Below are 56,078 nucleotides of genomic sequence, written 5' to 3'. Positions count from 1 at the left end.
GCGGCAGCCCGGCCAGCGCGCCCAGGCCGATCACGAAGGACCAGAAGGTCGCCGGCAGGTGCTCGCGCAGGCCACCCATCCGGGACATCCGGTTGGTGCCGACCGCGTGTATGACGCCGCCGGCGGCGAGGAACAGCAGCGCCTTGAAGGCGGCATGGGTGAGCAGGTGGAACAGGGCCGCGCCGGGCACGCCGATAGCGAGTGCGCCGGTCATGTAGCCGATCTGGGAGACCGTCGACCAGGCCAGGACCCGCTTGATGTCGTCCTGGGCGGTGGCCGAGAACGCGCCGAGCAGCAGGGTGATCGCGGCCATGACGCCGAGCACGGCGAGTGCGCCGGGCGAGTGCGCGAAGAGCGGGAACAGCCGGTAGACCACGTACACGCCCGCGGCGACCATCGTCGCGGCGTGGATCAGCGCGGAGATGGGCGTCGGTCCGGCCATCGCGTCGGGCAGCCAGGTGTGCAGCGGGAACTGTGCGCTCTTGCCGGCCACCCCGGCCAGGATGAGCAGCAGCGCGATGGTCAGGTGGGCGGGCTCGCCCGCCAGCACGTCGGAGAGCTGGAAGCTGCCGGCCGAGACCCCGAGCAGGGCGATGCCGAGCAGGAAGCCGACGTCGCCGACGCGGGTCACCAGGAACGCCTTCACCGCCGCGCGGGGCGCCTCGGGCAGTCGCCGGTCGTGGCCGATGAGCAGGTAGGAGCAGACGCCCATCACCTCCCAGCCGACCAGCAGCATGATCAGGTCGTTGGCGGCGACGACCACCAGCATCGCGCCGGTGAAGAGGCTGATCTGCGCGGCGTAGGGCGCGTAACGCGGGTCGTCGTGCAGGTAGCCGACCGAGTAGATCTGCACGAGCAGCGCGACGGCGGTGACCGCGAGCGCGACGAGCAGCGCGGCCGGGCCGAGAGTGACCCCGAAGGTGATCGGCAGATCGCCGAACCGGACGACCTCGACGCCGAACTCCACCGGATCGGCGGACACCAGCATCAGGAACACCACGTCCGCGAGCGCGACGGCTGCACCGGCGATGCCGAGCGTCGCGGCCAGGCGCCGCGGCCCGCGGCCGCCGTCGCCGGCGGGCAGCAGCAGGCCGGCCAGGCCGAGCAGCACCGGCACGCCGAACAGCGCCGTACCGAAGACCTCAGCGATCACCGGGTGACCTGCCTGTCGGACTCGTAGTAGAGCTCCACCTCGTCGATGTGCACGGCGCGGCGCATCCGGTAGTACTGCAGCACGATGGCCAGCCCGACGCCCACCTCGGCGGCGGCCAGCACGATCACGAAGAGGGCGAACACGGCGCCGGAGTAGCCCGGCTCGCCGTTCGGAAACGCCGACGCCTGGAGCTGCGAGCCCCGGATCGAGACGTCGGCGGTGATGAAGACCAGGCTGACCGCGTTGAGCATCAGCTCGACCGCCATCAGCACCAGGATCGCGTTGCGCCGGCGCAGCACGCCGTAGACGCCGAGCCCGAAGAGCAGGGCGGCCGTCACGTACGGGATGACCGCGTGCATCAGGGCTCGTCTCCGTTTCGCGCGCCGATGTCGGGGCGCGACAGCACGATCGCGCCGACCAGGGCGGCCAGCAGCAGGATCGAGAGCACCTCGAACGGCAGCACCCACTGCCCGAAGATCTCGGCGCCCATCCGCTCGGCGGTGCCCGGCGCGGGCAGGTCGTAGCGCATCCAGCGGAACGCGTCGGTCAGCAGCGCCGCGAGGCCGAGCCCGACCCCGCCGCCGACGATCCGGGCCGGCCAGGCCGGCCGGTCGAGGTCGTTCGACGCGCCGATGGGTGCGCGGGTCAGCATGACGGCGAACAGCAGCAGCACCACGACCGCGCCGACGTAGACCAGGACCTGCACCCAGGCCACCAGTTCGGCGCCGAGGACCAGGTAGATGCCGGCCATCGCGCCCAGGCTGACGACCAGGTAGAGGCCGGCCCGGACCAGGTGGCTGGTGGTGACGACGGCCGCGCCGGAGCCGACCGCGACGGCTCCGAGCGCCAGCAGCAGCACGTCGGCGACGGTCACTGCGCCTGCTCCCGGCGTACCGGGGGGCGGGCGGTCTGCGCCGGGGTGGCTGCGCCCGGGCCGGCGACCTTGCGCGCCGCGGCGGACTCCTCCTTCGAGGGCTCGCCGAGCACGTCGTGCGCCGGCGGCGGCGGTACCGTCCGCATCCAGTCGCCGAGGCGGTTCTTGTCGTGCAGCAGGTCGAGGACGTCGGTCTCCGCGTACTCGAACTCGGGCGTCCAGTGCAGCGCGTCGAACGGGCAGACCTCGATGCAGATGCCGCAGTACATGCAGAGCGAGAAGTCGATGTCGAACTTGTCGAGCACGTTGCGCTGGCGGGCCCGGGCCGCGCCGGGCACGACGACCTCTTCCTTGTGCGAGTCGATGTAGATGCACCAGTCGGGGCACTCGCGGGCGCAGAGCATGCAGACCGTGCAGTTCTCCTCGAGCAGGGCGATGACGCCCCGGGAGCGCGGCGGCAGGTCCGGCTCGACGTCGGGGTACTGCTGGGTGATCGTGGGCTTGACCAGCATCTTGAGCGTGACGGCGAGGCCGTTGATCAGCCCCTTGCCCGGCGTCTGCCGCTCCCCGCGCTCGCTCATAAGGGCCTATCCTGCCCGGTCACCCGAGCGGAGGCGAGCACACCCCCGTTCTTGCCACTCATCGTGTCCGATCTGAACCGAAGATCACCATTCGGTTCGCTACATGGCCACCTTCACCGCGGCGGTCAGCACCAGCTGCGCCAGCGCCACCGGCACCAGGACCAGCCAGCACAGCCGTTGCAGCTGGTCCTCGCGCAGCCGCGGAAAGGTGACCCGGAGCCAGATGATCACAAAGGACACGGCGAAGATCTTCGCCAGCGTCCAGAGCCAGCCGAGGTGCGCCGGATCCGGCCCGTGCCAGCCGCCCAGGAACAGCACGGTGGTCAGCGCGGCAATCACCACGATGCCCACGTACTCGGCGAGCAGGAAGAACGCGAAGCGCAGGCCGGTGTACTCGGTCAGGTAGCCGAAGACCAGCTCGGAGTCGGCGATCGGCATGTCGAACGGCGGCCGCCGGATCTCCGCCAGGCCGGAGACGAAGAAGACCAGCGCGGCCGGCGCCTGCCAGAGCAGCCACCACGGCGACCAGGCCTCGACGATCCCGGGCAGGCTCAGCGTGCCCGCCGCCATCGCGACGCTGGCCGCCGAGAGCACCAGCGGCAGCTCGTACCCGAGCAGCTGTGCCGCCCCGCGCAGGCCACCGAGCAGGCTGTACTTGTTCGCCGAGGCCCACGCGGACATCAGCACCGCGACCACGCCGACGCCCAGCACGGCCAGGACGAAGAACAGCCCGATGTCCATGGGCTGGGCGACGAGGCCGCCGGGTCCGAGCGGGATGGCCAGCAGCACGATCAGGTACGGGAAGAGCGCGACGATCGGGGCCAGCTGGAACACCCGGCGGTCGGCGTCGCGCGGGGTGATGTCCTCCTTCTGCACGAACTTGACGCCGTCGGCGACCAGCTGCGCCCAGCCGTGGAAGGCGCCCGCGTACATCGGGCCGAGCCGGCCCTGCATGTGCGCCATCACCTTGTGCTCCACCTGGCCGACGACCAGCGGCAGCACCAGGAACGCGGCGACGACCGCGGCCACCCGCACGAGCAGATCGAGCCAGAGCGGCATCAGGCGCCCTCTCCGTCGGTCGTCGGCGGGGTGCCGGTCTCCGGCGCCGGCGGCTGCTCCGCCGCCGGGGGCGCCGGGCGCTCACGCGGGGGCCGCGCCGGGCGCTCGCCCGGTGCGCGGCGGGCCGGGGTCTCCGGCGGCGGGATCTTGCCCTTCATCGGGCCCCACTCGTTCGGGTCGGGTACGCCCGGCGGCCGCATCGGTGCCCGCTTGGCCGTGCCCGACTCCGACTCCCCCGGCTCCTTCGCGCCCGGCCACGCCTTGGCGACCCGGGACGCGAGCACGAACTCCTTGCGCAGCGGATTGCCCTCGAAGCCCGGCGGCAGCAGCAGCGGCCGCAGGTCGGGGTGCCGGGCGAAGCCGATGCCGAACATCTCGTGCGTCTCCCGCTCGTGCCACGCCGCGCCCGGGAACAGGTCGATCACCGACTCGACCACCGGGTTCTCGCGGGGCAGCCGGGCCCGCAGCAGCACGCCGTGCCGGCGGCGGCTGGACCACAGGTGCGCGACGATCGTGAAGCCCTCGTCCAGCTCGTCGACCGCCGAGAGCCAGTCGAAGAAGTCGCAGCCGAGCGCGCCCGGATCGTGGGCCGCCTCGAGCGCGGCCCACCAGCGCGCGGCCGGAACGTCGACGATGGCCCGCTCGTGCCCCGGGCCGCCGCCGGAGACTCCGGCGGTGATCTCACCCTCGGCGGGCGCGTCGGGCTCGGCGGCCGTCAGCAGCGCGACCATCCGCTCGCCGACCTCTTCGGGCGTCATGCCGCACATCCTATGATCTGGTGAAGATCAGCCCCGGGCGGCTGCAACCCTTTGATGGGTCATGGCGTGTTGTCGCCGTGACATCGGAGGCAATAGCCATCAGACCGGAGACGCACACACAGCCGTGCCAGACAGCGGGGTGTCCCGGAACCACGCCGGCTGGGCCTACCAGGTCAGCCCGGCCTGAGCCGCCGCTACAGGCCCGGGAGGCGGCCGTTGCGGAACAGGTCGACGAAGTCCTGGTGGTCCTCCCGGGCCTGGTCGCCGTACCTGTGCGCGAAGTCGACGAGCAGCGCGACGAAGCCCGCCTCGTCCTTGTCGACCTTGGACACGATGGCCTCCTCGGTGGAGAAGTCGACCAGATCGTGGCTGGACTCGTCGTCGGCGACCGAGTGCATCCGGGCCACCGCGCGGCCCAGGTCGGCGACGACGCCGGTCAGCTCCTCGGGCTCGTTGACGTCGGCCCAGTCCAGGTCGGCCGCGTACGGCGAGACCTCGGCGACGAGCTGGCCCACGCCGCCGAGCTCGGTGTAGCCGAGCCACGGGTCGGCGTGCGCCTGCAGGGCCCGCTGCGACTCGGCCGTGCGGTGGCCCTGGTGCTTGAAGTACGAGCGAACCCGTTCGTCGTCGATCCAGCGGGCGACGGCCGGCACCTGCGCCTGCTTCATGTAGATGATCACGTCGTTCTCGAGCGCCTGGGTGTTCCCCTCGAGCAGCAGGTTGTAGGACGGCAGCCCGGCCGAGCCGATGCCGACACCCTTGCGCAGCTTGATGTCCTTGATGTTGGTCGACACCGGGGCGCCGTGCGCCGGCAGCGTGCCCAGGTACCGCTGGAAGGCGGCGACGACCGTCGCCGCGGTGGCCTCGTCGACGTCGTAGACGCCGTCGCCGAGCGAGAAGCGCCGCTCGTAGTCGTCGATCGTGGTCTGCCCGGCGAGCAGGTCGACGCGGGTGTTGAGCCGGGCCTCCTGCAGCACCCGGCGCAGCACGCCGTCGGCGCTGTCCAGGGTGATCGAGCCGATCGCGTCGTCGCCGCCGGCCGCGATCGCCCGCAGCTCGGTCAGGTATCCGTTGGCGAACGTGGTGACCAGCCCGCTGATCACGTCGTCGGAGAGGGCCTTGCTGTAGCCGATGAGTGCGACGCTCGCGCTGAACCGCTTGAGGTCCCAGATGAACGGGCCGACGTACGCCTCGTCGAAGTCGTTGACGTTGAAGACCAGGACGCCGGACGAGTTCATGTAGGTGCCGAAGTTCTCCGCGTGCAGGTCCCCGTGTATCCACACCCGGCTGGTGCGCTCGTCGAGGAAGCCGTCGTCGCGGTAGGCGCCGGCCTGGTCGGCGTAGAAGAGCGAGGCGCTGCCCCGGTAGAACGCGAACGGCGATGCCGCCATCTTGCGGAACTTGCGCCGGAAGGCCGCCGGATCCAGCGCCATCAGGTCGCCGAATTCCCTGGTCAGCACGTCGATGATGAAGCCGGCGCGGTTCTGGTCGCTCATGGTTCGCAGACTAGCGCCCTCAGACCGGCGGGCGAACCAGCGGCGCGGTGAGGGAGCCCGCGTCGCGGGGCTCGGCCGGCGGGCCGGGGATCAGCGGGTCGGGCCGGGACACCCCGCCCGGGCCGGACTGCTCGGCGGCGATCTTCTCCTGCAGGCGCAGGATGCCGTGCAGCAGCGCCTCGGGCCGCGGCGGGCAGCCGGGCACGTAGACGTCGACGGGAATCAGCTGGTCGACGCCCTTGGTCACCGAGTACGAGTCCCAGTACGGGCCGCCGCAGTTGGAGCAGGAGCCGAACGAGATCACGTACTTGGGCTCGGGCATCTGGTCGTAGAGCCGCTTGATCGCCGGGGCCATCTTGTCGGTGACCGTGCCGGAGACCACCATCAGGTCGGCCTGGCGCGGGCCGTGCGCGAACGGGATCACCCCGAGCCGCATGAAGTCGTGCCGGCTCATGCTGGTCGCGATGAACTCGATCGCGCAGCAGGCCAGGCCGAAGTTGAACACCCACATCGAGTAGCGGCGTCCCCAGTTCAGCACGAACTTGATGGGTTCCCCGAGCACTCCTGGCAGACCGGCCACGCCGTCAACCTACCCCTTACCAGGCCGGCCGCTGCAGAAGGCTCAGGAAGCCGGCCAGCAGGGCCTCCCGGAGCGCGGGCGGCGCGGCGTCCAGCAGCGTGTTCACGGCGGCCATGCTGCCTCCGGCGTCGTCACCCAGGCCGAGGCCCGCGGCCAGCCCCTCGATCAGCTCGGGCGTGACCATCGCCGGCGTCAGCGCCCCGGCCGCCTCGAGCAGCTCGGGCGGGAGCGCGACCGGGCCGCGGGCCCGCGTCGCGGCCACCGCGGCGGCCAGGTCGGGCGCGAACCCGTCGGCGGTCTCCCCCACCGCGGCGGTCACCGTGAGGTGGATGGTCGCCGGCAGATTCCCGTACGCGAGCTGGGGCTGGGTGTGCCAGCCACGCGCCGCCAGCTCGTCGGCGAGCACGAACAGGTCGACGCCCGGCCCGGCCGCCAGGCAGACCACGCTGGTCTCGGCGGGCGCGAAGAGGTGGACGCCGTCGGTGGTCTCGACCGCGGACGCCAGCACCTCGACCGCGTCGCGGGTCTTGCCGGCCAGCCGCAGGTACCCGTCGTCGCCGAGGTGGCGCAGCGTGGCCACGGCCGCGGCGATCGGGCCGCCGGACCGGGTGGACGAGATGACCGGGTTGACCATCGTGTACCCGGGCCAGTCCGCGTACGCGAAGTACTGCGGCATCCGCAGCGCGGCGTCGCGGTGCAGCAGCACGGAGACGCCCTTCGGCGCGTACGCGTACTTGTGCAGGTCGACGGAGATGCTGGTGACGCCGGGGACGGCGAAGTCGAAGTCCGGCAGGTCGGCGCCGAGCCGTTTGAGGTACGGCAGCACCCAGCCGCCGAAGCAGGCGTCGACGTGGAACCGGACGCCGCGCTCGGCGGCCGCCGCGGCGATCTCCGCGATCGGGTCGACCACGCCGTGCGCGTACGAGGGTGCCGAGGCCGCCACCAGGACCGTGTCCGGGCCGATCGCCGCGGCCATCGCCGCCGGGTCGGCCCGCAGGCCGGCGCCGACGGGCACGACGTCGAGGGCGACCCGCAGGTAGTGCGCGGCCTTCGCGAACGCGGCGTGCGCGGTCGACGGGACCACCAGCCGCGGCCGCTCGATCTCATGCGCGTCGCGGGCCGCCTTGACCGCGAGGATCAGCGACTCGGTGCCGCCGCCCGTGACGCTGCCGACCACCTCGGGCGCGGCCGTGCCGGGACCCGCGCCGAGCAGCCGCGCGGCAGAGGTGACCAGCGCGTTCTCCATCGCCAGCAGGGACGGGAAGGCGGTCGGGTCCAGGCCGTTGACGTGCACCGAGATCGCGTACGCGGCCCGCGCCACCTCGTCCAGCCCGGCGACGGCCGGGTCGTAGACGTACGCGAAGAGCCGCCCGCCGTGCGTGGGCAGGTCGGCGGCGCGCAACTCCCGCAATTCGGCCAGCACCTGCTCGGCCGGCACCCCGTTGGCCGGCAACGCCTCGATCATGGCCACGACGCTAGTCCTCGTAGCGGCGCAGCAGCGTGACCGCCGCTCCAACGAGCAGCGCGGGTACGAGGGTGAAGCCGATCAGGACGCCGAGCCGGGCCGTCGGCTCCTGGGTCGCCGCCTCGCCGGTCGACGACGAGACATAGCCGAAGGCCTGCAGGATCAGCGCGTAGATGCCCGGCCCCAGCGCCAGGCCGAGCGTCTCGCCCGCGGTCCACAGGCCGGTGAAGACGCCCGCCTGGCGGCGGCCGGTGCGCAGGGTGTCGCGCTCGATCAGGTCGGGGAGCATCGCCAGCGCGAAGACCTGCTGCCCGGCGTAGCCGCAGCCGATGACGGCGGCGATCCCGTAGACCGCCAGGACCGGCAGGGCCGGCGACAGCAGCAGGGTCAGGGAGCCGGCGGCGAAGAGCAGGGAGGCGGCGATCAGGCCGCGCCGCTTGCCGTGGCGGGCGCCGACCCGGGTCCACAGCGGCATCACCAGCAGCGCGGGGCCGACGAAGGCCGCGAACAGGAACGTCGCGCCGGAGTCCTGCCGGATGACGTGGTCGGCGAAGTACTGGACGCCCGCGAGCATCGTGGCGACGCCGGCCGCCTGTGCGACGCAGCAGAGCAGGAGCGCCCGGAACGACGCGTTGCCCGCCGCGACCCGCAACTGTGCCCGAAGGTTCGGTTCCGGCTCCGGTGCGGAGTGGTACTCGGCTGTGCGCGTACCGAAATAGATGCTCAGGGTGCCCACGACCATGAGGGCGCCGACGAACGCGCCGGCCCACCGGTGGCCGGTCAGGCCGCCGCCGCCGAGATCGACGACCAGCGGGGCCAGCGCGCCCGAGACCAGGATCGCGCACGCCAGTACCGCGACCCGCCAGGTCATCAGGCGGGTGCGCTCGGCGTAGCCGTCGGTGAGCTCGGCCGGCATCGCGACGTAGGGCACCTGGAAGAAGGCGAACGCGGTGGCCGTGGCGAGGAACGCGGCCGCGACGTAGGCGGCGGCCGCGCCGCCGCTGCCGAACGGCCCGGCGAAGATCGCCGCGAAGAGCACGGCGAGCGCGAGGCCCGCGCCGAGCAGGAACGGGCGCCGGGCGCCGGTGCGGTCGGAGATCCGGCCCGCGATCGGGTTGACCAGGACGTCCCACGCCTTCGGCAGCAGCACGAGCAGGCCCGCCACGCCCGCGGCGACGCCGAGCGTGTCGGTCAGATATGGCAGAAGGAGCAGACCCGGCACCGTCCCGAAGGGTCCGGTGACGAGCGAGCCCAGCGAATATCCGGTGACGACACGGCGGGGCAGCCGTACGCCGTGCGAGGGACCGGTGACCGTCATGGACGCGGATGGTAACCATCCATGGGCCGCGAGGCATACGCTTCGCCGAGTGGAGATTTCCCCACGGCCTTCCCGGGTCGCCGCCGGGATCGCGGCGAACCATCCGGCGACGGCCGAGGCCGGGCTGCAGATCCTCCGGGCCGGGGGCACGGCCGCGGACGCCGCGGTCGCTGCCGTGCTGGCCACCTGCGTCGCCGAGACCATTTACACCGGCCTTGGCGGTGGCGGCTTCGCCACCTACTTCGACGCGGCCACCGGGGCGGTGACCTGCCTGGACTTCTTCGTCTCGGTGCCCGGCACGGACGGCGACCGGCAGGCCGGCCCGATGATCGCCGTCGACGTGTTCTTCGGCGGAATGCCGCAGATCTACTCGATCGGCGGCGCCAGCGTCGCCGTGCCCGGCGTGCCGGCCGGCTGCGGCGAGGTGCACCGCCGGTGGGGACGGCTGCCCTGGGCCGACCTGGTCGCGCCCGCGCTCGCCCTGGCCCGGACCGGCGTCGCGCTGCCGTCCGCGCACGCCCGGACGCTCGGCGCGTGCGCCCCGGCGCTGGCGCACGGCGAGGGCGCCGCGATCTACGCGCCGACCGGGAGCTTCCTGCGCGGTGGCGACCTGCTCTTCCACCCGGGGCTCGCGTCCGCGCTGGAGGCGCTCGCCGCCGAGGGGCCCGCGGTCTTCTACACCGGTTCGATCGCCCGGCTGATGGTCGACGCCGTGCGGGCCGGCGGCGGCGCGCTCGGGCCGCTCGATCTCGCGGCCTACCGGGTGCTCGAGACGCCGGTCGACCACGCCACGCTGGGGTCGTACCGGGTGCGGGCCCGGCACGATCTCAATCGGACGGTCGACACGATCGCCGCGCTGCCGGGCAGCCTGCCGGATCAGACCCGGCCGGCCCGGGCCGTCGCCGTCGCGGCCGCGCTGCGGGACCGCGGCCGGCAGAAGATCGGCGACACCACGAACGTCTCGGTGGTCGACGCCGAGGGCAACGCCTGCGTGATCACCACGACGATGGGGCTGGGCGCCGCGGTCTGGCTGCCCGGCCTCGGCATCAACATGAACTCCATGCTCGGCGAGGGCGAACTGATCACCGACGACCTGTCGCCCGGGGTCCGGATGTCGTCGAACATGTGCCCGCTCGTGGTCATCGACGCCGCCGGGGACCTGGCCGTCGCCGCCGGGTCCGCGGGCGCCTCGCGGATCCGGACCGCGCTGGTGCACACGCTGCTGGGGGTGCTGGTCGACGGGGTGGACACGCCGGCCGCGATCGCCCGCCCCCGCTTCCACGTAGTGGACGACACGGTCCACGCCGAACCGGGCTGCCCCCGCGACGAACTGGCCGCGCTGGCCGAGGCGGGCTGGATCGTGAACGAGTGGCCGGACGTCGACCACTACTTCGGCGGCGTCACGGCGGTGGGGGTCGGCGGAGCTTCCGGCGACCCCCGGCGCGACGGCGTGGGGCTGCTGCTCACATAGTCCGGGCCGCCGTGGCCTCCGCCGCGTCGGCGACCTCGCGCAGCGCCACGTCGAGGTCGGTCGCGGCGAGGCCGAACGTCTGCTGGGTCTCGGCGCTGTCCATGAGAAACGGCGCGTAGAACTGGTAGTCCATCTCCGCCAGTTCCCGGGCCATCGGGACGACCGTGCCCGCGGCACGCATCACGAAGCGCGGCAGCGACCGGACCGCGACCGGCTTGACGCCGGCCAGCGCGCAGTAGCGGCTCGCCAGGTCCTTGACGCTGATCGCGGCCGGCGACGGCACGTGCCACGCCCGGCCCCACGCCCGCTCGTCGCCGGCGAGGGTCACCAGGGCGCGGGCCATGTCGCCGGTGTAGGTGAACGTGTGCGGCGCGTTGACGTCGACCGGCGCCCAGGCCGTGCGCCCCTTGGCGATCGCCGGGAGCAGCACTGCCGAGAAGATCGACGCGGTGCCCGCCCCGATGTAGTCCGAGCCGCGGACCTCGACCGTGCGCACCCCGCTGGCCAGCGCGTCCTGCCACATCCTGATGCGGACCCGGCCCTTGCGGCCGGTCGCGGCGAGGGGGGTGTGCTCGGTCATCCGGCCGCCCGGGACGGGGCCGTAGCCGTAGAGGTTGCCGGTGATGGCGAGGACCGCGCCGGCCTCGCCCGCGGCGGTGAGCATCGCGGCGGCGAGCGGCGGCCAGAGCGTCTCCCACCGGGTGTATTTCGGGTTGGCGCAGTTGTAGAGCACGGCCGCGCCGCGGGTCAGTTCGGTGAGCCGGGCCGCATCGGTCGCGTCGGCGGCCACGCGCTCGATCAGCGGGTGCTCCGGTCCCCCGCCGCTGCGGGTCACCACGCGCACGGACTCGCCCTGACCGGCGAGCAGGCGGGCCACCGAGGAGCCGACGGGGCCGGCGCCGACGATCACGTGCTTCGACATGATGTTCTCCTTTGTAAGCACTGCTCTCTGTTGAGAACAACAATCTCATCTTGCCCGCAACTTGGCAAGAGCAGTGCTCTCTTTTGTGGCACACTTGCCCGCATGACCGCTGCTTCGATCCGTGCCCGGGTGCGCGCCGAGATGACCGACGAGATCAAGGCCGTGGCCCGGCGCCACCTCGCCACCGACGGTGCCAACCTGTCGCTGCGCGCGGTCGCCCGCGACCTCGGCATGGCCTCGTCCGCGGTCTACCGCTACTTCGCCAGCCGGGACGACCTGCTCACGGCGCTGATCATCGACGCGTACGACGCGGTCGGCGCCGCCGCCGAGGAATCGGCACGCACCGGGAGCTACCGGGACCGCTTCCTGTCGATCTGTCACGCGGTCCGCGACTGGGCGCTGGCCAACCCGCACGAATGGGCGCTGATCTACGGCAGCCCGGTCCCCGGCTATCAGGCGCCGCGGGACACCGTCGAACCCGCCACCCGGGTCATCCTGCAGATCGGGGCGATCGTGCGCGACGCCGCCCTGGCCGGCGACGTCGAGGCCGGCGAGCCGGTCGCCGGCAGGCTCGGCGAGGAGCTGGCGGTCGTCGCCGAGCACGCCGCGCAGGGCGCGCCGCCACAGCTGGTCGCGCGCAGCATGGGCGCCTGGATCCACCTGTGCGGCGCGGTCAGCGCCGAGCTGTTCGGGCAGCTCAACAACACGATCGACGAGCGCCGGGAGTTCTTCGACCTGCAGATGCGCGGCGAGGCGGCGACGATCGGCTTCCGTTAGCTCCTTCTCGCGTGCACGACGTGCCCGCCGGGAGCGCCCTTCGGCACGTCGGGCCGGCCGAACCAGCGGGCCGCGAGCTCGGCGGGGCCGAGGTCCTCGATCTCGCCGAAGCCCCTGCCGCGCAGCTCGGCGGCGAGGTCGTCCGGCATGAAGTAGGTCTGCCACGGTTCGCCGATGCGCGCCACCCGGGCCGCCCGGGCCTCGAGGGCGGCCTGCCGCTCGGGTGACATCGACGACGGCGGCATCGCGTAGTCGAAGACGACCTCCGCCCGCTCGGTCGCCGCGATCAGGCCCAGCGTCTCGTCGAAGCCCGCCCGGGTCAGGTAGGGCACCACGCCGAGCCAGAGGAAGAACGCCCCGGGCTCTGCCGTCAGCCGCAGCTTCCCGGTCTCGAAGTCCACCGGCACATAGGTCAGGGTCTGCGGCACCCGGATGCCGGTCTCGGCCAGCCGCTCCCGCTTGAACGCCTGGGTCTCCGGATGGTCGACCTCGAAGACGCGCAGCTCCGGCCACGGATTGCGGTAGGCGAAGGTGTCCAGCCCCGCGCCGAGGATGAACAGCTGCCGGGTGCCGCCCGCGACCGCGACGGCGAGGGCGTCCTCGGCGAACCGGGTCCTCGCGGCGATGAACAGGCGCATGGCCCGGCGCCCCGGCGCCTCCTCGGCGTCCGGCGGCACGCCCAGGATGCGTACGGCCAGCGGATCCGAGAAGATCTCGCCGCCCTCGATGAGCTGATGGGCCGCCCGGTAACGGGCCGCGCTGAAGGCCGTCCGGCTCGGCTGTCCCGTCTCCATCAGGGCAGCCAGCTCGCGCGAGCCATGTCCACGTGCTCCCCCTTCATCGGCACGCCCTCGCTGAGCAGCCGTTGCCGGGCCTCCCGCTCGTGGCCCGGCGGCGTCCGCCCGGCGCTGGTCACCACCCGGTGCCACGGAACGCCGCCGCCGTGCCGCGCCATGATCGTGCCGACCTGCCGCGCCGAGTTGCGGCCCGACCGCTCGGCCAGCACATCGGCGACGGCCCCGTAGGACATGACCCTGCCCTCGGGGATGCTCTCCACGAGCCGGAGAACCTCTTCCACGTACTCCTGCGGTGTCACCGACGCCACGATATGGGATCTCACCCCGGCCGCACAGCGTCCGGCGAGCAGAATGGGCGGGTGCGTGAACAGGTGACGGGTGCCCGGCGGGTCGTGGTGAAGGTGGGCTCGTCATCCCTGACCACCGCGGCCGGCGGAATCGACGAGCAGCGGATGGACGCCCTCGTCGACGTGCTCGGCGCGCTGGCCACACAGGGCCGGGAGGTCGTGCTGGTCTCCAGCGGCGCCATCGCCGCCGGACTCGCCCCGCTCAAGCTGCGCCGGCGCCCGCGCGACCTGGCCACCCAGCAGGCCGCGGCCTCGGTCGGCCAGGGCCTGCTGATGGGCCGTTACACGGCGGGCTTCGCCCGGCACGGGCTGACCGTCGGGCAGGTGCTGCTCACCGTCGACGACGTGACCCGGCGCGCGCACTACCGCAACGCGTACCGGACGCTGCGGAAACTGCTGGACCTCGGCGCGCTGCCCATCGTCAACGAGAACGACACGGTCGCCACCGACGAGATCCGGTTCGGCGACAACGACCGGCTCGCCGCCCTGGTGGCGGCCCTGGTCCACGCCGACCTGCTGGTCCTGCTCTCCGACGTGGACGCGCTCTACACCGGCAGCCCGTCGGCGCCGGACTCCCGCCGGGTCCCGGTGGTGCACAGCGACGCCGACCTCGCGGACATCTCCGTCGGCGCGGCGGGAAGATCCGGCGTCGGCACCGGCGGCATGGTGACCAAGGTGGAGGCGGCCCGGATCGCGACCGGCTTCGGCATCCCGGTAGTGCTGACCGCGGCAACGCTCGCGGGCCCCGCCCTGGACGGCGCCGAGATCGGCACGCTGTTCCACGCGGCCGAGCGCCGCCCCACGGCCCGGCTCTTCTGGCTCGCCCACGCGACCTCGCCGCGCGGCCGGCTGCACCTGGACCCGGGCGCGGTGGCGGCGGTCGTGGCCCGGCGCATGTCGCTGCTGCCGGCCGGGATCACGGCGGTGGACGGCTCGTTCGCCGCCGGGGACCCGGTCGACCTGGTCGACGCCGGCTCGGGCGCGCCGGTGGCACGCGGCCTGGTGAACTACGACGCCGTCGAGCTGCCGGCGCTGCTGGGCCGCTCGACACCGGAGCTCACGGCGGCGCTCGGCCCGGGCTACGAACGCGAGGTGGTGCACCGCGACGACCTGGTCCTGCTGTGACCGTGCGTGATTTCGCCGGCTTTCCGGTGCAGGATTGACCAGTCGCCGTCAGCCCCGGCGGGACGAACGAGGAGTCGACATGACCGTGCTTCAGCAGGCCTCCGACGCGCGGGTCGCCGCCGTCGACCTGGCCGCCGCCACCCGCGCCGAGAAGGACGCCGCCCTGCTGCTGATGGCCGACCGGCTGGTCGAGCGCGCCGACGACATCGTCGCCGCGAACGCCGTTGACGTGGAGAACGCCCGTACCGGCGGATCGTCCGAGGCGATGATCGACCGGCTGATGCTGACCGCCGAGCGGGTCGCCGCGATGGCCGACGGCCTGCGGCAGCTCGCCGCGCTGAACGACCCGGTCGGGGACGTCGTCCGCGGATCGACCCTGGCCAACGGCCTCGAGCTGCGCCAGGTCCGGGTTCCGTTCGGGGTGGTGGGCATCATCTACGAGGGCCGGCCGAACGTGACCGCGGACGCCGCCGGCATCTGCCTCAAGTCCGGCAACTCGGTGCTGCTGCGCGGCTCGGGCTCGGCCGCCAGCTCGAACGCGGCGATCGTCTCGGTGCTGCGCAAGGCCGTGGCGGACGCCAACCTGCCGGCGAACGCGATTCAGCTGCTGGACTCGACGACCCGCGACTCGGTGAAGGAGCTGATGCGGGCCCGCGGCCTGGTCGACGTCCTGATCCCGCGCGGCGGCGCCTCGCTGATCAAGGCGGTGGTCGAGGAGTCGACGGTTCCGGTGATCGAGACCGGGGTCGGCAACTGCCACGTGTACGTCGACGAGGGCGCGGACCTGGAGAAGGCGCTCGGGGTGGTGCTGAACTCGAAGACCCAGCGACTGTCCACGTGCAACACGGCGGAGTCGCTGCTGGTGCACGCGTCGATGGTCGAGTCGTTCCTGCCGATGGTGATCGAGGAACTGGTGTCGGCCGGCGTGACCGTGCACGGCGACCCGCGGGTGATGGGCTTCGACGGCGTCGTGCCGGCGACCGCGGAGGACTGGGGCAAGGAGTACCTGTCGGCGGACATCTCGGTCGCGGTGGTGGACTCGCTGGACGACGCGCTGGACCACATCCGCCGCTACGGCACGGGCCACACCGAGGCGATCGTGACCGAGAGCGTCGTGGCGGCCCGCCACTTCGCGGCCCGGGTGGACGCGGCGGCCGTAATGATCAACGCGTCGACGCGCTTCACCGACGGTGGCGAGTTCGGCTTCGGCGCGGAGATCGGCATCAGCACCCAGAAGCTGCACGCGCGCGGCCCGATGGGCCTGCCCGAGCTGACCTCGACGAAGTACATCGTGACCGGCAACGGCCACACTCGCTGATCAGGAACGCGCCGGGCCGAGCCCCTGCCGGTGGCAGGGGCTCGGCCCGCGCGTACGTCAGTACGACGGCAGCGACGGGTCCACGGTGTTGACCCAGGAGACGATGCCGCCCTGCACGTGCACGGCGTCCTTGAAGCCCGCCGCCTTCAGGACCGCGAGGGCCTCCGCCGAGCGCACGCCCGACTTGCAGTGCAGCACGATCTGCCGGTCCTGCGGGAAGCGGGAGAGCGCACCGCCGGACAGGATCTCGCCCTTGGGGATCAGGGTCGCGCCCGGGATGCTGACGATCTCGTACTCGGCGGGCTCGCGGACGTCGACCAGGAACACGTCCTTGCCCGCGTCCTGCCAGTCCTTGAGCTCGCGAGCGGTGATCGTCGAGTTGAGGGTGGCCTCCTGCGCCTCCTCGGAGACCGCGCCGCAGAAGTCCTCGTAGTCCTCGAGCAGGTCGGTGACCGTCGGGTTCTCGCCGCAGAGCGCGCAGGCCGGGTCCTTGCGGACCTTGACCTTGCGGTACTCCATCTCCAGGGCGTCGTAGACCATCAGCTTGCCGACCAGCGGCTCGCCGATGCCCGTGATCAGCTTGATCGCCTCGTTGACCTGGATCGAGCCGATCGACGCGCAGAGCACGCCGAGGACGCCGCCCTCGGCGCAGGACGGAACCATGCCGGGCGGCGGCGGCTCCGGGTAGAGGCAGCGGTAGCAGGGACCGTGCTTCTCCCAGAACACGGACGCCTGGCCGTCGAAGCGGTAGATCGAACCCCAGACGTACGGCTTGCCGAGCAGCACCGCGGCGTCGTTGACCATGTAGCGGGTCGCGAAGTTGTCGGTGCCGTCGACGATCAGGTCGTAGCGGCTGAAGATCTCCTTGACGTTGTCGCGGTCCAGCGCGGTGTTGTGGATGACCACGTTCACCAGCGGGTTGATCTCCCGGATGCTGTCCGCGGCGGACTCGGCCTTGGGCCGGCCCACGTCGGAGACGCCGTGGATGACCTGGCGCTGGAGGTTGGACTCGTCGACGGTGTCGAAGTCGATGATGCCGAGCGTTCCGACACCGGCCGCGGCCAGGTAGAGCAGAGCGGGAGAGCCGAGACCACCCGCGCCGACGGCCAGGACCTTGGCGTTCTTCAGCCGCTTCTGCCCGTCCATCCCGACGTCGGGGATGATCAGGTGACGCGAGTAGCGACGGATCTCGTCGATGCTCAGCTCGGCGGCCGGCTCGACGAGCGGGGGCAGTGACACGGTGAACTCCCCGGGATCGACGGTAGGGTGCGCCACCATTCTTGCTCGTCCGCCGCCGCAGATGGACATGACGTGGAACACCGGCCCGACATGCGGGACAGGGAATCAAACCTCAGTCGACGGGGTTGCCGGCGTGCCGCCTGCCGTCGAGGTACGGCCAGGAGTTCGCGACGCAGCCCTTGAGGCCGTAGGTCTGCTGCATCATCACCGGCGCGGGCTCGCCCCGGCCGGTGCAGGCCTCGTGGCCGTGTCCGAGCTGGTGCCCGACCTCGTGGTTGATGGCGTACGCCCGGTAGGTGCCGAGCGGGGCGCCGTAGTCCGGCACCGAGTACCGCCAACGATCATGATTGATGATCACCTGGCCCGGCAGCCGGCACGAGGTGAAGCCCTCGGTCCGCAGGCCGCCGCGGGCGCACATCCGCTCCGAGGTATCGGCGGAGGCCAGAAAGATCGTGAACTCGGAATCGGCGGGCCGCGGCACCCGCTGCAGCCGGAACTGCCGCCCGGCGATCCAGCTTCGCGGATCGCCGAGGATCCGGTCGACCTCGCCGGCGAAGTCACCGCCGTCGCCCTCGCCGAGGTTCTCCTCGACGGCGACCCGGAAGCGCCGCAGCGTGCCGGCCGCGCCGAGCACCGGGCCGTAGCCGTCGGCGAAGACGAATCCGCCGGCCGTGGCCGCGGATCCGGCCGGCACCTCGTCGGCGGCGTCGGGCGGCGCTGCGGGTGCGGAGGTCGTGGTCGGCACGGCCGCTTCGCCGCCGACCGGGTCGTCCTCGTTGCGCATGATCCCGCCTACCGCGAGGACGGCGACCACGATGATCAACAGGTGTGGCGCGACCGCGTGGCGCCGCTCGCGCTCGCGCTTGTGCCGGTACCGGGGCGTGGCCTGCGCCGCCCTCGCGGACGCTCCCGGGGTCGCCGCGGCGGCCCGATAATCCGCTGAGCCCCTTGCCACCTTTGCCATTGCCACCGCCAGCGTGCCAGAGGCGGGCGGGCGTCACCGGGGTTTCGGGAGACCCGGCCGGTCAGAGCCCCGGACCCGCGAACCGGCGATCGCCCCTGCGTGGCCACGCGTACGGCACGCAGCCGCGCAGCGTCAGCGTCTGCTGCACCATCACCGGCGCCGGCCCGCCGCGCTTCGGGCAGCCCTGGTGGCTCTCGCCCAGCTCGTGCCCCACCTCGTGGTTCACCACGTACTGCCGGTACGCCGCGAGCGGCACCCGCGCCGCGAGGTACGGCCGCGCCGACAGCCGCCAGCGGTCCAGGTTGATGATCGCCTTGCCGGTGGCCCGGCACGACGTGTACGGCCGCCCGCCGACGGTGATGTCCGCACCGCCATGGCGGCACATGCGCCCGGCGGTGTCCCGCGTGGCGAGGTACACCGTGAAGCTCGCCGGATCGTTGCCGGCGACCCGCTGCAACCGCAGCCGGCCGTCGCCGGTCCAGCTCCGCCGGTCACCCAGCGTCGCCTCGACCTGCGCCGCGAAGCCCGCCGGGTCCTCGTTGCTGCCCTGCTCGACCGCGACCCGGAAGCGCCGCAGCTGCCCCTTCGTCCCCAGCACCCGGCCGCGCCCCGGCGCGTACGCGAACTTGCCCGAACCCCGCGTGGGCACCCGGCCCGGCATCAGCAGCAGGGTCTGCGGCGCCGCCAGGGAGGTGGCCGGCACGCGCGGCGAGGGTGCGGGCGGGACCGAGGGCGGCGCCGACGCTGACGGCGACGGCGCGGAGGGCGTTGGCGCCGCGACCGGGACGGCCACGGGCGCCGTCGGCAGAAAGGCCGGGACGAGCATCCCGCCGGCCAGCAGCAGGGCCGCGATGACCAGGCCCGCGATCCACCAGCGGCGCCGTCGATCGCTTCCGTTTCCGGGTGCGGCGGCCGCGACAGGGGTACGAGAACCGATCATTTGGGAACAAGCGTGCCACAGCGGGGCGGCGGCGTCCGTCCCGACAATCTCCCGGGCGACGTAGGTCACGCGGGCGGCGGGACCCCACCGGTCACCGCCTCAGCCGACCGGGGAGTTGACGTCCTCGATCATCCCGATGACGGCCCGCGCGACCAGGCGCGGAACCTCCATCTGGGCGACGTGGCCGACGCCCGGCAGGATCAGCAGCCGGCCGTCGGGGATCACCTTGGCGACCTGCGCCGGCACCCGCGGATCGACCAGTTCGTCCCTGAGGCCGCCGATCACCAGGGTGGGCGCCGTGATCCGCGCGGCCAGCCGCCACTGCGAGTTCACCCCCGGCAGGTACGCCCGCAGGAAGCTGGACACCAGTCCGCGCAGCGTCCCGAGGTAGGCCCGGGGATAGTGCTCGACGGTGTGCCGGAGTTTGATCTCCTCGATCGCCTCGACGCGGCGCTGCGGGCTCACCTTGGCGGTGTCGCCGAAGCAGGCGAGCAGCACCTGCTCGGCCAGCTGCTCCGGGGTCAGCCGGGCCAGCCCCCAGGCGAAGAGCCGCTCCCCGCGCGGCAGGGCGAGCAGCGGCAGCATCGGGCCCTGCGCCGTACGCCGGGGGTCGAGGAACGGCATGGCCGGCGAGATCAGGGTCAGGGTCTTGACCAGGTCGGGGCGCAGGGCGGCCACGCGTACGGAGATGGAGCCGCCGAGCGAGTTGCCGACCAGGTGCACCGGGCCGCGGTCGGCGTACTCGAGGTAGCCGATGAGCCGGTCGGCGAAGGCCGGGATGGAGTAGCGCCGGCTCGGGTCGCTGTAGCCGAAGCCGGGCAGGTCGACGGCCTGCGCGTCGAACCGGTCCGCGAGCAGCCCGGCGAAGTCCGTCCAGTTCTGCGAGGAGCCGCCAAGCCCGTGCACGTAGACGGCGGGCTCGGCGCCCGGCGCGGTGGCCGGGGTGTCGCGGACGTGCAGCATGGCCCCGTCGATGCTGACCCGGCGCGCCGGCCACGGCGGGGGCACCGCACCGTCGGGCGGCAGCACGCAGTCCGCCGCGAGGATCGCACCCTTCATCAGGACAACAGTGCCTCAAGCCGGCGGTTGATCGCAGCAAGAGTGGCGCGAACCATGGCCTGCCGGTCGTCGCCGGTGATCACCGCCGACCCGGAGAGCTGCTCGACCCAGCCGCCGACGGAGAGCAGCAGCACGACGACGGCGACCTGCGTCGACCCGAACGGCACGGACGCGGCGTGCTCGACGAAGCACTTCGCCGGGCCGTCGGCGTGGTCGGAGTGGGTGAGCAGCTCGTCGACCGCGCTGGCGGTGGCCATCGCGCAGAGCCGCAGCAGGTAGCCGTCGACCGCGGGACCGGTGGCCTCACCCGAGGTGACGAGGCCGTTGACGATCAGCCGGACCTCGACGGTCGCCTCGGTACCGAACGTGTTGACCCGCACGTTCTCGATCATCACGCGGGGGCCGGGCTGCTCGCCCGGGTCGAGCGGGCGCGGCGGTGCAGGCTCGACACCGGTCGGCACCGGCGCCATGAACCCGGCCGTCGGCCCGGAGGCGAAACCCGGGCTGGGCGGCACCGGCCGGCCCGCCGGGTTGGGCTGGCTGGGCACGAACGGCGTGACCGGTGCGTTCGGCGCGACGACGCGGGCCGGCGGCGCGGAGGCCGGTGCGGCCGGCGGCGCGGACGTCCGGGCGGCCGGCAGCGCCGAGGTCCGGGCGGCCGGCGGCGGCGGGGTCCGGGCGGGCTGGGCGGCCGGCGGCGCCGAGGCCGGTGCGGCCGGCGAGGAGTACGACGGCGGCGCCGAGCGCGGGGCGGGCGCGAGCGGTGCCGGAGGCGCGGACCGCGGCGCGGCGGCCGGTACCTGCGCGGCGGCGAGCGGAGTGGCGCCCTGCATGGCGGCGTCCAGGCCCATCCGGTCCTGCAGCAGCCGGGCGACCTGACGGCTGACCTCGGCGGGGTCGGCGCCCTCGGACAGGTCCAGCCGCAGGCTGTGCGCACCGGCGGGGGTCGAACGCAGCGACGCGTCCCGGACGCCGTCGACCTCGCGGACGGCCTCCAGGATCGCGTTCACGTCGAAGCCCTCCTGCCGCTCCTGCGCCGACAGCACGTCACCGCGGCGCAGATGCGTCGCGATGCGGGCCAGCGCGGGGGTCTCGGCGGTCGGCTCCGCGGACGGCGGCTCCGGGACGGTCGGCACGTCCGGCTGGGCCGGAACGCGCTGCGGCAGGGCCGGTGAGGACCGCTCCGGCGTGCCGCCGGGGCCGGGATCGCCCGCGGAGTGGCCGGGGAACGCCCCGGACTGTGCGTAGCGGGCCGGGCCGTCGGCGGGCTCGGACCGCAGCCGGCGGGGGAAGCTGGAGGGGTCGTAGGACGACCGGATCGGGCCCTGGTCACCGGAGCGCGACTCGTCGGCCACCGACGGCTGCGGCACCCGGGACAGGCTCTCCATGGGCGCGTCCAGGGCGTGCCGCGCGGAGTCGGACGTCGACCAGTCGGCGCGGCGCCCGCCGGGCGTCGCCGGTCGCACCGCCGGGAAGGGCCGCTCGGCGGGCACGGCGGCGCGCTGCTGGCCCGCGGGCGGGCGCGGCGCGTCACGCCGCGCGTCGTCGAGGTCGCCCTCGTACGGGTACGGCGGGGCGCTGGCGGGCAGGATTCCGTTGACCGCGCGCAGCTCGGTGGTGTCCTGCGCGTCCGGCCCCAGCAAGTCCGGCGAGAGCGGATCCGGCCGTACGGGCGCGGTGCGGGGCGGCTCGGCGGCGCGGGGCGGCTCGTTCTGCCGGGGCTCGCTGCCGTTGGGCGACAGGTGCGCCAGCAGATCCTGGTAGCGCGACCGGCTGTCGGACCAGCGGGGTGCCGCGGAGTTGTCGGGCCGGGACCCCTCGGCGGCCGACGGCGGCGCGGAGGCCGGACTCGCCGGCGCGAAGGGGTGAACTTCCCCCGAAGGGGTGTCCGCCGGAAGTGGCCGGTCCGCAGTGTACGACCGGAGCTCGGCGGGGGGCCGGCGCCAGGACGGCACGTCGGTCTCCGCGTCAAGCGCCGAGCCGGCGTTTGACCACGGGCTCTCCCGTGTGGCCCAGCCGTTCAACAGGGTACGGTCACGCGACTCAGCACCAGTGCCGCCTTCCCCTGCACCGGCGTCCCCGGAATGCCCTGTTTCGTCCACCGCGCGCTCCTCGCTTGCCCCCGCTGAGGCTACCGTGTGGTTGCAGTGGCGATAAGTTGCAGCGTCGCGACAATTGCCCGCCCGGCAACCGGCAGACGGCGAACCGGGCAATCTTCGCCAAGGCGCGGGGAACAAGTCTCGGAGGTTCACATGACCGCTGCGTCCGGCGGGGCACAGACGGCGGGGCGCCCCACGCGCCTGCCGCGCTCTGCACGCCGTAAGCAACTGCTTGCCGCCGCGCAGCAGATCTTCGTGGCACAGGGCTACCATGCCGCCGCCATGGACGAGATCGCCGAGCGGGCCGGCGTTTCCAAACCGGTGCTCTACCAGCACTTCCCCGGGAAGCTGGATCTCTACCTGGCCCTGCTGGACACCCACTGCGACGCGATAATCGCCAAGGTGCGCGGCGCGATGCTGGCGACTCCGGACAACAAGGAGCGGGTCAAGGGCGCCGTCCGGGCCTACTTCGACTTCATGGACCACGAGAGCGAGGCGTTCCGGCTCGTCTTCGAGTCCGACCTGCGCAACGACCCACAGGTCCGCGAGCGCGTCGAACGCGTCGAGCAGGGCTCCATCGCCGCGATCACCGACACGGTGGTCTCCGACACCGGGCTCAGCCGGGCGAACGCCGAGCTGCTCGCCGCCGGGCTCGTCGGCGCGGCCGGCCAGGCGGCGCAGTTCTGGCTCGCCAACGGACGCCAGACGCCGAAGCCCGAGGCGGAGGCGCTGGTCGCCGCGCTGATGTGGCGGGGCATCGCCAGCTTCCCGCTGCAGGGTGAGTCAACGCCCGGCACGTCCGGGGAAATCGGCTAGCCTTCAGGGCGGACGACATCTGAGAGGGAGGACCCCGTGGAGGTCAAGATCGGCGTGCAGTACGCCCCGCGCGAGCTGGTGCTGGAGAGCGCACAGACGCCGGCCGAGGTCGAGCAGGCCGTGACCGAGGCGATGGCCAAGGACAGCGTTCTCACTCTGACCGACGAGAAGGGCCGCAAGGTGATCGTCCCGGTCGCCAAGCTGGCCTACGTGGAGATCGCCGAGAAGTCCGAGCGGCCGTTCGGCTTCACCACGCGATAGCACCGCGCGACGAAACGGCAGGGAACTCCGCTCCGGGGCGCCCTGCCGTTTCTATACAGCACCGTCACCTTCGCCCTGAGGTGCGGAATCTCTCGGTCGGGTAGACTCGGTTCGTCGCCGTCGACGTCGGCTCGTCAATTCGAGTCGCCGCGGCGACGCGCGTGCGGCCCGCGAGCATCTCGCGTGTGGCCCGCGCCCTACCCAGACCGCGCCCCAGGACTTCGACGGGCGCACCACGAGAGGCACCCGTAGAACTTCATGACCGACATCGAGAACAACGAAACAGAGCCGGCCCTGGTCCCGGTGCTCACCCGCGCGCCCGTCCGCGCCGACAGCCCCACCTTCGCTGAGCTGGGCGTCCGCGCCGAGACCGTCGAGGCGCTGGCCGCCGCCGGCATCACCCGGGCGTTCGCGATCCAGGAGTACGCCCTTCCCATCGCCCTGCGCGGCACCGACCTGATCGGTCAGGCGCCCACCGGCACCGGCAAGACCCTCGGCTTCGGCCTGCCCCTGCTCGAGCGGGTGCTCGCGCCCAGCGAGGGCGCCGACGGCCAGCCGCAGGCCCTCATCGTCGTACCGACCCGCGAGCTCGGTCTCCAGGTCGCCCGCGACCTCGCCGCCGCGGGCAGCACCCGCGGCGTGCGCGTGCTGCCGATCTACGGCGGCGTCGCGTATGAGCCGCAGGTCGAGACCCTGAAGAAGGGCATCGAGATCCTGGTCGGCACCCCCGGCCGCCTGCTCGACCTGGCGAAGCAGAAGCACCTGAAGCTCGGCTCGATCAAGGCCCTGGTGCTGGACGAGGCCGACCGGATGCTCGACCTCGGCTTCCTCGAGGACGTCGAGAAGATCCTGGCCATGCTCCCCGAGCAGCGCCAGACGATGCTCTTCTCGGCGACCATGCCGGACCCGATCGTCGCGCTGAGCCGCCGCTTCCTGCACCACCCGGTGACCATCCACGCGGGCCACACCTCCGAGAGCGGCCCGTCGCCGCTGACCAAGCAGGTCGTCTACCGCACCCACCCGCTGAACAAGCTGGAGATGGTCGCCCGCATCCTGCAGGCCCGCGAGCGCGGCCTGACCATGATCTTCACGCGGACCAAGCGGGCCGCGGACCGGGTCGCGGAGGACCTCGACTTCCGCGGGTTCGCGGTGGCCGCGGTGCACGGCGACCTGGGACAGGGCGCGCGTGAGCGGGCCCTGCGCGCGTTCCGCTCCGGAAAGATCGACGTGCTGGTGGCGACCGACGTGGCCGCCCGCGGCCTCGACGTCTCCGGCGTCACCCACGTCATCAACTACGACTGCCCGGAGGACCCGGACACCTACACGCACCGCATCGGCCGCACCGGCCGCGCGGGCGCGACCGGCGTCGCGGTGACCTTCGTGGACTGGGAGGACATGCCGCGCTGGGTGCTCATCGACAAGTCGATGAGCCTCAACATGCCGCAGCCCCCGGAGACCTACCACACGTCCGAGGCGCTCTACTCCGACCTGGACATCCCGACCGACGTCTCGGGCACGTTGCCGACCGCGGTGCGCACCAGGGTCGGCCTGTCGGCCGAGATCGAGGAGGACCTGGGCGGCACCCGGCGTCGCGGCAGCCGCGACGGCGGCCGTGACTCGGCCCGCGGCCGTGGCCGCAACGAGCGCTCCCGCGGCCCGCGCCGCGACGACGCACCGGCCGAGGCCGCCGCGCCGGCGACGACGGACGGGGCCGGCGACGGGCCACGCCGCCAGCGCCGCCGCCGTCGCGCGGGCGACCCGCTGACGGCGACCGACGAGGCCACCACCGCCCCGCTGTTCGCGGACGGTTCTGAGGCGATCTCCGCCGAAGCGGCCGACGCGGCGGCCGGCGACGACACCGACGGCGGCCCGGGCGAGGGCGACGCGGCGGGCCGGCCCCGCCGTCGCCGCCGGCGTGGTGGCCGCGGCGGCCGCGCCGCGGGCGGCGCCGCCGAGGGCGGCGAGGGCGGCGAGGGCGCGCCCGCCGAAGCGGCGGGCGGTTCCGAGGACTGACACCCCGCTACGGGCGTACAGGCGGGTCACCCGTCCGGTACGCCCGTGGCCGGGCGGTGGATCAGTGAGTCGGTTCCAGGCCGAGGGCAGCGCACGCCCGCCGGTACATGCTGACCGCCTCCAGGCGGACCTGACGGCGTTCCGTCAGGTGCTCGCTGAACGGGATGCGCACCGGGACGGCGATGCCGTTCACCGTCGCGTCGAAGTCCATCCCGTCGGCGTCCATACCCGACATCCGGGCCGCGCTCGCGGCCTCTATGCCGCCCAGGCCACGGACGATCAGCACGTTGTCGTCGGCGTGGTCGTCGTTCATGTGGCGGGCGATCTGCGCCACCACCTCCGGGGTGAAGGTCATTGCCAGCGCTCCTTCAGTTCGCGCAGCACCGCGATGTTCAGCCGGTAGGCCTCGGTCACCTCGGCGAGGAAATTCTCTTCATCGTCCGGCGTGAATGCGACGTGGTCGAGCAATTCGCGGTAACGGGTGCGGAACGCCGTCGGCGAGACGCCCTCGAAGACGAAGAACCTGTGGCCCGCGCCGTCGAGGCCGTACGCCTTGGCGATCGCCGGACCCAGGTACTGCCCGCCGGAGAGGTCGCCCAGATAGCGGGTGTAGTGGTGCGCGATGAAGGCCCACGGCCGATCGAACGAAACCGCGCGCAGCCGGGCACGGTACTCCGAGGTCGCCGGCAGCGGCGTGAGCCGCGGCTCCGGGCCGAGCAGGGTCTCGAGGTCGTCCGTGAGCGCCGGCAGCCGGGTCAGTTCGGGGAAGACGAAGTCCCCCGCGACCGGATCGTCCGCCATCACGGCGGCCGCCTGCTCGAGCGACTCGTAGATGAACCAGTGCTGCGCGGCCAGGTCGGCGTACGCCCGCCTCGGCAGGCGGCCGGCGGCCAGGGCGTCGAGGAAGCCGCTGCCCTGCGCCGCGTCATGGTCCGTCCGCGTGCCGGCGCGCAACCGGACGGAGAGCCTCTCCGTGGGAGGGTCGGCCAACGTCATCGCAGCACCTCCATGCCTAGTTAGGTGAGCCTAACAAACGGGACGGCTTTGTGGATCATCGATTTCGGCGGGGCAGAATGGTGGGATGCCCCAACCACTGGATGCCGTCCTCGCCGAGGTGCGTGACCTGCTGCTCGACCCCGCCCTCACGCGTGCGGTCGCGGCCGGCAAGCGCCGCGGCCTCACCCCTTCGGTCAACCGGGCCGAGCTCCGGCCGGTCGCCCTCAAGGGCGGGAACCGGTTGCAGATCGTGACCGATGACGGCTCCCGGCCCTACACCCGCAACGTCGCGCCCGGCGCCGAGGCGGCGGCGGCGATCGACGCCCTGCTCGCGGAGCCGTTCGGAAACTGGCACGTGGAGACGGCCGAGACCACCGTGCAGGTGCGGATAACCAAGAAGGGCGACGCGCAGGTACACCGGGCCGCGACGGTCGAGCCCACGGTCACCCAGGGTCACGACCGGGCCAAGCAGTGGCTGCTGGATCCCGGCGACCCGCTCTTCACGGTGGTCGGCGGGACGGCGGCCAAGCGCCGGCAGGTCGACGCGTTCCTGCGCGCGCTGGCCGCCACGCTGCCCGACGACCTGCCGGGCCTGCTGAGGGTCGTCGACCTGGGCTGCGGAAACGCGTACCTGACGTTCGCGGCGTACCGCTACCTGACGGACCGCGGCGTGCGCGTCCAGGTCGTGGGGGTCGACGTGCGCGAGGACCAGCGGGTACGCAACTCCGCCGTCGCCGAGCGGCTGGGCTGCGGGAACGCGGTGACGTTCGTCGCCGGCACGATCGAGGACGCCGCCGTCGACGAGGCGCCCGATCTGGTACTCGCCCTGCACGCCTGCGACACCGCGACGGATCAGGCGCTGGCCCGGGCGGTGAACTGGGGCGCCCGGTGGGTGCTGGCGGCGCCGTGCTGCCACCACGACATCGCCGCGCAGCTCAAGGGCAACCCCGCCCCGCCGCCGTACGGTGAGATCACCCGCCACGCGATCCTGCGGGAGCGCTTCGCGGACGTCCTCACCGACTCGCTGCGCTCGGCCCTGCTGCGGCTGCGCGGCTACAAGGTCGACGTCGTGGAGTTCGTGGACTCGGCGCACACGCCGCGCAACCTGCTGCTGCGGGCCAGGCTGACCGGCGCGGCGCCGGCACCGGGCCAGCGCGCCGAGTACGACGCGCTGACCGCTGGTTGGGGCGTGACGCCGGCGCTGGAGAAGCTGCTCACCTGACGACGGCGGTGAACGCCGCGGTGTGCACCCGGCCGGCAACCTGGAAGTCGAAGAACATCCGGTAGCGGCCCGGCCCCGGCGCGGCCAGCCAGAACTTGACGGCACCGTCGACGGGTCGCGGCTCGGGGTGCACGTGTACGTAGCCGACGTCGCCCTCGCGGAACACGACCAGGTGCCCGAAGGCGCCCAGGTACGGCTCCAGCGCGGCGGGACCGCCGCCGGGCCCGGTCACCGTCATGAGCAGCGGCTGGGCGGTGCCCGTTTGTGGCTGCCCCGCGTACGAGACGGTGAAGCCGTCGGTGGTCGCCCGGGTGTCGGGCGCGGGGAGCGCGACCGGGGTGTAGGTGCCGGGGACCGTGAGGTCGACGCCGAGCGTGACCGGGGTCGGCCGGCCGCCGACGACCGCCGTGAGGTCGGCGATCGCCCGGTAGCTTCCCGGCGCCGCCAGGAGCAGGTCGACGCTCCAGGTGCCGTCGGCCGCCATCGTGGGGTGCAGGTGCTGGTAGCCGCTGAGGTCGCGGCGCACGACGACGAGGTGCAGCGGCTTGTCGTGCACGACCGCGTACGTCGTGACGGGCACGCCGGCCGCGACGATCCGGAACGAGAACGGCTGCCGCCGCCCGGCCTGGAACGCGGTGTTCGCGGGCGCGAGGGTGAGGCCGGCGGCGGTGACCGCGAGGCCGCCGACGTTCTCGGCGGAGCCGGCGCCGCCGGCGACCCCGGTGACCGTGCCGTCGGCGTTGTGCACGTGCGGCGCGGTGCCGGTGTCGTCGTGCGGCGCGGTGGCGCCGCCCGGGTCGTGGCCGTGCCCGCCGCCGGTGGCCGTGGGGGTGGCCCCGGGTGCGGCCGCCGCCCGCTCGACGGAGTTGTTGAGGCGGCCGATGCCGTAGCCCGCGAAGAGGACCACCACGACGACCGCCCCGAACGCGGCGAGCCGGAAGCCCGCGGACGCGGACCTCGGCTCGGGGGGCGCCTGCTCGAGCGTGTCAGGCATCGGCGAGCTCGTAGCCGGCCTCGTCGACCGCGGTGCGTACGGCGTCGTCGGTGAGCGGGGCCTCGCTGGTCACGGTGACGGCGCCGGATCCGAGGTCGACCAGGACACTTGTCACGCCGGGAAGTTCGGTGATCTCGCTGGTGACCGCCTGCACGCAGTGCGTGCAGGTCATCCCGGTCACGGTGTATGTGGTGGTGACTGGCATTGCATTCCCTTCGACTTCCTGCCGGTCGCCGGTCCGGCGTCCCCGGCGTTACTCAGGAGCGGACCAGGCGGGCGATCGCGTCCGACGCCTCTTTGACCTTGGCGGTCGGGTCGCCGGCCCGCGCGGCGTCGACGACGCAGTGCGCCAGGTGGTCCTCGAGCAGGCCGACGGCCACGGCCTGCAGGGCGCTCTTGGCGGCCGAGATCTGGGTGAGGACGTCGATGCAGTAGGTGTCCTCGTCGACCATCCGCTGTAGGCCCCGGATCTGTCCCTCGATGCGGCGCAGGCGCCCGAGCAGGGCGGCCTTGTCGCCCGAGTAGCCGTGCGGGCCGGGATGTTCGTGGTCGGTGGTCATGACCGCAAGCATACCCCCCACCCGTATTCAATCCGGCGAGCCACACGCGTGGCTTTTATTCCTTTTGTCTCGTTAAGGGTTCTGTGTCGTTTACCCTGACCGCCCGAAAGATCATTGTCGCCCTCGTCCCGGTGCTGCTGCTCGCGGGTCTCGCCCCCGAATCCGCGCACGGAGCCGACCGCCCCTCGGCCGCCGAACTGGACAAACGGATCGGGGCGGCGGCCCGGCAACTCGAGGTACTTGTGGAGCGGTACAACGACTCCCGCGAGGACCTGCACGCCACCAGGATGCAGACCAAGCACCTGGGCGGTCAGCTCGGCCCGATGACCCGCGACCTGGAGCGACGGCAGAAGCTGATGGGCGGGCTGGTGTCGCGGACGTACCAGCGGACCCGCAGCGGCCCCACGATCGCGCTCTTCGCGGCCGACGAGCCGCACCTGTTCGTGGACAAGCTGCTCGTGCTGCACCAGCTCGCCACCGAGGAGCAGCGGGCGGTCACCGAGCTGCACGCGGCCAGGACGAGGGTCTACAAGGCCCGCAAGATGCTCAACGCGCTCGCGGACCAGCAGCGCCGCCAGCAGCTGCGGCTACGCGTGGGACAGGCCACGGTCGAGGGCGAGATCGCGGCCCTCAAGCAGATGCGGGCGATCGCGTACGCCGGCGGTTCCCGTTTCGGCCCCGACGAGAGGATCCCGATGCCGGAGTTCGTGCCGGGGCGCCCGGGCAAGGTACTGGCGTTCGCGTTCGGCCAGCTCGGCAAGCCCTACCGCTGGGGCGCCGCCGGGCCGAACTCCTACGACTGCTCGGGGCTGGCGCTGGCGGCCTGGAACGCGGCGGGCGTGGGGCTGCCGCACAACGCCGCGCGGCAGTACCGCGCCGTGGCGCACGTGAGCAGATCCGAGCTGCGGCCGGGCGATCTGGTGTTCTTCTACGGCCCGATCAGCCACGTCGGCGTCTACATCGGAAGCGACAAGATGATCCACGCGCCGGAGTACGGCGAGAACGTCCGCGTGTCCAGCATCGACACCCAGCCGATCCACGGGTTCGGCCGCCCGGGCTGACCTCGACCCCCACGCCTCAGCCGGCGACGGCCAACGCGAAGGGCAGGACGCCCGGTGCGCCCGCGCGGCGCAGGGCCCGGCCGGCCAGGACCATCGTCCAGCCCGAGTCGCAGAGGTCGTCGACCAGCAGGACCGGGCCGGCCAGGCCCGCGAGGGGCTCCACCACCTCCGGCGGGACCGCGAAGGCGTCGTGCAGGGCCAGGACCCGCTGCGCGCTGTTGCCGCGGGGGCCGGCGTCGCCGGCGTGTGTCGAGGTCAGCGTTCCCAGCATCGGCAGCCTGCCCACCCTCGCGATGTGGTCCGCGATGCTCGCCACCAGCACCGGGCGCCGGTGCGAGCCGACGGACACGACCGCCGCCGGGCGCTGCTCCCAGCCGTCGTCGCCGTGCGCCCAGGCCTTCAGGACCTCGACCACCGCGGCCGCCAGGTCGTCCGGGAGCGGGTTGTCCGGCGCGTCCGGCGCGACCAGGTCGCGGAGCCTGCCGCCCCAGCCGAGGTCGGACAGCCGGCCGACCGCGCGGCCCGGGCGGATCTGTTCGGCCGGGCCGATCTTGCCCTTCACCGGCACGCCGACCGCGGCCAGGCCCGTCGGCCAGAGCTTCTTCGGGGAGATGTCCACGCCGGCGTGGCCCAGGAACGTCTTGGCGGCGGTCAGCGACGCCGGGGACACCTCCGCGTCGAACATCGGGTCGGCGCAGGTGTCGCAGCGGCCGCAGGCCCGTGCCTCCGGGTCGTCGAGGCAGCGGCGCAGGAACTCCATGCGGCAGCCGGCCGTCTCCGCGTAGTCGATCATGGTTTGCTGCTCGGCCGTGCGGGCCTGCGCGACGCGGCGCAGCCGGGCCGTGTCGTAGGTCCAGGGCTCCCCGGTGGCGATCCAGCCGCCGCGGGTGCGGCGGACCGCGCCGTCCACGTCGAGAACCTTCAGCATCAGCTCGAGGCGGGCCCGGCGCAGGTCCACGATGGGCTCGAGCGCCTGCGTGGACAGCGGGCGGTCCGGCGGCAGCGCGGCCAGCACCGCGCGGACCTGGTCCTCCGGCGGGAAGGCCAGCGACGCGAAGTAGCGCCAGATCGCGGCGTCCTCGGCGCCGGGCAGGAGCACGACCTCGGCGTGCTCGACCGCGCGGCCCGCGCGGCCCACCTGCTGGTAGTACGCGATCGGCGACGGCGGCGCGCCGAGGTGGACGACGAAGCCCAGGTCCGGCTTGTCGAAGCCCATCCCGAGCGCCGAGGTGGCCACCAGCGCCTTGATCTTGTTGTCCAGCAGGTCCTGCTCGGCGGCGCGGCGGGCGGAGTCCTCGACCTGGCCGGTGTAGGACGCGACCGGGAAGCCGCGCGAGCGCAGGAACTCCGCCGTCTCGGTCGCGGCGGCGACCGTCAGCGTGTAGATGATGCCGGAGCCCGGAAACCGGTCGAGGTGGTCGGCGAGCCAGGCCAGCCGGTGCGCGGGGTTGGGCAGGTCCAGCACGGCCAGGCGCAGCGAGTCGCGCTCGAGCGCGCCGCGCAGGACCAGCGCGTCGCCGAGTTGCTCGGCGACGTCGGCGGTGACCCGGGCATTGGCCGTCGCCGTGGTCGCCAGCACCGGGGTGCGGCCCGGCAGCCCGGCCAGGAACGTCCGCAACCGCCGGTAGTCCGGGCGGAAGTCGTGGCCCCAGTCGGAGACGCAGTGCGCCTCGTCGACCACGAGCAGGCCCGTGCTGGCGGCCAGCCCGGGCAGCACGTTGTCGCGGAAGTCGGGGTTGTTGAGCCGCTCGGGGCTGATCAGCAGGACGTCGACCTCGCCGTTGCGGATCTCGGCGGTGATCTCGCCCCACTCGTCGAGGTTGGCCGAGTTGATCGTGCGGGCCCGGATGCCCGCGCGGGCGGCCGCCTCGACCTGGTTGCGCATCAGGGCGAGCAGCGGCGAGACGATCACGGTCGGGCCGGCGGGCGGATCGCCGGGCTCGGCGGTGATGCCGTCGCGCAGCAGCGCCGTGGCGACGAAATAGACCGCCGACTTGCCCCAGCCGGTGCGCTGCACGCAGAGCACCCGCCGCCGGTCGACGACCAGGGCCTCGATGGCCCGCCACTGATCCTCGCGCAGGACCGCGTCCGCGCCGGCGAGCCGGCGCAGCACCTCCTCGGCGCACTCGCGCACACCAAGCCGCTCGGCCTCGCTCACCGTTTCCCGCCGCATGTCCGCCACGCCAGCATGTCTACCAGCCCGGACACCGGCGCACCGTCCGCCGAACCGGCGGCACCGGATCGCCCGGTGCCGTCAGCGGCCCAGGACCGAACCGCCGTTCACGTTGATGATCTGGCCCGTGACGAAGCCGCCGCCGGTGCCGACCAGCCAGCGGACCGCCTCCGCGATGTCGTCCGGCGCCCCGGCCCGCTTCACCAGGGTCGCCGCGACCCGCTGTGCGTGGCCCTCCTCGGTCATGCGGCCGTCGAAGAACTCGCTGTCCGTCACGTAGCCGGGCGAGATCACGTTCGCCGTGATGCCCTCGGTGCCCAGCCGGGTCGCCAGGTCGAGCACGTAGCCGTGCAGCGCCGCCTTCGCCGCCGAGTACGGGCCGCCGCCACCGCGCTGCGCCGCGATCGAGCTGGTCAGGATGATCCGCCCGCCCGGGCGGCGCAGCAGGGGCAGCAGCGCGCTGGTGAGCAGGACGGCCGTGATGACGTTCGAGTCGAAGTTCGCCCGCCAGCGCGCCGCCAGCCCCTCCGGCGTGGAGTCGTCGCCGCCCACGTAAGCGCCCGCGTTGTTGATCACGACGTCCACCGGGCGGCCGGCGACGGCCTCGACCACGGCGTCGGTCCGGCCCGGCACCGCGAGGTCGGCCTGCACCGCCGTCGCCTGCGGGCCGATCCACTTCACGGCGTCGGCCAGCACGTCCGGGCGCCGGCCGACGATGATGACGTCGTAGCCCTCCCCCGCCAGCATCCCCGCCGTCGCCCGGCCGATTCCCGTGCCGCCCCCACTGACCACCGCAAGCCTCGCCATGTCGCCGACTCTAAGGGGTGATTGCGGGAGGATGCATCTAGATCGAGACGAGGAGGTACCGGGTGCGCAGCCGATCACCGTGGCGCCATCCGGCCCGCATCGTCCCCGCGGCCTTTCTCGGTGCCGTCGGATTCGGCACCATCCTGATGATGCTGCCCGCCGCGCGGGCCGAGCCGGGGCAGACGCCGTTCGTGACCGCGCTCTTCACCGCGACCAGCGCCGTCTGCGTCACCGGGCTCTCGGTGGTCGACACGCCCACCTACTGGTCCGTCTTCGGCCAGGTGCTGCTCACCGTGCTGTCGCAGATCGGCGGCTTCGGCATCATGACGCTGGCGACGCTGCTCAGCCTGCTCGTGTCGCGCCGGCTGGGGCTGCGCAGCCGGTTGATGGCGCAGGCCGAGAGTGCGGGGCTGTTCGGCGGCAACGTCGGCGGCGTGCTCATCCGGGTCGCGATCGTCATGTTCGCCTCCGAGGCCGTCATCAGCGTCGTGCTCACGCTGCGGTTCTGGCTGGCGTACGACTATCCGTTCGGCCGCGCCGCCTGGGAGGCCGTCTTCCTGGCCGTGCAGGCCTTCAACAACGCCGGCTTCGCGCTGTACCCGGACAGCCTGGTGGGCTTCGTCGGCGACTGGTGGATCTGTGTGCCGCTGTCGCTGGGCGTGCTGGCCGGGTCGATCGGCTTCCCGGTGCTGTTCGAGCTGGCCCGCGAGTGGCGGACGCCGGGCGTCTGGTCCACGCACACCCGGCTGACCGTCTGGGGCATGCTGCTGCTGAGCGCCACCGGGTTCCTGGTCTTCCTGGCGTTCGAGTGGAGCAATCCGGCCACGCTGGGGCCGCTCGACACCCCGACCAAGGTACTCGCGGCGTTCACCCAGGACGTGATGACCCGGTCCGGCGGCTTCAACACCATCGACCTGGGCGGGTTGAACCCCGAGACCACCGCCTTCACGATCGGGCTGATGTTCATCGGCGGCGGCAGCGCCAGCACCGCAGGCGGCATCAAGGTCACCACCTTCCTGCTGCTGGCGTACGTGATCTGGGCCGAGATCCGGGGTGAGCCGGACGTGGTGGTCCGCAAGCGCCGGATCGCCGAGGCGACGCAGCGGCAGGCGGTCACGGTGGCCCTGCTCGGGGTGGCCCTGGTCGCCTGGGGCACGATCAGCCTGATCCTGCTGACCGACGACGTACCGCTCGATCAGGCGCTGTTCGAGGTGACCTCGGCGTTCGCGACGGTCGGGCTCAGCACCGGCATCACACCGACCCTGCCGCCGTCCGCGCAGGTGCTGCTCGTCATCCTGATGTATGTCGGCCGCGTCGGCACGATCGCCGTTGGTACGGCGATCGCGCTGAACACCCGCCGCCGGCTCTACCGCTACCCGGAGGAGCGACCCCTCGTTGGCTGAGAAGGCAGAGAAGAAGCTCGCGGTGAACGCCGACAACGTCGTGGTCATCGGGCTGGGCAGGTTCGGCGGGCAGGTCGCCGCGTCGCTGGTGAACCTCGGCCACGAGGTCCTCGGCGTCGACACCGACCCGCACATCGTGCAGGACTGGTCCGACCGGCTCACCCAGGTCGTCGAGGCGGATGCCACCGACACCGCCACGCTGCGGCAGCTCGGCGTGCACGAGTTCGCCAGCGCGGTGGTCGGCATCGGCACGAACCTCGAGGCCAGCGTGCTGACCGTGCTCACGCTCGCCGAGGTGGGCGTGCCGGAGATCTGGGCGAAGGCGACAAACGTCAAGCACGGCAAGATCCTGTCCTCGGTGGGCGCGCGGCACGTCGTCTACCCGGAAGCCGAGATGGGCGAGCGGGTCGCGCACCTGATCACCGGCCGGATGCTGGACTACATCGAGTTCGACGACGGCTTCGCCATCGCGAAGGTGCGCGCGCCCAGAGAGGCGATCGGCCGCACGCTGGCCGACACCGGCCTGCGCACCAAGTGGGACGTCACGGTGGTCGGCATCAAACTGCCCGGCGAGGACTTCACGTACGCCCGGCCGGAGACGGTCGTGCCGCCGGGCTGCATCCTGATCGTCTCCGGCAACACGTCCAAGGTGGAGCGGTTCGCCGCGATCACCTGAGCGCTCAGATCTTCACCGAGAAGCCCGACTTCGGCGGATCCTTCCTCGGCGCCGGAGCCGGGTCGCGAGCCGGCGCCTTCCGCGGTGGCGGCGAGGGAGTGGACGCGGCCGGCTTCCTGGGCGAGGCCGGGGGCGCCTCCGCCGTGTCGGGTGTCAGCACCGCGCCCAGCACCTCGGCCCGGCACTTGTGGCCGTTGAGCCTGAACGCCAACGGAAGCGGGTTGCTTATCCGGTAGCTGCCGCTCAGCGCGATGGTGTCGGACCGACCGGGCCGCAGGTCCTTACCGTCCCGGGCGTGCAGCATCAGCTTGCGTCCGCGCTGGATGAGCCGCTTCGGCGACTCGGTGAGCCGCTGCCCGCCCGCGAAGGCGAACTCCAGCCGCCACTCCGACAGCACGTGCTCCCCGGTGTTGATCACCGTGACCTGGGCACCGAAGTCGGTACCGGAGTCGTGCTGGACGCGGTATCGGACCTTGCACCCGCTGCCGTGCGGCGCGACCGCGCCCGTCCCGGCGCCCGCCGCCGCGGCCTGCGCGGTGCCGACGTCGACCGGTTCGCGGCTGGACGACCAGGCCAGGCCCATGGTCGCGGCGAGGATGACGGTGGCGACCCCCGCCTGGAGACGGTGCCGGCCGGCCACGACGGCGTCGCCCAACCGGCCGCCGGTGAACAGGTCGTGCACCAGGGCGCCGCCGCGGAAGAGCCCGCCGCCGAGCGGCCGCGGGCCGCCGGCCCGCAGGGCCCGGGCGAGTCCCGACCCGGTACGCGGCCGGAGGCCGGTCGTCCGGACCGGGCGAGCCGCCGGCCGCGGCAGCGGGTGCGGCGAGGGACGCGGCGTGGCGTCGCGGGCCGCCACCGGCGGGATGATCGGCTGCAGCCCGACCAGGGCCGCCAGCGTCGCGGCCACCTCGGCCGCGGCCGGCCGTTGCTCGGGCCGCTTGGCCAGGCAGCGCAGGCAGAGGTCGGAGACCTCCGGCGGCAGGCCGGGCAGCGACGGTACGGGTTCGGGATCCGCGAACAGGTGCGCGCGCAGCGCCTCGGTCGTGTTGCCGGCCGGCCACGGGAACCGCCCGGTGAGGGTCCGGTAGAGCAGCAGGCCGAGGGAGTACACGTCGGTGGCCGGCGAGACCGAGCTGCCGCTGAGCCGCTCGGGTGCGAGGTAGGCGGGGGTGCCGAGCAGGCTGCCGTCGGCCGCGGCGTCGCGCTGCCCGATCACGGCGGAGATGCCGAAGTCGACGACCTTGGCCCCGGCGCCGGTGAGCATGACGTTGGCCGGGGTCACGTCGCGGTGCACCACGCCCCGGGCGTGCGCCGCCGCCAGCGCCGACGCCACCTCGGCCACGATGATCACCGCGTCGCGCCACGGGAATGAGCCCTGCCGGCGCAGCCGGGCGGAGACCGACTCGCCGTCGTTGAGCTCCATCACCACGTACGGGACGGTGAGGTTCTCGTCGAGCGGGGACTCGCCGAAGTCGAAGATCCCGGTGATGTGCGGGTGGCACAGCCGGGCCGCGGCCAGCGCCTCCTGGCGCAGCCGGTCGCGGAACAGGGAATCGGTGGCGAGCTGCGGGGAGAGCACCTTGACCGCGACGGCCCGGCCGAGGACCTCGTCGTGTGCACGCCAGACCACTGACATCCCGCCGGTGCCGAGCCGCTCGATCAGGCGGTATCGATCACCGACAAGGCCACCTCTTCTGCCGGTCGCCAGCCACCCCATGAGCCGATTGTTGCCCGCTCACAGCCCTCCCACGGTGGGTCCCGGAAAACACCTCCGGCTGTTCACGGCGGTCTGACCGGCGCAACGCTCTTTGTCCGGAATCACCCCGCCAACAGTTGATCCACCGGTGCGTAGTCGTCGGTCAGCACCCGGGCGCCGCCGACGAACCCGTCCAGCTGGGCGCCGGAGATCAGCCGCACCGGCTCGTCGACCAGATCGAGGTGGTTGCGGATCTCGTCGAGCGGCAGCGGCGACCTCGAGGCCACGATCACGAAGTTCGACCCGGTCTTACCGTCGAGGGCGGCCTGCGGCGCGACGAGTGCGACGTGCGGGAAGACGGCCGCGACCGTGGCCGTCTCGGCCCGGATGAAGCGGCCCGGCGGGTAGTCGATGACGTTCTGCGCGTAGACGCCGTCCGCGCGCAGCACCCGCGAGATGTCGGCGGCCATCTCCCGGGTGGCGAGGTGCCAGGGGACCACCAGGTGCCCGAACGCGTCGCCGATCACGAGGTCGTACGCGCCGGTCCGCTGCTCGGCGAGCCCGACCCGCCCATCGCCGACCCGCACCCGCAGCTTCGGCCCGGTGCGCAGGCCGAGCTCCTTCTTGTCGAGGTCGACCAGGCCGCCGTCGAGCTCGAGGACGAGCTGGTCGCTGCCGGGCCGGGTCTGCGCCACGTACCCCGGCACGGTGAATCCGCCGCCGCCCAGGTGCAGGACGTCGATCGGGGCGGCGGCGGCCTTGGCGACGTCGACCAGCGCACCGAGCCACTGCACGTACGCGAACTCGAGGTGCGTCGGGTCGGCGAGGTCGACGTACGAGTGCCGCGCCGAGTTGAGGATCAGCGTCCGGCCGCCCGGCGCGGACGGATCGGCGTCGACCCGCGCGCAGTGATAGGCGGTCTCGACGTCGCACGGCGTCGGCGCCGAGGCGCCCAGCCCGGCGCCGAACAGGCCGATGGTGACCACCACGGCCCGGGTCCGCGGCCGGCCCGGCAGGGTCAGCCCGGGGCTGGTGCGGCGCAGCCACCAGCCGAGCCCGAAGCCGGCGAGGGCGAGCGCCCCGGCCAGGGTCAGCACGATCCAGCTGCTCGGCATCGCCGCGACGAGGACGAAGCCGGTGCCGAGGGTGGCGGTGATCGCGCCGAGCGTTCCGAAGCTGGAGAGCCGGCCGACCACCTCGCCGGTCCGGCGCAGGTCGCCGAGCTGCAGCTTCACCGTCAGCGGCGTGATCGTGGAGAGCAGGAAGGCGGGCAGGAAGACGGCCATCGCCGCCAGCAGCAGCACCGCCGGGGCCGTGCCGCCGCGCATGATCTCGCCGCCCCAGCGGACCAGCGGGAGGGTGCCGACGGTGGTGATCGCGGCGAGGAGCAGCGCCGGGGCGAGGAGGACCCGCGGGTCGTGCCGGTCGGCGAGCCGGCCGCCGAGCCACGTGCCGTACGCGATCGCGGCGAGCGATATCCCGATGACCGAGCTGCTCACCTGAAGCGTCACGCCGACGTACGGCCCGACCAGCCGCAGGGCGACGATCTCGAGGACCAGCACCGCGCCGCTGGCGAAGAACACCAGCCCGGTGGCGAGTCCGGACGGCAGGGCACGCGGCGGGGAGGTCTCCATCGCGCGGATGCTACCGGCGCCCACCTGTCAGATGACTGAAAGGTGCACGTGGTTGGTGTGCGTGGCAGACGGACCGCCCGATCCGCTGTATGCCCGCCAGCCCGTGCCCGGCGACCAGATCTGCCGGTACCAGATCACGTAGAGCACGCCGAGCCGCGACGCGTTCTTGACGAGGTAGGCGGCCAGATTGTTGCCGTAGGTCCGGTCGCCCCCGGAGGCGTTGACGTTTTCGAAACCGCCGGCCGCCGCGGAGAAGTCGCAGGCCCGTCCCTTCGGATGCTCGCCGGAGGAGCGCTGGCTGAAGCACGACGTGTACCGCTTGAAGCTGGCCGCCTTCGCCTGCTGGTACGAGTTGAGCAGCCGCGGCGTGATGCAGCCGGAGGTGGTGGGGTCGTTGATCGTGCAGGACTCCTTGGGGTAGGAGCCGTCGGAGTTGCGGGGTGCGGCCTTGGCCAGGGGCGAGTTCGGGTTGATGAAGCCGCCGGCGACGGCTCCGCCGCCGACGCTGGCCAGCGCCTGCTCGGCCTGCTCCTTCTTCTTGGCCATGACCGTGACCTGTTTCTTCTGCTCCTTGATCTCCAGGTCGAGGGCGGTCTTCGCCTGCTCGGCCGTGGTGACCGCGTCCTGGTAGCCGGTCAGGGCCTTGCCGTCGACCTGTGCCATCTGGTCGAGGCGCAGCGCACGCTCCATGAAAGTGTCCGGCGAGGTGCTGTTGAGCAGCAGCGTCATGGTGTTGAAGCGGCCCTGCCGGTAGGAACGGTTGGCGATCTCACCGACCCGGCTCTCGAGCTCGGTCGCCTTCTGCTTGGCCTGCTTCAGCGTCTCACCGAGCTGGACCTGGCGCTTCTTGGAGGCATCGAGCCTGTTCTTGGCCTCGATGTGGCCCTTGGCCGCCGACTCGAGGGCCGCGCGGAGGGTCTTCGTCCCGCCCTCGTCGTCGGGTTCGGCGTGCGCGGCCGGCGCGGCGACGACCATTACGGCCACGGCAGCAAGCAGTGCCAGGACAGGCTGGAGCCGGCGCAGGAGAGTCGCCGCCACGGTCTACCTCCCAAGTCGTGAGCGCGGTGACTCTACCCCGCCACGGGCGATATCGGCAGGTCGGTCAGGTCGCCGAATATCCACCGTCGACGAAGAGTGTTTGGCCGGTCACCGCAGCGCTAGCAGGACTCGCCAGATAAACGGCACAACCGGCAAAATCGGAAGGAACGCCGTTGCGGCCGATCATCGTGCGGCGGGCATGCGCGGCTACCTTCTCCTCATCGGCGAAGACCGGCTCGGTCAGCGGGGTGTGCACCACCCCCGGTGCCACCGCGTTGCAGCAGACGCCGCGCGCCGACCACGCCTCCGCCTGCGACCTGGTCAGCGCCACCAGGCCCGCCTTGGCAACGCCGTAGGCGCCGCTGTTCCCGTACGCGCGGAAGGCCTGCTGCGAGACGACGTTGATGATCCGGCCCCGGCCGCGCGCCGCCATCGCCGGCCCGAAACGCTGCCCCAGCAGGAACGGCGCGGTCAGGTTGGCGGCGAGGGTGACGTCCCAGTCGTCGTCGGTGAGCTCGTCCATCGGCGGGCGCCGGTTCACCGCCGCCGCGTTGACGAGCACGTCCGGGTCGCCGTACTCCGAGATGATCAGGTCGGCCGCGGCGGTGAGCGCCGCGCGGTCGGCGAGGTCCGCGGCGACCGTGCCGACCCGCACGCCCTCGGCGACCAGTTCCTCGGCGGTCTCCTTCAGCGGCCCGGGCCGCCGCGCGACCAGGACGATCCGGGCGCCCGCCCGGCCGAGCGCGCCCGCCATCGCGCGCCCGATCCCGGAACTGCCGCCCGTCACCACGGCGGTCAGTCCGCTCAGTCCGAACAACTCCTCCAGGTACGCGGACATGCGTTGCTCCCTAGGCGAAGAGCGCGGCGTGCACCGTCGCCCAGATGTCCTCGTTCGCCGCGACCAGCAGGCCCCGCTCGGAGTCCGTCGGGCGGTACCGCGAGCCGTCCAGGTGAAGCACCGTGCCGCCCGCCTCGGAGACGATCAGCGAGCCCGGCACGTGGTCCCACGGCAGGATCCGCCAGAACGTCGCGAACTGCTGCTCGTCGGCGACGACCGCCGGATACTCGTACCCGGCGCAGTGGCGGCCGCGGGTCACTGTGCCGAGCGCGTGTACACCCGCCTCGATGCGCGCCCGCACGTCGTCGGGGAAGTAGCTGCGGGAGACCGCGCCGGTCAGGGCGCCCGCGGGCGGGGAGTCGGTGCGGGACTTGATCCGCAGGCCGTCCGCGTACGCCCCGCTGCCGGCCTCGGCGACGGTCATCCGGTCGGCGACCACGTCGAGGATCCAGCCCGCGGCCGGCTCGCCGTCGCGCAGCAGGGCGACCATCACGGCGAACGGCGTCTTGCCCGCGGCGAAGTTGTTGGTGCCGTCGACCGGGTCGACGATCCAGATGGCGCCGCCGTCACCGACCCGGCCCAGCACGCCGGAGTCGGCCGCCACGGCCTCCTCCCCGACGACCTGCGAGCCGGGCAGCAGCGCGGTCAGCCCGGCCGTCAGCGCCCGCTCGGCCTCCTGGTCGGCGACGGTGACCAGGTCGCCGGGCGACTTCTGGTGGATCTCGGCGTCGCTCAGGTGCCGCCACCTGGGCAGCACCACGGTCTGCGCCACCTCGCGGACGAGCGAGGTGACCTGGTCGACCAGGTCGTCACGCACGCGGTGGCAGCTTCACGACGCTGACGAAGAAGTCGTCGATCTGGCGGATCACCGAGATGAACCGCTCGAAGTCGACCGGCTTGGTCACGTAGGCGTTCGCATGCAGCTGGTAGCTGCGCAGGATGTCCTCGTCCGCCGAGGACGTGGTCAGCACGACGACCGGGATGCGGCACAGGTCGTCGTCCTTCTTGATCTCCTCGAGCACCTCGCGGCCGTCGCGACGCGGCAGGTTGAGGTCGAGCAGGATCAGGTCGGGGCGCAGCGCATTCTCGTACGGAGCCTCGCGGCGCAGGTAGGACAGCGCCTCGGCGCCGTCGGAGACGACGGTGAGCCGGTTGCGGACCTTGTGCTCCTCGAACGCCTCCTGGGTCATCAGGACGTCGCCGGGGTCGTCCTCGACGAGCAGCACCTCGATGGGCGTGCCGTCCTGCCGGATAGCACCAGTCACGCGGATCCTCCTTCGGCGGCTTGCTGTGGTTCCCGCACCGGAACGCCGGCCAGCAGGGGCAGGGTGAAATAGATCGAGGTCCCCTCGGCAACGTCAAGATCGATCCAGATCCGTCCACCATGGTATTCGACGATCTTCTTGACGATGGCCAGGCCGATGCCGGTGCCCTCGTAGGCGTCCCGGGCGTGCAACCGCTGGAAGATCACGAAGACCTTGTCGGCGAACTCCGCCTCGATGCCGATGCCGTTGTCGCGGACGTTGATCCGCCACTCGTCCTCCGCGAGCTCCGCGGAGACGGTGATGACCGGCGGAACGTCGGCGCGGCGGAACTTCAGCGAGTTGCCGATGAGGTTGACGAAGAGCGTGGTGAGCAGCGGCTCCTCGCCCTCCACCGTCGGCAGGTCGGACCAGACGATCTCCGCGTCCCCGCCGGCCCGGCCCTCCAACTGCGACCTGACCTCGGTCAGCACCCGGTCCAGGTCGACGTCCGTGAAGCCCGCGGTGAGCCGCCCGATCCGGGAGAACGCCAGCAGGTCGTTGATCAGTCGTTGCATCCGCTGCGCGCCGTCCACCGCGAAGCCGATGTACTGGTCCGCGCGCTCGTCCAGCTTGCCCGCGTACCGGCGCTGCAGCAGCTGGCAGAAGCTCGCCACCTTGCGGAGCGGCTCCTGCAGGTCGTGCGAGGCGACGTAGGCGAACTGCTCGAGGTCGCGGTTGGAGCGGGTCAGCTCCTCCGCCTGAACCTTGAGCTGCTCGTTGACCCACTCGATCTGCTGGCGCGCCTCGCGCACCTCGGAGAGCTCGGCGGCGATCTGCCGGCGCATCCCTTCGACGTCGTCGGCCAACGTGCGCAGCTCGGGCGAGCCCTCGCTGGTGATGGGCCGGTCGAAGTCGCCGCGGGCGACCGCGCGGACCTGCTCGGCCAGCTCGGTGACCGGCCGGGTGACCAGCCGGTCGAGCAGGAGCAGCAGCGCGGCGCCGGCGAGGATCACCACGACCGCGGCGAAGACCTCGAGTGCGACCAGAACCGTTCCCGTGCGCTTGGCGTCGTCGGCGGATTTCTGGCGGACCACCAGGATCTCGCGCTGCAGGTCGTTGATCGAGTCCCGCAGCGCGTCGAACTCCGTGGTGCTGGCCGCCTCGACCAGCGCCTGACCGGTCTCGGGGCCCTGCGTCCGAACGGCGTCGATCACCGGATCGGCGACGGCGGCCCGCCAGGCGTCGGCCCGTTGCCGCACCAGCGCCAGCACCGCGCTGACCCGGGCGTCGGCCGTGCCGTCCTGTTCGTTGAGCTTGTCGATCTCGGAGAGGAGCCGCTCCTCGGCGGCCAGCCCGTCCGTGTACGGCCTGAGGTTGTTCTCGTCGCCACTGATCGCGAAACCGCGGACGCCGGTCTCCTGGTCGACGGCCGCGGTGCTGAGCCGCTCGCCGGCCGCCCGCATCGGAGTGGTCTTGTTGAGGATGACGTCGATCTGCTTGTTGCTGTTCGCCGCGGTGATCGCGGCGAAGACGCCGAGCACGGAGAGCACCAGGCCGACGGCCAGGCAGAGGGCGACGACCCTCCGGCGCAGGGTCCAGGTGCGCACGCTGAACAGGCTCATCGTCCGCCGCCCCGGGAGATCAGCAGCATGGCCACGTCGTCGGGCAGCGGGCCGCCGTTGCCCTCCTCGGCCCGGCCGACCAGCCAGGCCGGCAGGGCCGCGAGCGGCACCTCCTTCGCGGCGGGATCGCCGAGCAGACCGCAGAGGCCGTCCACGTCGAGGCGCTCGTCGCCGACGCCGGTGCGCCCCTCGATCAGCCCGTCGGTGTACAGCAGCAGGGACCAGTCGTGGCCGGAGAACTCCACCTCGGTCGCGGGCGTCGGGCTGGGCCGGACGCCGAGGACGATGCCCGTGCGCGCGGCCACCGGGTCGGCCCGGTCGCCGGTGAGCAGCACCGGAGGCGGATGGCCGGCGAGCCGTACGGTGGCCCGGTTGGCGGCGAGGTCGATGACGGCCGACGCGACCGTGACGAACACCTCGCGGGCCCGGCGCTCGCTCATCAGCACCTGTTCGAGGGCGGCGAGGATCTGATCCTCCGCAACGCCGCCGAGCACCAGGGCCCGCCAGGCCACCCGGAGCTCGGCACCCAGCGCCGCCTCGTCGACGCTGTGGCCGCAGACGTCGCCGACGATCACGTGCAGCCGATCGGCGCCGACCTGCACCACGTCGAAGAAGTCGCCGCCGAGCAGGCCCAGCGCCCGCCCGGAGCGGTAGAACGTGTGCACCGCGACCTCGGTGGTCTGCATGAGCGGCTGCGGCAGCAGGCCGCGCTCGAGGCGCGCGGACTCGGCCTGGCGCAGCTCCACCTCGCGCAGCCGCCGGGCGTTCTCGTCCGCGCGCTTGCGCTCGACCGCGTAGCGCAGCGCCCGGACCAGCAGGACGCCGTCGACCTGCCCCTTGACCAGGTAGTCCTGGGCGCCCTCGGCCACGGCCGCGACACCGAGATGCTCGTCGGAGCGCCCGGTCAGCACGCACACCGCGGCGCTGCCGGCGACCGCGAGCAGCTTGCGCAGCCCGTCGATGCCCTCGGCGTCGGGCAGGCCCAGGTCGAGCAGGACGCACTGCACGCCGCGCATCTTCGACCGGGCCTCGCGCAGGGTGGTCGCCACCTGGAGGTCGAACGACGCGCCGGCCTCGGCGAGCAGCTCGCGAACCAGGAAGGCGTCGCCCTCGTCGTCCTCGACCAGCAGGATGCGCAGCCGCTCCGGGGCCTTCAGTGCAGGCGGGGAGCCGGCCAGGGAATGCTCGATCAACGCGCCACCCCGCGCGAGAGGGCGCGCGTAACGACGACACCGGGGCGGTGGGGACGCTTGATGGCTCGACTCCTTCGGGCGTGACCCGCTGATAGTCCACCACAGGCTGCGGGTGCACAACACCGGCCGCCCGGGCCGGACGACCGGCTCACCCCTGCGGGCCGTACGAGGGATCCGCCGCGACCCGGCGGGCGTGCTCGACGATCACCTCGCCGAGGATGCCGTGCAGCCGGCCGCAGTCCCGGCAGTGCAGGTTCTCGTCGAGGCTGCGGCTGCCGCAGGAGATGCAGCGCCCCCGGTCGTCGGGATCCCGGTACGCCTCCAGCGCCCGGCACATCGCCCGCACGACATGGTCGCTGACCTGGAAGGTCGCCTCCCCCAGTGCGGTGCGCAGGCCGATGACGGCGACGGGGCCGGACTCGGGAGCGGGGTCGTAGCAGGCGACCCGTTCGATGAACTCGGCAAACACGGCTGGGGGGTCGAGCGGGACGGTCACCGGACAAAGCTATGCCACCGGCCTGACGATCACGGGGGTACCCGGGCCGACTCGCAGGCGCTTAGATGTCAGGCACCACCGTCGTCGGGAGGTTGCTGTGGACGTGCCCCGGATCGAGGCCGCGTCGCGGGCCCTGGCGCGTCCCGCGCCGCGGAGGTGGGCCGCCCTGGTCACGGTGGTGGTGCTGGCGGTGGTCGCGGCGCTGGCAGTGCAGTCCGTGCGACCGCCCGCGGCGCGACCGGCCGGCGCACCGGCCGCCGAGTTCAGCGCGGGCCGGGCGTTCGAGCAGGTCCGGGCGATCGCCATCGAGCCGCACGCGGCCGGCAGCGCGGCCAACTCGGCGGTACGCGGCCGGGTGCTCGCCACCCTGCGCGCCGCCGGCCTCGACCCCGAGGTGCAGGACACCGTTTCGGTTCAGGGCGGCGAGCTGTCGTCGAGCGCGGGCGGCACCGGCCTGGCCCAGGTCCGCAACGTCGTGGCGCTGCTGCCGGGCACCGGGTCGACCGGACGGATCTTCCTGGTCGCGCACTACGACTCGGCGCAGACCGGGCCGGGCGGCAACGACGACGCGGCCGGCACCGCAACGGTGCTGGAGGCGGCCCGGGCCCTGGCCGGCGGGCCACGCCTGCGAAACGACGTCGTCTTCGTCCTGACCGACGCCGAGGAGGCCTGCCTGTGCGGCGCACAGGCCTTCGTCGAGCAGCACCCGCTGGCCCGGGACGGCGGGGTGGTGCTCAACCTGGAGGCCCGCGGCAGCGGCGGCCCGGCGATCATGTTCGAGACGGCGGCGGACAACGCGGGCCTGGTCGGCGCGTTCGCGAAGGCACCGAAGCCGGTCGGCACCTCGTTCGCGGTCGAGATCTACCGCCGGCTGCCGAACGACACGGACTTCACGGCGTTCCGCGAGCGGGGCTTCACGGGGCTGAACACCGCGTACATCGACGGCGCGGCGGTGTACCACGCGCCGACGGACACGCCGGCCGCGATGGACACCGACAGCCTGCAGCACCTCGGCGACAACGCGCTGGCGCTGACCCGCGACCTCGGCGACCGCGACCTGGCCGGGCTGAGGTCCGGCGGCGACGCGACCTACTTCCCGGTGCCGGGCGGGCTGGCGGTCTACCCCGGCGCGCTGACCTGGCCGCTGGCCGCGCTGGCGCTGCTGGCCGTGCTCGCCCTGGCCTGGCTGGCCCGGCGCCGCGGCCTGGCGACGGGCGGCCGGCTCGCGGCGGGCTTCGGCCTGGCCCTGGTGCCGATCATCGTGGTACCGGTGCTGGCCCAGCTCCTCTGGGCGCTGCTCAAAGTCATCCGTCCGGGCTACGCCGAACAGCCCATCGACCCGTACCGGCCGTTCTGGTACCGGCTGGCGATCCTCGCCCTTACCGCGATGATCATCTTTGCCTGGTACGCGCTGCTGCGCCGCCGGCTGGGCCCGGCGGCGCTGGCGATCGGCGGCCTGGGCTGGCTGGCGGTGCTCGGCCTGACGCTGGCGGCGCTCGCACCCGGCGGGTCGTATCTGACGGCGCTGCCGGCCCTCGCGGGCGCGCTCGCGGGCATCGCCGCCGTGTTCCTGCGTGGCTGGTGGCCGCTCCTGCCGCTGACGCTGGGCGCGGCGGTCGCGGTAGTCGTGCTGCTCCCGACACTGATCATGTTCTTCCCGGCGCTCGGGCTGAACCTCGCGGCCTCGGGCGCGTTCATCGCGACCCTGCTGGGCCTCGCCGTCCTTCCGGTGATCGACCTGCTGCATCCGGAGGCCGGTGGCCAGCGGGGACTGGTCGCCGCCCGCGCCCGCCGGCTGGGCGCCCTGCCGGCGCTGGCGGCGGCGCTCGCCCTGGTGGCCTGCACCACCGCGGGCCTGGTCGTGGACCGCTTCGACGCGGCACACCCCGCGCCGACCCACCTCATGTACGCCCTGGACACCGACACCAACCAGGCGCGCTGGCTGAGCGCGGAGGCCGCACCGCAGAAGTGGACGGCGCAGTACGTGGCCGGCCCGGCGGCGACCGTGACCGGGACCCTGCCGGCGTTCGGCGACGAGTTGCTGCTCGCCGGCGCGGCTCAGGCCGCGCCGCTGCCCGCGCCGCAACTGACGAAGGTGAACGACTCGACCGCCGGCGACCTGCGCACGATCCGGCTGCGGCTGACGCCGCAACGCCCGGTCCGGCTGGTCACGCTGCACGTGGGCGCCGAGGCGGCGGTCACGCAGGCCACCGTCGCCGGCCGCCCGGTACCGGCCGACCGGACCGCGGGCGGCCCGTGGGGTTTCGGCCTCGTCTTCCACGCGCCGCCGGCGGACGGCATTGAGATCACCATGACGGTACGCGGCACCGCGCCGCTGAAGCTCCGCGTCATGGACGCCAGCGACGGCCTCTCCACCCTTCCGGGTTTCCAGCCCCGCCCGGCGGACGTGGGCGTCACGGGCTCACACAGCTCGGAGATGCTGGCCGTGGCGCACACCTACACCCTCTGAGAGGTCACCGCCCGCGCCGGCCGCGCCCCTGTGCCGACTCGAACCGGAAGTGGATGAACAGCCTGCCCCAGTTGTCGCCGTCCTTCTCCACCCGGTGGTAGAGCTGCTTGATCTCCTTCTGGTCCAGGAAGCGGAGTACCTTCTTCTTCAGGGCTCCCGATCCCTTGCCCGGGATGATCTCGACGAGCGTCGCCTTCTTCTGGATGGCCTCGTCGATGATGCCGCGCAGCGCCTTGTCGATCTCGCTGCCGCGGTTGAAGATGTCGTGGAGATCCAGCTTGAGCTTCACGCTCGCGATCCTATGCGCCCTCGTTCTTGCCCAACCACGTCTCGGCCCGGCGCACCGCGTCGGTGTAGTCGTCGTGCTGCTTCATCGCGGCCGCCAGCCGCAGGTGCGGCAGGGCCTCGCGAAAACGGCCCGCCCGCTCGAGGGTCCGGCCGAGGACGTGGTGCGCGTAGTGATCGGACGGGTCGTGTTCGATCAGCGCCCGTAGCTGCCCCTCCGCCCGGGCCAGCTGGGCCGAGTTGAAGTAGGCGCGGGCCAGCAGCTGCCGGACCGCCGCGTTGTGTGGTTCCGCCTCGACTATCGGTTCCAGGAGGCGGGCGGCGCCGAGCGGGTCGCCGGACTCGAAGATGAAGGTGGCCCTGCGGTACTCCTCGAGAAGATCCACAAACCCGCTCCCCACGCTCAGCCGGCGACTTGACCAACGCTGGCACAACATCGGCCGTACGGCGAGTGTTCCGCTGCCCCAAGCTTCCCGACAATTCGCCGTATTCCGCAAGCCTCGCGGCGCAGATTGCGGGCGACGCCCGAGCGGGTTACTCCTTCCTGACCAGCAGGGCCGCCAGGCCGCCGCCGAGCAGCATCGTGCCGAGCGCGACGAGCGCGAGCGGGCTCAGGCCGGTCACCAGCTCCCCCGCGCCGTCGCCGGGCAGCACCGTCACGGGCATCCGGCGCGGCCGCGGCATGCCGGACGGCAGGGGCGCGACCGCGGCCGGGACGCCCGTGACGAGGTCACTGACCGTGAGGCCGTCGCGGGTGCGTACCAGCACCGCCACGTCGTACCGCCGGCCGTTCTCGAGGCCGACCAGCTCGCAGCCGTCCGCCGCGGCGACCGGCAGCGTGCACGTCGAGCGGTAGTCGGCCGTCGTCGCCCAGAAGTACAGGAACTCCCCGGACCCCAGGTCCGCGGGCGGCCGCCAGTTGACCCGCAGGCCGCCGTCGAGCGCGCGCACCCGGACGTCCTTCGGGGCCGTCGGCGGTCTCGGCAGACCCTTGACCTGCACCGGTACGGCGCGACCGGCCGGTACCGGGGTGCCGAGCCGGCCGTTGGCGCCGGAACCCCAGCAGTACGCGTACCCGCGGGTGTCGAAGGCGCAGGTGTGCTCGTCGCCGGCGTCGACCTCGCGCAGCGCGAACCCGGCCCGCACGCCGACCGGCGCCGTCCGCCGGGCCACGCCGCCGTTGCCGAGCCGGCCGTCCGCGCCCGCACCCCAGCAGAACGCCCGCCCGGAGCGGTCCAGCCCGCAGGCGTGCCCGCCGCCCGCCGCGATCCCACCGAGCGCACCGGCGAAGCCGACGGCGACCGGCTGGGACCTCGCCCCGCCCGCCCCGGCGCCCCAGCAGAAGGCCTTTCCCTCGGCGTCGGCCGCGCAGGCCTGCGTCCCGCCGACCGCGATCTCGCGGATCTTGCCGCGCCGGGCGCCGCGCGCCGCGACGGCCGCCGGCTCGTCCCGGTCGCCGCGCCCGGCGGTGCCCAGCTGCCCGTACGCGTCGGAGCCCCAGCAGAACGCGGCGCCGGCAGCGGTCGTGGCGCAGGTGGTGTCCCGCCCCGCGGAGATGTCCACGACCGGGTCGCGCATCCCTGTCCGGGTGCCGACCCGCACCGGCACGGCCGAGCCCCGCACCCCGGGCGCGCCCAGTTGGCCGTGCGAGCCGTCGCCCCAGCACCAGGCCACGCCCTCGTCGTCGACTGCACAGGAGTGCCGGGCGCCGGTGGTGATCTCCACCAGGTTCCGGCCGGCCAGGGCGGCGACCTTGACCGGGGCGTCCCGGTCGGCGTTCGCGCCGTCGCCGAGCTGCCCGGCCGAATCGTCGCCCCAGCAGTGCGCGCTTGCGCGCAGGTCGATCGCGCAGGTGTGCGCCGCGCCCGCGTCGACCTGGACGGCGGCCGGCAGGGCGGAGACCACCTGGCCGAAGGCGTGCGCCCGGGCGCCGTCGCCGAGCTGCCCCGACGAGTCGTCTCCCCAGCAGTACAGGCCGCCGAGGCTGGTGATCGCACAGGAGTGTGCGCCGCCGGCCGCGATGGTCCCGGGACCCAGCGTCGCTGTACGCACCGTGTCGGCGCTGATGCCGGGCGGGTACGGCGCCTCCGCGGCCGCCGACCCCGGCAGCAGGACCAGAGCGAGCACGGCGAGCACACCCCCGATACGGCCTGCTGGCACCCGTTCCTCCGCTCGCCCGCGCTGCACTGTGAGCTATTATGCGGAGTTTTGAGCTTTTAGTCCGATTCCGACACGCTCCGGGCCGGTCACCCACGCCCGGGGGACGATCTGTGGCAGAGACGCACAGGTGCTACACAGGAAGCGGATAGGCGGTGCAAAGCGTGGCCCGCGACAGTTGGGGCATGACGATGGCGAACGCAGAGGCCGGAGCGGAGCTCCGGCGGCCGGACGGCGGGCCGGTCCGGGTCCTCGTGGTCGACGACGAGGCCACGCTCGCCGAGGTCCTCTCGATGGCCCTGCGCTACGAGGGCTGGGACGTGCGCAGCGCCGGCGACGGGCAGACCGCCGTCCGGACCGCCCGCGACTTCCGCCCCGACGCCGTCGTGCTCGACATGATGCTGCCCGACCTCAACGGGCTCGAGGTGCTGCGCCGGCTGCGGGGCGAGTCGCCCGACGTGCCGGTGCTCTTCCTGACCGCCAAGGACTCCGTCGAGGACCGGATCATCGGCCTGACCGCCGGCGGCGACGACTACGTCACCAAGCCGTTCAGCCTGGAAGAGGTCGTGGCCCGGCTGCGCGGGCTGATGCGCCGTTCGACCAACTCCGGAATGCGGACGGAGTCGCAGCTCATCGTCGGCGACCTGAGCCTGGACGAGGACAGCCACGAGGTGCGCCGCGGCGGCGACCAGGTCACCCTGACCGCGACGGAATTCGAACTGCTGCGGTATCTGATGCGCAATCCGCGCCGGGTGCTGAGCAAGAGCCAGATCCTGGACCGGGTGTGGCACTACGACTTCGGCGGCCAGGCGAACGTGGTGGAGCTGTACATCTCCTACCTGCGCAAGAAGATCGACGCCGGCCGGACTCCCATGATCCACACTATGCGCGGAGCCGGCTATGTCCTCAAACCCGCCGACTGAAACGCCGCCCCGCCCGGCCCGCTGGAGCCCGGCGGGCTGGCCCCTGCGTACCCGGCTGGTCGCGATCATGGTCGGCCTGCTGGTCCTGCTGGGCCTGGTCGTCGGCGGCACCGCCGAGCTCTACCTGCACAAGACCCTCTACGAACGCCTCGACGACCAGCTCCGCGAGGCCGGCCGGCGCGCACTCATCGGCCCGCGGCCCGGCGGGCCGGGCGGCCAACGCCCGACAGGCCTGAACCTGATCCCTCCACCGGGCGCGCAGTCCGGCCAGATCAGCGTCGGGCTGACCCGGTCGGGCACCGGCGTGGAAGCGACGGACGGCGGCATCGTGCGGTACCTACCGGGCGACACCGAGACCGATTCCCGTCAGGGACAGCGCAACGAGTTCGCCGAGCTTCCCGCCGACACCGTGAACCGGCTCGCGACGGTCGTACCGGGCGGCGACCCGGTCGACATCGACCTCGGCGGCACGCTGGGCGACTATCGCGCGATCGCCATGGTCCTCGACAACGGCACCACCGTGGTCACCGCCCTGCCCCTGCAGGACACCCAGGCCACGCTCCTCAACATCGCCGGTGTCACCGGCGGGACCGTCCTCGTCACGCTGCTCGTCGCCGGCTGGGCGGGAGCGGTGATCATCCGCCGTACCCTCAAGCCGCTGAGCCGGGTCGCGGCCACCGCGACCCGGGTCTCCGAGCTGGAGCTGGACCGGGGCGAGGTAGAGCTCGCCCAGCGCGTGCCGGCCGCGGACACCGACCCCCGCACCGAGGTGGGCCAGGTCGGCTCGGCGCTCAACCGGCTGCTCGACCACGTCGGCGACGCGCTGGAGGCCCGGCACGCCAGCGAGACGCAGGTACGCCAGTTCGTGGCCGACGCCAGCCACGAGCTACGCACGCCGCTCGCGGCCATCCGCGGCTACGCCGAGCTGAGCCGCCGCAGCCGGCAGCCCGTACCGGACGAGATCGCCCACGTGCTGCGCCGCGTCGAGTCGGAGGCGCAGCGCATGACCACGCTTGTCGAGGACCTGCTGCTGCTCGCCCGCCTGGACGCCGGGCGGCCGCTGGCACACGAGCCGGTGGACCTGACGGCCCTGGTGGTGGACGCGGTCAGCGACGCGCACGCGGCCGGACCCCGGCACGACTGGCGCCTCGACCTGCCGGAGGAGCCGGTGACGATCACCGGCGACGGGCAGCGGCTGCAACAGGTGCTGGCCAACCTGCTGGCGAACGCGCGTACGCACACGCCGGAGGGCACGAGGGTCACGGTCGGGGTCGGCCGGGACGACCGCGCCGCGCTGCTGACCGTGACCGACGAGGGCCCGGGCATCCCGGCGGACCTGCAGCCGCACATCTTCGAGCGGTTCGCGCGCGGGGACGGATCCCGCTCCCGCGCGGCGGGCAGCACCGGACTCGGGCTGTCGATCGTGCATGCGGTGGTGACGGCACACGGCGGAACGGTGTCGGTGCGCAGCGCGCCGGGCCGCACGGAGTTCACCGTCCGGCTGCCGGCGGCGACGGTGCCGCAGCGCCCGGAACACCAGTACGTCGGCCGGTAGCCGGTCAGCGGCCCAGGCGCAGGCCGTCCATCAGTACGTCCCGGAGCTCGTTCAGCAGCGCACCCGCCGCCTCGCCGTCGGTCACGTGCAGCTCGAGCGGTACCGATGCGCTGTCCCGGCCCACGATCACGTCCAGGGCGCACAGCGCGCGGCCGGCCAGCTCGCTCGTCACGTTCGGGCAGGCCGCCGCCCGCAGGCGGTCGTCGACCCAGGGCCGGCCGGCCGCGCCCGGCAGCCCCGCCGCTATCGCGGCGATCGCCGTCAGCGCCTGGGTCGGCGGAATCTCATTCAGTAGGACAGCCGGCGTCTCCCAGACCCTGAGCACGACCATCGCCACGGCCTGCCGTCGCCGTGCCGGCGGTAGCTCGGCCAGGCCGTCCAGGAGGTACGGCGCGCTCGCGTTGTTCATGCGCTTAATGGCAGCACAGCAACTTGCACGTGCACATACCCCGGCTGACGGACACTCCCCCGCCCCGATGGGCTAAGCTCTGCGCGTGTCCTTCTGGTATCAGTGGTTTACGAGGCCGGCTCCCGCCGGTGCCTCAGCCATGATCCCATGACCTGAGACACCCCCGTAGGGCCGGCCAAGGCAGCGACAATCGTCGCTGCCTTTCGTTTTTGCGAAAGCCGGCACCACCCGGGCCGCCGGCCCCGGGCACCGGCGGAGGAGAAGAAGACAGCCGTGACCATCCCCGAGGTGCAGCGGGTCAGCGACCAGCGCATCGACTCCATCGTGCCGCTGATGAGCCCCGCGCTGCTCCATCACGAGCTGCCGCTGACGCATGAGCTGTCCGGGACCGTCCTGGACAGCCGCCGGCAGGTCGAGGCCGTGCTGGACGGCCGAGATCCGCGCCTGCTCGTCGTCGTCGGGCCGTGCTCGGTGCACGACCCCGTCGCCGCCGCGGAGTACGCGGACCGGCTCAAGGACGAGGCCAGCCGGCTCGCCGACGACCTGCTGGTCGTGATGCGGGTGTACTTCGAGAAGCCGCGCTCGACCGTCGGCTGGAAGGGGCTCATCAACGACCCCGGCCTGGACGGCACCGGCGACGTCGGCCGGGGCCTGCGGATGGCCCGGTCGCTGCTGGTCGAGGTGCTGGGCCGGGGCCTGCCGGTCGGTGTCGAGTTCCTGGACCCGATCACCCCGCAGTACATAGCGGACACCGTGGCCTGGGGCGCGATCGGTGCCCGCACGGTCGAGTCGCAGGTGCACCGCCAGCTCGCCTCCGGCCTGTCCATGCCGATCGGCATGAAGAACCGCCCCGACGGCAGCATCGCCACCGCCATCGACGCGATCAACGCCGCCGCCGTGCCGCACGTCTTCCCCGGCATCGACGTCTCCGGCACCCCGGCGATCATGCACACCACCGGCAACCCGGACTGCCACCTGGTGCTGCGCGGCGGCAAGGGTCCGAACTACAGCGCCGCCGACGTCAACGCCGCGCTCGCGCAGCTGAAGGCCGCCGGCCTGCCCGAGCGGGTCATCGTCGACTGCTCGCACGGCAACAGCGAGAAGGACCACCTGCGCCAGCCGATCGTCGCCGACGACGTCGCTGGCCAGCTCGAGGCCGGCCAGCGGGGCATCAGGGGCGTGATGCTGGAGAGCTTCCTCATCCCCGGCCGGCAGGACCTCGGCGGCGAGCTCGCGTACGGGCAGAGCGTCACCGACGCGTGCATGGGCTGGGAGCCGACCGTCGAGGTGCTGAACCGGCTCGCCACGGCCTCGGCGAAGCGCCGCGCCGCCTGAACGGATTTCACAGGGCGCGCACAGGAACGGCATAAGGGTCCGACAGGCGGGCGGAAGACAGTAACCAGGCCAGTGCTTCCGCCTGCCCTAAGGATCCTCGATGACCTCGACGTTGCCCGTACCGCCGATGGTGTCGCCGGCCGAGCCACCACCGACCGCACCACCGGCGGCGGAACGAACCCGGTCCCGCTGGTCCGCGTTCACCCGCGGCCGCACCGACGACGCGCCGTGGGTGCGGCCCGCGCTGCTCGCCCTGCTGTTACTCACCGGCGTCCTCTACATCTGGGGGCTGGGGGCCTCCGGCTGGGGAAACACGTTCTACTCGGCGGCCGTGCAGGCCGGATCGGTGAGCTGGAAGGCGTTCTTCTACGGCTCGTCCGACGCCGCCAACTCGATCACCGTCGACAAGACGCCCGCCTCGCTGTGGGTGATGGCGCTGTCGGCCCGGATCTTCGGCGTGAACGCGTGGAGCATCCTCGTCCCGCAGGCCCTGATGGGCGTCGCGACGACCGGACTGCTCTTCGCCACGGTCCGCCGCTGGTACGGCCCGGCGGCCGGCCTGATCGCGGGCGCGGTGTCCGCGCTGACCCCGGTCGCGGTGCTGATGTTCCGGTTCAACAACCCGGACGCGCTGCTGGTGCTGCTGATGGTCGCCGGCGCGTACGCGACCGTGCGGGCCATCGAGAACGGCTCGACCAGATGGCTGGCGCTCGCCGGGGTCCTGGTCGGCTTCGGCTTCCTCACCAAGATGCTCCAGGCGCTGCTGGTCGTGCCGGCGTTCGCGCTGGCCTACCTCGTCGCCGGCCCGCCGAGGCTGGGACGGCGGATCTGGCAGCTGCTGCTCGCGGGCCTCGCGATCGTGGTCTCGGCCGGCTGGTACATCGCGATAGTCGAGCTCGTGCCCGCCTCGATGCGGCCTTACATCGGCGGCTCGCAGAACAACAGCCTGCTCGAGCTGACGCTGGGCTACAACGGCCTGGGCCGGCTAAACGGCGACGAGACCGGCAGCGTCGGTGGCGGTGGCGGTAACCGCGGTGGTGCCTGGGGAGAGACCGGCCTGCTGCGCATGTTCGACGCCTCGCAGGGCGGCCAGGTGTCCTGGCTGCTGCCCGCCGCGCTGATCCTGCTGGTCGCCGGGCTGGTCCTCACGGTGCGGGCCGCGCGCACCGACCGGCTGCGCGCGGGGCTGATCCTGTGGGGCACCTGGCTCGTCGGCACGGGCCTGGTCTTCAGCCTCATGCAGGGGATCTTCCACGCCTATTACACGGTTGCCCTGGCACCGGCGATCGGCGCGGTGGTCGGCATGGGTTCGGCGCTGCTCTGGCGCCACCGGCGCAACGTGCTCGCCGCGCTAGGTCTGGCGGCGACGATCGCGGTGAGCGCGTGGTGGTCGTACCACCTGCTGGCGCGCAGCGCCGACTTCCTGCCGTGGCTGCGCTGGGTGGTCCTGGTCGGTGGCCTCGCGGCGGCCCTCGGTGTGCTCGCCGCGCTGCGGCTGCCCGCCCGGATCGCGGTGGCGACCGCGGGGCTGGCGCTGGCGGGGGTGCTCGCCGGCCCGGCGGCCTACGCGGTGCAGACGGCGTCCGAGCCGCACACCGGCTCCATCCCGTCGGCCGGGCCGGCCGGGCAGGGCGGCGGGTTCGGCGGCCGCGGCGGCCCCGGCGGCGGCCCGGGCGGCGGTCGCGGTCAGCGTGGCGCGTTCCCCGGCGGCCCGGGCGGCATGGGCGCCTTCCCCGGCGGCGCCCAGAACGGCGGTCCTCAGCAGGGCGGCGCGACAGGCACGCAGCCGGGCGGCACACAGCCGGGCGGCGCGACAGGCACGCAGCCGGGCGGCACACAGCCGGGCGGCGCGACAGGCA

54 protein-coding genes (1 of these 54 only partly in view) are annotated in these 56,078 nt (G+C 73.0%); 16 read left to right on the top strand and 38 right to left on the bottom strand.

Annotated elements, in window-relative coordinates; translation table 11 throughout:
• The 10 genes from AB0B58_RS24525 to AB0B58_RS24480 all read right to left on the bottom strand — a co-directional run.
• Positions 1-1,153 carry the 5' portion of an NADH-quinone oxidoreductase subunit L gene (locus AB0B58_RS24525; RefSeq protein WP_360227782.1) on the bottom strand. It extends 743 nt beyond the left edge of the window, so the window shows 1,153 of its 1,896 coding nt (coding positions 1-1,153); its start codon is at positions 1,151-1,153; its stop codon lies off the left edge, out of view.
• A complete protein-coding gene (gene nuoK, locus AB0B58_RS24520) occupies positions 1,150-1,512 on the bottom strand; it encodes an NADH-quinone oxidoreductase subunit NuoK (RefSeq protein ID WP_360227779.1) in 363 nt (120 codons plus the stop codon). The genes AB0B58_RS24525 and nuoK overlap by 4 nt, the downstream gene beginning before the upstream one ends.
• Positions 1,512-2,027 carry an NADH-quinone oxidoreductase subunit J gene (locus AB0B58_RS24515; RefSeq protein ID WP_360227776.1) on the bottom strand — a complete coding sequence of 172 codons (516 nt, stop codon included), beginning with the start codon at positions 2,025-2,027 and terminating at the stop codon, positions 1,512-1,514. The genes nuoK and AB0B58_RS24515 overlap by 1 nt, the downstream gene beginning before the upstream one ends.
• The gene (locus AB0B58_RS24510; protein WP_360227773.1) at positions 2,024-2,608 is read right to left on the bottom strand and encodes an NADH-quinone oxidoreductase subunit I; all 585 of its coding nucleotides are present in this window, start codon (positions 2,606-2,608) and stop codon (positions 2,024-2,026) included. Before AB0B58_RS24510 ends, AB0B58_RS24515 begins: the two co-directional genes overlap by 4 nt.
• 99 nt (positions 2,609-2,707) lie before the next feature.
• Entirely contained in the window at positions 2,708-3,667 is a 960-nt protein-coding gene (locus tag AB0B58_RS24505; protein ID WP_360227770.1) for a complex I subunit 1 family protein, read from the bottom strand.
• Entirely contained in the window at positions 3,667-4,425 is a 759-nt protein-coding gene (locus AB0B58_RS24500) for an NADH-quinone oxidoreductase subunit C (protein WP_360227767.1), read from the bottom strand. Before AB0B58_RS24500 ends, AB0B58_RS24505 begins: the two co-directional genes overlap by 1 nt.
• A 194-nt stretch (positions 4,426-4,619) precedes the next feature.
• On the bottom strand, positions 4,620-5,921 hold the full coding sequence (locus tag AB0B58_RS24495) for a DUF2252 domain-containing protein (protein WP_360227764.1): 1,302 nt from the start codon (positions 5,919-5,921) through the stop codon (positions 4,620-4,622).
• 19 nt (positions 5,922-5,940) lie between these two features.
• On the bottom strand, positions 5,941-6,501 hold the full coding sequence (locus AB0B58_RS24490; protein WP_360227761.1) for an NADH-quinone oxidoreductase subunit B family protein: 561 nt from the start codon (positions 6,499-6,501) through the stop codon (positions 5,941-5,943).
• Positions 6,502-6,517: 16 nt separating this feature from the next.
• Complete coding sequence (locus AB0B58_RS24485) at positions 6,518-7,966, bottom strand: aminotransferase class V-fold PLP-dependent enzyme (protein WP_360227758.1); 1,449 nt, start codon at positions 7,964-7,966, stop codon at positions 6,518-6,520.
• A gap of 10 nt (positions 7,967-7,976) precedes the next feature.
• The gene (locus AB0B58_RS24480) at positions 7,977-9,284 is read right to left on the bottom strand and encodes an MFS transporter (RefSeq protein WP_360227755.1); all 1,308 of its coding nucleotides are present in this window, start codon (positions 9,282-9,284) and stop codon (positions 7,977-7,979) included.
• 49 nt (positions 9,285-9,333) lie between these two features.
• Between AB0B58_RS24480 and AB0B58_RS24475 the strand changes: the two genes are divergently transcribed.
• Complete coding sequence (locus tag AB0B58_RS24475; protein WP_360227752.1) at positions 9,334-10,755, top strand: gamma-glutamyltransferase; 1,422 nt, start codon at positions 9,334-9,336, stop codon at positions 10,753-10,755.
• Here the strand turns inward: AB0B58_RS24475 and AB0B58_RS24470 are convergent.
• Entirely contained in the window at positions 10,748-11,677 is a 930-nt protein-coding gene (locus AB0B58_RS24470) for an NAD-dependent epimerase/dehydratase family protein (protein WP_360227749.1), read from the bottom strand. The two genes, AB0B58_RS24475 and AB0B58_RS24470, sit on opposite strands and share 8 nt — an antisense overlap.
• Before the next feature lie 102 nt (positions 11,678-11,779).
• Between AB0B58_RS24470 and AB0B58_RS24465 the strand changes: the two genes are divergently transcribed.
• Positions 11,780-12,454 carry a WHG domain-containing protein gene (locus tag AB0B58_RS24465; RefSeq protein ID WP_360227746.1) on the top strand — a complete coding sequence of 225 codons (675 nt, stop codon included), beginning with the start codon at positions 11,780-11,782 and terminating at the stop codon, positions 12,452-12,454.
• Here the strand turns inward: AB0B58_RS24465 and AB0B58_RS24460 are convergent.
• Both AB0B58_RS24460 and AB0B58_RS24455 read right to left on the bottom strand, forming a co-directional pair.
• On the bottom strand, positions 12,451-13,248 hold the full coding sequence (locus AB0B58_RS24460; RefSeq protein ID WP_360227744.1) for an SAM-dependent methyltransferase: 798 nt from the start codon (positions 13,246-13,248) through the stop codon (positions 12,451-12,453). The genes AB0B58_RS24465 and AB0B58_RS24460 overlap by 4 nt on opposite strands.
• The gene (locus AB0B58_RS24455) at positions 13,248-13,550 is read right to left on the bottom strand and encodes an MGMT family protein (protein ID WP_360227742.1); all 303 of its coding nucleotides are present in this window, start codon (positions 13,548-13,550) and stop codon (positions 13,248-13,250) included. Before AB0B58_RS24455 ends, AB0B58_RS24460 begins: the two co-directional genes overlap by 1 nt.
• A gap of 60 nt (positions 13,551-13,610) precedes the next feature.
• Between AB0B58_RS24455 and proB the strand changes: the two genes are divergently transcribed.
• Positions 13,611-14,723: a glutamate 5-kinase gene (proB, locus tag AB0B58_RS24450; RefSeq protein ID WP_360227740.1), complete on the top strand. Its 1,113-nt coding sequence runs from the start codon at positions 13,611-13,613 to the stop codon at positions 14,721-14,723.
• 79 nt (positions 14,724-14,802) lie between these two features.
• The gene (locus AB0B58_RS24445; protein WP_360227738.1) at positions 14,803-16,041 is read left to right on the top strand and encodes a glutamate-5-semialdehyde dehydrogenase; all 1,239 of its coding nucleotides are present in this window, start codon (positions 14,803-14,805) and stop codon (positions 16,039-16,041) included.
• A 57-nt stretch (positions 16,042-16,098) separates the two neighbouring features.
• Here AB0B58_RS24445 and moeZ read toward each other — a convergent pair whose 3' ends face one another.
• From moeZ to AB0B58_RS24420, 5 genes are all read right to left on the bottom strand, one after another.
• Entirely contained in the window at positions 16,099-17,319 is a 1,221-nt protein-coding gene (moeZ, locus tag AB0B58_RS24440; RefSeq protein WP_360227735.1) for an adenylyltransferase/sulfurtransferase MoeZ, read from the bottom strand.
• A gap of 73 nt (positions 17,320-17,392) precedes the next feature.
• A complete protein-coding gene (locus AB0B58_RS24435; protein ID WP_360227732.1) occupies positions 17,393-18,235 on the bottom strand; it encodes a DUF3152 domain-containing protein in 843 nt (280 codons plus the stop codon).
• 70 nt (positions 18,236-18,305) lie between these two features.
• Positions 18,306-19,184, bottom strand: a complete 879-nt coding sequence (locus AB0B58_RS24430; RefSeq protein WP_360227729.1) for a DUF3152 domain-containing protein — start codon at positions 19,182-19,184, stop codon at positions 18,306-18,308.
• A 99-nt stretch (positions 19,185-19,283) separates the two neighbouring features.
• Positions 19,284-20,243, bottom strand: a complete 960-nt coding sequence (locus AB0B58_RS24425) for an alpha/beta hydrolase (RefSeq protein WP_360227726.1) — start codon at positions 20,241-20,243, stop codon at positions 19,284-19,286.
• On the bottom strand, positions 20,243-22,267 hold the full coding sequence (locus AB0B58_RS24420; RefSeq protein ID WP_360227723.1) for a Daple: 2,025 nt from the start codon (positions 22,265-22,267) through the stop codon (positions 20,243-20,245). Before AB0B58_RS24420 ends, AB0B58_RS24425 begins: the two co-directional genes overlap by 1 nt.
• A gap of 228 nt (positions 22,268-22,495) precedes the next feature.
• On the opposite strand from AB0B58_RS24420, the gene AB0B58_RS24415 reads away from it, so the two are divergent.
• The 3 genes from AB0B58_RS24415 to AB0B58_RS24405 all read left to right on the top strand — a co-directional run bounded on the left by AB0B58_RS24415 (position 22,496) and on the right by AB0B58_RS24405 (position 25,432).
• Positions 22,496-23,158, top strand: coding sequence for a TetR/AcrR family transcriptional regulator (locus AB0B58_RS24415; RefSeq protein WP_360227720.1), 663 nt, complete (start codon positions 22,496-22,498; stop codon positions 23,156-23,158).
• Positions 23,159-23,194: 36 nt separating this feature from the next.
• Entirely contained in the window at positions 23,195-23,419 is a 225-nt protein-coding gene (locus AB0B58_RS24410) for a DUF3107 domain-containing protein (RefSeq protein WP_360227717.1), read from the top strand.
• Between the two features lie 258 nt (positions 23,420-23,677).
• Positions 23,678-25,432 (top strand): DEAD/DEAH box helicase, encoded by a 1,755-nt coding sequence (locus AB0B58_RS24405; protein ID WP_360227714.1) that lies wholly within the window; start codon positions 23,678-23,680, stop codon positions 25,430-25,432.
• A gap of 61 nt (positions 25,433-25,493) precedes the next feature.
• On the opposite strand, the gene AB0B58_RS24400 is transcribed toward AB0B58_RS24405, so the two are convergent.
• Both AB0B58_RS24400 and AB0B58_RS24395 read right to left on the bottom strand, forming a co-directional pair.
• Positions 25,494-25,787, bottom strand: a complete 294-nt coding sequence (locus AB0B58_RS24400) for a DUF2470 domain-containing protein (protein ID WP_360227711.1) — start codon at positions 25,785-25,787, stop codon at positions 25,494-25,496.
• Positions 25,784-26,428, bottom strand: a complete 645-nt coding sequence (locus tag AB0B58_RS24395) for a biliverdin-producing heme oxygenase (protein ID WP_360227708.1) — start codon at positions 26,426-26,428, stop codon at positions 25,784-25,786. Before AB0B58_RS24395 ends, AB0B58_RS24400 begins: the two co-directional genes overlap by 4 nt.
• Before the next feature lie 85 nt (positions 26,429-26,513).
• Here AB0B58_RS24395 and AB0B58_RS24390 point away from each other — a divergent pair, with 85 nt between their 5' ends.
• Positions 26,514-27,650, top strand: a complete 1,137-nt coding sequence (locus AB0B58_RS24390; protein ID WP_360227705.1) for an SAM-dependent methyltransferase — start codon at positions 26,514-26,516, stop codon at positions 27,648-27,650.
• Here AB0B58_RS24390 and AB0B58_RS24385 read toward each other — a convergent pair.
• The 3 genes from AB0B58_RS24385 to AB0B58_RS24375 are packed head-to-tail and all read right to left on the bottom strand — an operon-like array spanning position 27,643 to position 29,204.
• A complete protein-coding gene (locus tag AB0B58_RS24385) occupies positions 27,643-28,644 on the bottom strand; it encodes a hypothetical protein (RefSeq protein WP_360227702.1) in 1,002 nt (333 codons plus the stop codon). The two genes, AB0B58_RS24390 and AB0B58_RS24385, sit on opposite strands and share 8 nt — an antisense overlap.
• Positions 28,637-28,849 carry a cation transporter gene (locus AB0B58_RS24380; protein WP_360227699.1) on the bottom strand — a complete coding sequence of 71 codons (213 nt, stop codon included), beginning with the start codon at positions 28,847-28,849 and terminating at the stop codon, positions 28,637-28,639. Before AB0B58_RS24380 ends, AB0B58_RS24385 begins: the two co-directional genes overlap by 8 nt.
• A 52-nt stretch (positions 28,850-28,901) precedes the next feature.
• A complete protein-coding gene (locus AB0B58_RS24375) occupies positions 28,902-29,204 on the bottom strand; it encodes a metal-sensitive transcriptional regulator (protein ID WP_239087630.1) in 303 nt (100 codons plus the stop codon).
• An 83-nt stretch (positions 29,205-29,287) separates the two neighbouring features.
• Here AB0B58_RS24375 and AB0B58_RS24370 point away from each other — a divergent pair, with 83 nt between their 5' ends.
• Positions 29,288-30,265: a C40 family peptidase gene (locus AB0B58_RS24370; RefSeq protein WP_360227696.1), complete on the top strand. Its 978-nt coding sequence runs from the start codon at positions 29,288-29,290 to the stop codon at positions 30,263-30,265.
• 16 nt (positions 30,266-30,281) lie between these two features.
• On the opposite strand, the gene AB0B58_RS24365 is transcribed toward AB0B58_RS24370, so the two are convergent.
• Both AB0B58_RS24365 and AB0B58_RS24360 read right to left on the bottom strand, forming a co-directional pair.
• Positions 30,282-32,438: a DEAD/DEAH box helicase gene (locus tag AB0B58_RS24365; protein WP_360228082.1), complete on the bottom strand. Its 2,157-nt coding sequence runs from the start codon at positions 32,436-32,438 to the stop codon at positions 30,282-30,284.
• Between the two features lie 81 nt (positions 32,439-32,519).
• Positions 32,520-33,245 (bottom strand): SDR family oxidoreductase, encoded by a 726-nt coding sequence (locus tag AB0B58_RS24360; protein ID WP_360227693.1) that lies wholly within the window; start codon positions 33,243-33,245, stop codon positions 32,520-32,522.
• Positions 33,246-33,391: 146 nt separating this feature from the next.
• On the opposite strand from AB0B58_RS24360, the gene AB0B58_RS24355 reads away from it, so the two are divergent.
• Positions 33,392-34,648: a potassium transporter TrkG gene (locus tag AB0B58_RS24355; protein ID WP_360228079.1), complete on the top strand. Its 1,257-nt coding sequence runs from the start codon at positions 33,392-33,394 to the stop codon at positions 34,646-34,648.
• Entirely contained in the window at positions 34,641-35,324 is a 684-nt protein-coding gene (locus AB0B58_RS24350) for a TrkA family potassium uptake protein (RefSeq protein ID WP_360227690.1), read from the top strand. The genes AB0B58_RS24355 and AB0B58_RS24350 overlap by 8 nt, the downstream gene beginning before the upstream one ends.
• Positions 35,325-35,328: 4 nt before the next feature.
• On the opposite strand, the gene AB0B58_RS24345 is transcribed toward AB0B58_RS24350, so the two are convergent.
• The 9 genes from AB0B58_RS24345 to AB0B58_RS24305 form a co-directional block, all read right to left on the bottom strand.
• Entirely contained in the window at positions 35,329-37,041 is a 1,713-nt protein-coding gene (locus AB0B58_RS24345) for a serine/threonine-protein kinase (RefSeq protein ID WP_360227687.1), read from the bottom strand.
• A 101-nt stretch (positions 37,042-37,142) separates the two neighbouring features.
• Complete coding sequence (locus AB0B58_RS24340; RefSeq protein WP_360227684.1) at positions 37,143-38,654, bottom strand: fused MFS/spermidine synthase; 1,512 nt, start codon at positions 38,652-38,654, stop codon at positions 37,143-37,145.
• A 27-nt stretch (positions 38,655-38,681) separates the two neighbouring features.
• Complete coding sequence (locus tag AB0B58_RS24335) at positions 38,682-39,692, bottom strand: hypothetical protein (protein WP_360227681.1); 1,011 nt, start codon at positions 39,690-39,692, stop codon at positions 38,682-38,684.
• A 64-nt stretch (positions 39,693-39,756) separates the two neighbouring features.
• The gene (locus AB0B58_RS24330; RefSeq protein WP_360227678.1) at positions 39,757-40,530 is read right to left on the bottom strand and encodes an SDR family oxidoreductase; all 774 of its coding nucleotides are present in this window, start codon (positions 40,528-40,530) and stop codon (positions 39,757-39,759) included.
• A gap of 10 nt (positions 40,531-40,540) precedes the next feature.
• A complete protein-coding gene (locus AB0B58_RS24325; RefSeq protein ID WP_360227675.1) occupies positions 40,541-41,347 on the bottom strand; it encodes an inositol monophosphatase family protein in 807 nt (268 codons plus the stop codon).
• Positions 41,340-41,795: a response regulator gene (locus AB0B58_RS24320; protein ID WP_360227672.1), complete on the bottom strand. Its 456-nt coding sequence runs from the start codon at positions 41,793-41,795 to the stop codon at positions 41,340-41,342. Before AB0B58_RS24320 ends, AB0B58_RS24325 begins: the two co-directional genes overlap by 8 nt.
• The gene (locus AB0B58_RS24315) at positions 41,792-43,396 is read right to left on the bottom strand and encodes an ATP-binding protein (RefSeq protein WP_360227669.1); all 1,605 of its coding nucleotides are present in this window, start codon (positions 43,394-43,396) and stop codon (positions 41,792-41,794) included. The genes AB0B58_RS24320 and AB0B58_RS24315 overlap by 4 nt, the downstream gene beginning before the upstream one ends.
• The gene (locus AB0B58_RS24310) at positions 43,393-44,589 is read right to left on the bottom strand and encodes a fused response regulator/phosphatase (protein WP_360227666.1); all 1,197 of its coding nucleotides are present in this window, start codon (positions 44,587-44,589) and stop codon (positions 43,393-43,395) included. Before AB0B58_RS24310 ends, AB0B58_RS24315 begins: the two co-directional genes overlap by 4 nt.
• A 148-nt stretch (positions 44,590-44,737) precedes the next feature.
• A complete protein-coding gene (locus tag AB0B58_RS24305) occupies positions 44,738-45,085 on the bottom strand; it encodes a hypothetical protein (protein ID WP_360227663.1) in 348 nt (115 codons plus the stop codon).
• Positions 45,086-45,188: 103 nt separating this feature from the next.
• Between AB0B58_RS24305 and AB0B58_RS24300 the strand changes: the two genes are divergently transcribed.
• Entirely contained in the window at positions 45,189-47,555 is a 2,367-nt protein-coding gene (locus tag AB0B58_RS24300) for a M28 family peptidase (protein ID WP_360228076.1), read from the top strand.
• 4 nt (positions 47,556-47,559) lie between these two features.
• On the opposite strand, the gene AB0B58_RS24295 is transcribed toward AB0B58_RS24300, so the two are convergent.
• The 3 genes from AB0B58_RS24295 to AB0B58_RS24285 all read right to left on the bottom strand — a co-directional run bounded on the left by AB0B58_RS24295 (position 47,560) and on the right by AB0B58_RS24285 (position 50,000).
• A complete protein-coding gene (locus AB0B58_RS24295) occupies positions 47,560-47,844 on the bottom strand; it encodes a Smr/MutS family protein (RefSeq protein WP_360227660.1) in 285 nt (94 codons plus the stop codon).
• A gap of 10 nt (positions 47,845-47,854) precedes the next feature.
• Positions 47,855-48,226 carry a tetratricopeptide repeat protein gene (locus tag AB0B58_RS24290; RefSeq protein WP_360227657.1) on the bottom strand — a complete coding sequence of 124 codons (372 nt, stop codon included), beginning with the start codon at positions 48,224-48,226 and terminating at the stop codon, positions 47,855-47,857.
• A gap of 148 nt (positions 48,227-48,374) precedes the next feature.
• The gene (locus AB0B58_RS24285) at positions 48,375-50,000 is read right to left on the bottom strand and encodes a hypothetical protein (protein ID WP_360227654.1); all 1,626 of its coding nucleotides are present in this window, start codon (positions 49,998-50,000) and stop codon (positions 48,375-48,377) included.
• 182 nt (positions 50,001-50,182) lie between these two features.
• On the opposite strand from AB0B58_RS24285, the gene AB0B58_RS24280 reads away from it, so the two are divergent.
• Entirely contained in the window at positions 50,183-50,920 is a 738-nt protein-coding gene (locus AB0B58_RS24280; protein WP_360227651.1) for a response regulator transcription factor, read from the top strand.
• Complete coding sequence (locus AB0B58_RS24275; protein WP_360227648.1) at positions 50,898-52,475, top strand: HAMP domain-containing sensor histidine kinase; 1,578 nt, start codon at positions 50,898-50,900, stop codon at positions 52,473-52,475. Before AB0B58_RS24280 ends, AB0B58_RS24275 begins: the two co-directional genes overlap by 23 nt.
• A 4-nt stretch (positions 52,476-52,479) precedes the next feature.
• On the opposite strand, the gene AB0B58_RS24270 is transcribed toward AB0B58_RS24275, so the two are convergent.
• On the bottom strand, positions 52,480-52,884 hold the full coding sequence (locus AB0B58_RS24270; protein WP_360227645.1) for a hypothetical protein: 405 nt from the start codon (positions 52,882-52,884) through the stop codon (positions 52,480-52,482).
• Between the two features lie 273 nt (positions 52,885-53,157).
• Between AB0B58_RS24270 and AB0B58_RS24265 the strand changes: the two genes are divergently transcribed.
• Entirely contained in the window at positions 53,158-54,219 is a 1,062-nt protein-coding gene (locus AB0B58_RS24265; protein WP_360227642.1) for a 3-deoxy-7-phosphoheptulonate synthase, read from the top strand.
• Positions 54,220-54,319: 100 nt separating this feature from the next.
• The coding region (locus AB0B58_RS24260) for a glycosyltransferase family 39 protein (protein ID WP_360227639.1) at positions 54,320-56,078 on the top strand (1,759 nt) is incomplete at its 3' end.

It is taken from the genome of Actinoplanes sp. NPDC049118, from assembly GCF_040648555.1.
Classification (GTDB): domain Bacteria; phylum Actinomycetota; class Actinomycetes; order Mycobacteriales; family Micromonosporaceae; genus Actinoplanes.
The sequence above is the reverse complement of the archived record's forward strand: the minus strand, read 5'-3'. Positions and strand labels throughout refer to the sequence as shown.

Excerpts from the sequence above, each read along its gene's own strand:
- nuoK (WP_360227779.1), bottom strand. The coding sequence starts at position 1,512 with ATGCACGCGGTCATCCCGTACGTGACGGCCGCCCTGCTCTTCGGGCTC.
- AB0B58_RS24510 (WP_360227773.1), bottom strand. The coding sequence starts at position 2,608 with ATGAGCGAGCGCGGGGAGCGGCAGACGCCGGGCAAGGGGCTGATCAAC.
- AB0B58_RS24505 (WP_360227770.1), bottom strand. The coding sequence starts at position 3,667 with ATGCCGCTCTGGCTCGATCTGCTCGTGCGGGTGGCCGCGGTCGTCGCC.
- AB0B58_RS24500 (WP_360227767.1), bottom strand. The coding sequence starts at position 4,425 with ATGACGCCCGAAGAGGTCGGCGAGCGGATGGTCGCGCTGCTGACGGCC.
- AB0B58_RS24495 (WP_360227764.1), bottom strand. The coding sequence starts at position 5,921 with ATGAGCGACCAGAACCGCGCCGGCTTCATCATCGACGTGCTGACCAGG.
- AB0B58_RS24485 (WP_360227758.1), bottom strand. The coding sequence starts at position 7,966 with ATGATCGAGGCGTTGCCGGCCAACGGGGTGCCGGCCGAGCAGGTGCTG.
- AB0B58_RS24480 (WP_360227755.1), bottom strand. The coding sequence starts at position 9,284 with ATGACGGTCACCGGTCCCTCGCACGGCGTACGGCTGCCCCGCCGTGTC.
- AB0B58_RS24470 (WP_360227749.1), bottom strand. The coding sequence starts at position 11,677 with ATGTCGAAGCACGTGATCGTCGGCGCCGGCCCCGTCGGCTCCTCGGTG.
- AB0B58_RS24465 (WP_360227746.1), top strand. The coding sequence starts at position 11,780 with ATGACCGCTGCTTCGATCCGTGCCCGGGTGCGCGCCGAGATGACCGAC.
- AB0B58_RS24460 (WP_360227744.1), bottom strand. The coding sequence starts at position 13,248 with ATGGAGACGGGACAGCCGAGCCGGACGGCCTTCAGCGCGGCCCGTTAC.
- AB0B58_RS24445 (WP_360227738.1), top strand. The coding sequence starts at position 14,803 with ATGACCGTGCTTCAGCAGGCCTCCGACGCGCGGGTCGCCGCCGTCGAC.
- moeZ (WP_360227735.1), bottom strand. The coding sequence starts at position 17,319 with ATGGTGGCGCACCCTACCGTCGATCCCGGGGAGTTCACCGTGTCACTG.
- AB0B58_RS24430 (WP_360227729.1), bottom strand. The coding sequence starts at position 19,184 with ATGATCGGTTCTCGTACCCCTGTCGCGGCCGCCGCACCCGGAAACGGA.
- AB0B58_RS24425 (WP_360227726.1), bottom strand. The coding sequence starts at position 20,243 with ATGAAGGGTGCGATCCTCGCGGCGGACTGCGTGCTGCCGCCCGACGGT.
- AB0B58_RS24415 (WP_360227720.1), top strand. The coding sequence starts at position 22,496 with ATGACCGCTGCGTCCGGCGGGGCACAGACGGCGGGGCGCCCCACGCGC.
- AB0B58_RS24405 (WP_360227714.1), top strand. The coding sequence starts at position 23,678 with ATGACCGACATCGAGAACAACGAAACAGAGCCGGCCCTGGTCCCGGTG.
- AB0B58_RS24400 (WP_360227711.1), bottom strand. The coding sequence starts at position 25,787 with ATGACCTTCACCCCGGAGGTGGTGGCGCAGATCGCCCGCCACATGAAC.
- AB0B58_RS24395 (WP_360227708.1), bottom strand. The coding sequence starts at position 26,428 with ATGACGTTGGCCGACCCTCCCACGGAGAGGCTCTCCGTCCGGTTGCGC.
- AB0B58_RS24390 (WP_360227705.1), top strand. The coding sequence starts at position 26,514 with ATGCCCCAACCACTGGATGCCGTCCTCGCCGAGGTGCGTGACCTGCTG.
- AB0B58_RS24385 (WP_360227702.1), bottom strand. The coding sequence starts at position 28,644 with ATGCCTGACACGCTCGAGCAGGCGCCCCCCGAGCCGAGGTCCGCGTCC.
- AB0B58_RS24380 (WP_360227699.1), bottom strand. The coding sequence starts at position 28,849 with ATGCCAGTCACCACCACATACACCGTGACCGGGATGACCTGCACGCAC.
- AB0B58_RS24375 (WP_239087630.1), bottom strand. The coding sequence starts at position 29,204 with ATGACCACCGACCACGAACATCCCGGCCCGCACGGCTACTCGGGCGAC.
- AB0B58_RS24365 (WP_360228082.1), bottom strand. The coding sequence starts at position 32,438 with ATGCGGCGGGAAACGGTGAGCGAGGCCGAGCGGCTTGGTGTGCGCGAG.
- AB0B58_RS24360 (WP_360227693.1), bottom strand. The coding sequence starts at position 33,245 with ATGGCGAGGCTTGCGGTGGTCAGTGGGGGCGGCACGGGAATCGGCCGG.
- AB0B58_RS24355 (WP_360228079.1), top strand. The coding sequence starts at position 33,392 with ATGATGCTGCCCGCCGCGCGGGCCGAGCCGGGGCAGACGCCGTTCGTG.
- AB0B58_RS24345 (WP_360227687.1), bottom strand. The coding sequence starts at position 37,041 with ATGGGGTGGCTGGCGACCGGCAGAAGAGGTGGCCTTGTCGGTGATCGA.
- AB0B58_RS24340 (WP_360227684.1), bottom strand. The coding sequence starts at position 38,654 with ATGGAGACCTCCCCGCCGCGTGCCCTGCCGTCCGGACTCGCCACCGGG.
- AB0B58_RS24330 (WP_360227678.1), bottom strand. The coding sequence starts at position 40,530 with ATGTCCGCGTACCTGGAGGAGTTGTTCGGACTGAGCGGACTGACCGCC.
- AB0B58_RS24315 (WP_360227669.1), bottom strand. The coding sequence starts at position 43,396 with ATGAGCCTGTTCAGCGTGCGCACCTGGACCCTGCGCCGGAGGGTCGTC.
- AB0B58_RS24280 (WP_360227651.1), top strand. The coding sequence starts at position 50,183 with ATGACGATGGCGAACGCAGAGGCCGGAGCGGAGCTCCGGCGGCCGGAC.
- AB0B58_RS24275 (WP_360227648.1), top strand. The coding sequence starts at position 50,898 with ATGTCCTCAAACCCGCCGACTGAAACGCCGCCCCGCCCGGCCCGCTGG.
- AB0B58_RS24270 (WP_360227645.1), bottom strand. The coding sequence starts at position 52,884 with ATGAACAACGCGAGCGCGCCGTACCTCCTGGACGGCCTGGCCGAGCTA.